The organism is Caballeronia fortuita, assembly GCF_001544835.2.
GTDB classification, from domain to species: Bacteria; Pseudomonadota; Gammaproteobacteria; order Burkholderiales; family Burkholderiaceae; genus Caballeronia; species Caballeronia fortuita.
On record NZ_FCNX02000013.1, the window covers coordinates 165,058 to 222,728 of the forward strand.

Consider the following 57,671-nt stretch of genomic DNA (forward strand, 5'->3'; position numbering starts at 1 on the left):
GCCCAATGACCGCCACGTCCGAACTCAATCGCGCGCGCCGCAATTCGGCGCACTGCTCGACCTGTGCGATGCGTCATCTGTGCATGCCCGAAGGTCTTGGCGCGAACGACATCGCCAAGCTGGAGAACATCATCTCCGTGTCGCGCAAGGTCAAGCGCGGCGACGCGCTGTTTCGCGCCGGCGACCGCTTCGATGCGCTGTTCGCCGTGCGCTCCGGATCGATCAAGACCGTCATCACGCACGACGGCGGCCGCGAACAGGTGACCGGCCTGCTGCTCGCGGGCGATGCGCTCGGCTTCGAAGGCATCGAGGAAGGCGTGCATACGTGCGCCGCGATCGCGCTCGAAGACAGCTCAGTCTGCGTCGTGCCTTATTCGCTTTTCGAGCGCATGTGCCGCGAGACGGACGCGCTGCAGAAGCGGTTGCATCGCATGATGAGTCACGCGGTCAATCGCGAGGCGAATCACGTCGCGCGGCTTGGCTTGCTGCGCGCCGATGAACGCGTCGCGCGCCTGCTGCTCGACCTCTCGTCGCGGCTCGCGAAGCGCGGCTATGCGTCGTCGGAATTCACGCTGCGCATGACGCGCGACGACATGGGCAGCTATCTCGGCATGACGCTCGAAACCGTCAGCCGCACGCTGTCGCGGTTCGACAAAGCGGGTGTGATCGAGACACAAGGCAAGTTCATCCGCATCCGCGACTTCGAGGCGCTGCGCGCCGTCTGACGGTGCGTCGACCGCGATTATTGTTTCCCCGCGAATAATCGCCGTGCATATTTCGGTTGGCACGCGCTTCGCTACGGTTTAGTCTCTTTGGTTCGGCCAAACCGCGTTCGCGTGCGGCATCGGCCGAACGCGAAGCCAACTGGCCAGCCACGGAGATTGGGCGACATGAACCGCGAACCTTCCCTGCGTCATCCGCTGCTCGAACGCCTCGCCGAAGCGCGCCGCGTCACCGACGAGTTATTCGACGTCGTGAGGCCCGAGCATCTTTACGACAGGCCGATCGCCGAGCGGCACCGCGTCGTTTTCTACATCGGGCATCTCGAAGCCTTCGACCGCAATCTGTTCGATGCGCGGCTCTTCGATCTGCCGAGCCCGAATCCCGCCTACGACCAGCTTTTCGCCTTCGGCATCGATCCGGTGGATGGCGGATTGCCGACCGATCAGCCGTCCGACTGGCCCACGCTCGATCAGGTGCGCGCCTATCGCGATCAGGTGCGGGCCGAGATCGACGCGCATTTCGATCCCATCAAGATTGCCGCCGCGCCGCTTTCGTCGGACGAACCGGCGGCGAAGCTGCTCGAAGTGGCGATCGAGCATCGGCTGATGCATGCAGAAACGCTCGCGTACATGCTGCATCAATTGCCGGTCGATAGAAAAATTGCGCCACCCGATGCGCGTTCCGAGCGCGCGTCCGACCGAGCACTCGCGCGCGATACGGTCAGCGTGCCCGCCGGCAGCGTCACGCTCGGCCTCTCGCGCGAAAGCGGACTGTTCGGCTGGGACAACGAATTCGGCGAAGAGCGCATCGACGTGCCCGCGTTCGAGATCGATCGCCATATGGTGACGAACGGCGACTATCTGCGTTTCATCGATGCCGGCGGTTACTGGAACCGCGACTACTGGGACGACGCCGACTGGGCGTGGAAGGAAGAGCAGCGCATCGCGCATCCGGCGTTCTGGATTCCCGCCGATGCCGATGCCGATGCCGACGCCGATGCCACCGACGCGCGCAGCGCATGGACCCTGCGCACGATGTTCGATGAGATTCCGCTGCCGCCCGACTGGCCCGTCTATGTGAGCCACGCCGAAGCGAAGGCGTATGCGCGCTGGGCGGGCAAGTCATTGCCGACCGAGGCGCAATGGCAGCGCGCGGCGGCGGGTGCGCCGCACGTCGCGGAAGGCAATTTCGACTTCCGCCGATGGGATCCGTCGCCGGTGCAGGCGCATCCGGACAACCGAAGCGAGTTCGGCGTCGAAGGGCAGTTCGGTAACGGCTGGGAATGGACGTCGACGGAGTTCGGGCCGCTGAACGGCTTCGAGCCGTTTCCGTTCTATCTCGGCTACTCAGCGAATTTCTTCGACGGCAAGCACTTCGTCATCAAGGGCGGCTCGCCGCGCACCGCCGCATGCATGTTGCGGCCGAGCTTCCGCAACTGGTTCCAGGCACATTATCAGTATGTGTACGCAGGCTTTCGCTGCGTAAGCGCATAGGCGCATAGGCGCGTTCCAGAAACAAACGCCGCGCGTTCGCAGTGAACGCGCGGCGTTTTTTTGTGCCCTTCACTGCCGAAGCGACGGCCGATATCGGTCCTGCCCGCCGCCGATCCGCATCGATCCGCGGATCGCAACGAGCCTAGACGTTTTCAAGACGACATCGACCGCGCCGCGCGTGCGCTCGCCACAGCGGCCGAATGCCGACGCGCGGAACGCTTTCTGAACCAGATGATGAGTCCCGTCGCGCTCAACACCGCAACGGCGACGCCGACGGCGCTCACCAGAATGCGGCCGGAGAGGCCCACGATGCGCCCGGAATGCAGCGGAAACTGCGCTTGCATGAAGATGTCGCCGGCGGATCCGCGGCCCGGAATCGTCGATCCGGCAAGCGCGCCCGTCTGCGCGTTGTAGTAGAGCCAGGCGTTGCCGAGGCCCATGTCGCCGTGATCGCGGCCCGGCGCGAAGAAGCCGACGCCATACGCCTTGAACATCGGCGCGTAATAGAGCGCGCCCATCGGCTCGGTGAGGTTTTCGCGCTTCGCGTCGCGCGCGGCTATCTCCAGGATCTGTTCGCGCGTGGCGAGCGGCTTGCCGGGCGGCCCGGCGCGCACGAGCTCGGGATTGTCGAGAAACGATGGCGAGAGCTTCGAGAACATCGACACGACCGGGCGCATCACGGGCTCGGAGAGATTCATCGAAATCGATGTCAGCGCCATCACGAGCAGGATGCCCCAGATCCACACGCCGCCGGAGCGATGCAGGTCGAACGTCAGCGCATAGCCGCCGCGCTTCACGCGAAACGCGAACGACTTGCGCCACGCCTTCACGCTCGGGAACGACAGGATCAGCGCGACGCCGCTGTCGAAGAACCAAAGAATTCCGACAATGCCGATGAGCCACGTACCGATATCGAAGCCGCCGACGATCGGCAGATGCAGCGTGTAGTGCAGCTTGTAGAGAAACGGCATCAGGTCGATGCGCGCCAGCGACACCGCGCCCCACATGCGCTGCGCCTGCACCTGACCGGTCGCGGGATCGACGGCGATCTGGTTGTACGGAACGTCGAACGGCGCGTTCGTCGCCGGATTCGTGCGCGGCATCACCATCATCTGCGCGGTATGGCCGGGCTCGAAGCCGAGCGGCATGTACGTCACTTCGACGCGCGGATCGGCGGCCTCGACGCGCCGCGCAAGTTCGAGCGGCGGCAGCGCGGGCGCGTCGGTGCGGGCATCGAAAAACGCGGGATTCAAAAGCGCGTCGATTTCGTGATCCCACGCGATGATCGCGCCCGTGAGACCCGAGACGAACAGAAAAAGCGCGGTCGCGACGCCGAGCCAGCGATGCAGGCGAACCAGAACCGGCCTCATGCCCGCGAATCCTCGGAGCGAAAGTCGTACGCGGCGGCAATCATCTTTTCAATTAGATGTAAATAAGAATTGTTCGCAATTCTAGCCGCGACGCGGTCTGCGCACAAGCATCTCGTAAGCTGCTTACCGCCCGACATCTCCTGAAACAACTCCTGCGAAACGCCCGCCCCTTACGCCGCAAGGCATTGCGCGCCGCCCGTGACATTCCGTGAAATAGTTTGCGCGTGGTTTTTAACAGGGCCGGTCGCCACAATGGGTTCATTCGCAACCACCCACCAAGGCGAACCATCATGGAACTGGAACTGCTCGGAAAGATTTCGATGTATGTGATGGGCGTGGTCCTCGCTGCATCGTTGATCGAGGCCGTCGTCCTGCACTTCAAGCACAAAGGCACCGACCGCGCCTTCGACTGGCACGAGACCTGGATCTCGCTCGTCGATCTCGTCGGCCGCAAGCTGCTCGCGTTCGTGCCGATCTCCATCGCGACGCCGGTTTTCAACTTCGCGTGGGAGCATCGCATCCACACGGTCACGACGAACACGGCGCTCACGCTGTTCCTGCTCTTCATCGGACAGGAGTTCTGCTACTACTGGTATCACCGCGCGTCGCACACGATCCGCTTCTTCTGGGCGAATCACGCGGTGCATCACTCGCCGAACCAGTTGACGCTGTCGTCCGCGTATCGTCTCGGCTGGCTCACCAAGATTGCCGGATCGTCCATCTTCTTCACTCCGCTCGTGTGGTTCGGCGTGAAGCCCGATGTGGTGCTCGCGGTCGTGTCGATCAACCTGCTCTATCAGTTCTGGCTGCACGCGACATGGATTCCGAAGCTCGGCTGGCTCGAATACGTATTCAACACGCCGTCGTCGCACCGTGTGCATCACGCATCGAACGCGACGTATCTGGATGCGAACTTCGGCGGCGTGCTCATCATCTTCGACCGCCTGTTCGGAACGTACGTCGAAGAGCGCGCCGAAGAACCGTGTGTCTACGGCCTGACGACGCCGGTAACCTCGCATAACCCGATCGTCGTCGAAATGCAGCACTGGGTCAGTCTCGCGAAGGACATGTTCTACGCGAAGAGCGTGTCGGATGCGGTCGGCTTCCTGCTGCGTCCTCCGGGCTGGCTGCCGAACGGCGAAGGCCACACGACCGAAGAACTGCAGAAGCGCGCCAAGTCTATGGAACAACAACCGGCCCACGCCGGCCAATAAAGAAGCATCGGCGGGTTCTTCGATTCCCGATGTCCGGTTCGTCCGGCATCGGGATTTTTTTATTGGGCGCGCCGGATCGTCGCCGCCGCGACGCCCGCCGCCGCGAAAGCGCACGCAGCAGAGAGCGCGGCGACCGCGCGCAACGCATCGGCGATGGCATCGGCCTGCGCGCGGGCGAGCGGCGTCGATGGCGCGTCGTGCTTCGGCTCGGCGTCGAGCGCGCGCACGCTCTCGCGCGGCAAGTGCAATCGATCGAGCCGCGCCGACAAAGCCGCGTCGTGCGACCACACGAACACGATGCCGAGCACGGCGATCGCGAGCAGGCTCGCCACGCGCGCCACCGCGTTGTTGATGCCCGACGCGATGCCCGCGCGCTCGCTGCCGACCGACGCCATCACGGTCGTCGTCAGCGGCGCGACGGTGATCGTCATGCCGAGGCCGAGCACGAGGAGCGCAGGGAAAAAACCCGCCCAATAGCTGCCCGCGACGAACGGCAGCGCGAGCATCGCGAAACCGAGTCCCGCGACGCCCGGCCCGGCGATCAGCAGCGCCCGCGCGCCGAAACGGGCCGTCAGATTGCCCGTGAAGCGCGACAGCAGGCCGATGATGAGCGGCATCGGCAAAACCGCGCCGCCCGCTTCCGTCGCGCTGAAGCCATACGCGCGGATCAGCGTGTACGGCAGGAAAAACAGCACGCCGCCGAGCCCGAAATAAAGCAGCAGCGTGACGAGATTGGCGCCGCTGAAATCGCGCGAGCGGAAGACGTCGAGCGGAATCATCGGATCGCGCGATCTCGCTTCGATCGCGATGAACGCGGCGAGCAGCACGATGCCCGCGCCGATCATCGCGAGCACGAGCGCATCGCCGAAGCCGCGCGACGGCGCCTCGGTGAGTCCGTAGGTCAGCGCGGCAAGACCGGCCGCCGTGCACGCGGCGCCGGGCCAGTCGAGCGATTCCGGGGCGTCGGCGCCGTGGCTGTCGGGCACCGATGCCATCGCGAGCGCGATCGTCGCGATGGCGAGCGGCACGTTGAGGAAGAAGATCGCGCGCCACGAGAATGCATCGACGAGCCAGCCGCCCGCAGCCGGCCCGAGCGACGACGTGATCGCCCCGACGCCCGCCCACGTCCCGATTGCGCGGCCGCGCGCTTCGCCCTCGAACACCGCGCCGATGATCGCGAGACTGCCCGGCACGAGCAGCGCCGCGCCGACGCCCTGCCACGCGCGCGCCGCGATGAGCCAGCGCGAGTCCGGCGCGAAGCCGCACGCCGCCGATGCCACCGTGAAGATCGCGACGCCCGCGACGAACACCTTGCGCCGGCCGAGCTTGTCGCCCATTGCACCGCCGACGAGCACGAGCGCGCCGAGAAAGAGCAGATACGCGTTGACGACCCATTGCATCGCCGCAATGCCCGCGCCGAGTTCACTTTGAATCGACGGCAATGCGACGTTTACGACCGAGCCGTCGATGAACGCCATGCTCGATCCGAGGATCGTCGCGGACAACGCAAGCCGCTTGCGGCGGCACGGCGAGCCGTCCGCGACGGGTTGCGCGCGAATCAGGAGTTCGTCGCAGGGACTCGCCTGTGCGGCGACGGCGTGCGCGCGTGGCTGGCTATTCAATGGCGCTCCTTCTCATCGACGTATCTCGAGAACAGAAGGCTAACCGGTTCCGTCTGCCCGCGCCCGCAACGTGATTGGCCGACGGCCAACCGTTACGCACGCGAAAGCCGGGAGAGTTAAGCTAGTCGCTTCCGCTCGTATCGAGATGACGCCATGAGTCGACCAGACCGGGTTGCGCCAAGCCGATGGCTCGCCGACGCGCGCGAGGAAATCGCCGCGGCGCTGCGCACGTCCGACGAAGCCTGGCTTCACGACATGAGCATGCGCTGGGGCTGCCGTCTCGCGATGCTCGTCGCGGATTTCGGCGTGCGCGTCATGCTGCACGAACAGGGTATCGTCATGAAGTTAGAGACGCCGCCGGATCATAACGGTACGATCATTGACGGCGACGACGGCAGGCCCGACTCACTCGCGCGCGCGGCTTCGATCAAGCAGTCGAAATTCGAAGAGCACGCGATCGCCGTGCTCGAAGCGAGCGCCCTCGTACAGGGCGCGTCGCGATGCGATCCGTGCCGCGGCACCATCGTCGCGTGGCGTCAGATGCTGATCGCCGCGAACGAATGGCCGCGACAAGAAGCGGACGCTTACGTGAGTCACGCATGCAGGCCGATACTGAAGCAGTTCATGGAAGTCGCCGCGTGCGCGACGGGCGGCAATCAGTTCGAGCTTGCACGCGATGGCGATTACGAAGACACCTGGCGCGAGTTCGAGAACTTCTGTGCCAACGAAGATGCCGGGCCTGTCACCGAATGGGGACGGAAGTATCGGCACGATGTCCACGAAACGCACGAGACGCACGAGACGCACGCCCACATCGGGCCGCGTTCCGCCTTAGAACCGATGCCGCAATCCGACCGTCGCCTCGACCTGATTGCTCGTGGATGACGGCGCGGTGAGCCCGTTGATCCACGCCACGCCCAACGGCGAATTGCTGCTCGCGCTCACGCCTTGCCACACGCCTTGAACATAGACATCCGTGCGCCGCGAGAGACTATAGCCCGCCATCGCGCTGACCTGATTCCAGTGCGGATTGCCCGAACCCGCGAGACCGCTCGCGCGCGAGTACGTGTACGCGGCGGATAGTTCGACGGCAGGCGTCAGTGCATAACGCACGTTGCCTTCGAAGTTTTGCACATGCGTGCTCGCGCCCGTCTGGAACAACTCCGTCAGATTGGTTTGCGTGTAGACGAGGCCCGCCACCGCAGGGCCGAACGCGTAGTTCACGCCCGCGCCCCAGGTTTGCTGACGGCTGGCCAGCGCGCCCAGCGGGACCGCGTTCGTCGTGAGCACGCCTTGCAGCGAGGAACCGGTCGTATCGGTGACGGCGCCGTTCGCGTTGAGTTGTCCGGGCGTCGCTGCGTCGCTGTTGAGTTGCAGGAAGCCCGCACCGAAACTGAGCGGACCCCACATGTACGACATGCCGAGACTATATGCGCGATTGTTCGAAAATCCGCCAGCCTGATTCGAGAAGCCGTAAAGCGCGCCGAGTTTGAATCCGGCGAAATCCGGACTTTGATACTTCACGGCGTTATTGATCTGGAACGAATCGTTGAGGTTATCGATATCGAATGGATGCGCGAAATGCGTTCCGCCGTATTCGGTCCCTGTAAGCGAAAGCGGCGCGACGAAATCGACCATGTCGTCGGTCTGACGGCCGAACGTGATCACGCCGTAATCGCGACTCGACAAGCCGACATAAGCCTCGCGATTGAAGATGCGGTTATTGACGGTGTACTGACCGTTGTTCAGATTGAAGCCGCTCTCGAGATTGAAGATGGCCTTGAGTCCCGCGCCGAGATCTTCCGCGCCGCGCAAGCCCCATCGGCTATATTGAACCGGGCCGCTTTTGAGCTCCCAGTTGCTGTGCCCGCCGCCTGTCGAACTGATCTGATTATTCGAATAGGTAATGCCCGCGTCGATCAGGCCGTAAAGCGTCACGCTGCTCTGCGCGTGAGCCGCGCCTGCGAACGCGATCATCGTGGCCGCACCGGTTGTCAGCAACTTGTTCATTTGCTTGGGCTCCATCGATGTCGAGAGAAGACACGGCGTGCTCCAATCACATTATGCGACTGAATCGACAGACGGCAACCTTAAAAATAATGCGCCGATCACGAATGCCCGCGCGCGCTCAGAAGTCGCGGCGCACGGAGAATGTCATGCCCTTTTCGTGTTCGTGATTCACGCCGAGTTGCGGGTTGGCATGAAAATGCCAGTCGTCATCGGTGCCGGAGATATCGTCGCGCGGCCGCGGCGGCGCAGGCGCCTCATTCGGCGATGTCGGCAGCGGATAAGCACGCGCAAGCTGATTCAGATCGGGGTGAACGTTCCTGTCGTATTTCGACAGCACGACGGCGTCGAGCGCGTCCATTGTGCTCTTGAATGCATAGCGCGGATGAAGCGTCCTGACCGGCTGTTCATGTGCGGTCGAAACGATAGCCGGAGCAGGAAAGAACAGCACATTCGCCGCGACTCGCTGAATGGACATCACACGAGTTTGCTCACTGGCTGACGCAAAGCTGCCGGCAAAAAGAACCACGATTCCGGCGAGCCAACATCTTCGGATATGGCGTGTCATCGAATTCCTGCGGAACGCTATGGTCTGATGAATCTCGGCGTACTTAAATCATTTTAATTCATTTGACATAGTCTTTTACACGGTGATGCGATAAGGCAACGGCGCTTTTCGAATCGCACCGGCACTTTGTACAGCAAATCGAAACGCCGCCGACGAACGAAGTCCAATCACGGCGATTCCTTCAGCACGCGAAGTTCCGGCTGCGCAGGCGCGCGCTCTTCGGCTTCCTTTGCCGTGTGAATCTGCATCTGCGGCAACAGCATTTCGATGCCCGCTTCGTCCATCTTGAGCTTGAGCCGCGCATTGAACGCGCGCGCCACGCTCCATTGCTGCAGCGGCTTCGTCTTGATCTGCCCTTTCACGACGATGCAGTTCGTCTCGAAGCGATCGAGTCCCCACACTTCGACCGGTCCGAGTATTTCACTGCGAAAGCGGAAGTCGTTCATCATCGCGGCGCCCACTTCGTCGATCATTCTCGTGATGTCGTCGAGCTTCGTCGAGAACGGCACGCGAACCTCGAATACCGCATTGGCGAAATCGCGCGACAGGTTCTTCACGATCTTGATCTGCGAGAACGGAATGGTGTGGACCGCGCCTTGCCCGTCGCGCAGGCGCACCGTGCGTATCGTGAGGTCCATCACGGTGCCGGCGTGTCCGCCGTCGACATCGATCCAGTCGCCGACCGAGATCGTTTCCTCGACGATGATGAAGAGCCCCGTGATCAGATCGGTAACGAGCGACTTCGCGCCGAAGCCGACCGCGAGGCCGATCACGCCCGCGCCCGCGAGCAGCGGCGTCAGATTGATGCCGAGACTCGCGCACGCGACGATGGCCGCGAGGCACGCGACCGTCATGAATATAGCGTTGCGCACGAGCGGCAGCATCGTGCGCGCGCGCACGCCGGGACTGAGCGCCTTGTTGCGCGAGCTGTTGGGACCGAGCGCTTCGAGAATGACGGTATCGAGAACGATCCAGATGAACCACGCGCCGAACACTGTCGCGACGACTGCTACCAGCGCGTGCCGGAAGCCCGGCGTCATCGCGCTATGTTTGATGAGCCGCGCGATCGGTCCGCTCCATAGCTCCAGCTCGAAACGCAGATACGCCAGCCAGATCAGCAACACGATCAGCGTGCATCCGAAGCGCAACAGCCGCGCGAGATGCGGCGCGCGGCGCTGCGCGCGCGTGTCGCGCCGGCGCGTCAGGTGCAGCAGCAGCGCGGACGCGAACAGCGTCAGCACGAGCAGCGCCGCGCTCAGAAGCGAGGGGCGCAGCACGTCGCCTTCCGCGCCGCGTCCGTCGATGATCGCCACCACCGACGCCACCGCGATCAGAAGGATCGGGATATGCCAGAGCGAAGCGAGGATATCGAGCGCTTCGGTCGCGAATTGATGATCGCGCCTGCGCGCATACGGACGGTTGCGGATCAGATGCGTGACGGGCCGCCGGTACGCGAGCGCGAAATAGCCGAAGAGCAGCGCGGCGGCGAGCGTCGCGAACGTCGACACGATGCCCGCGAGATTGGGGCCGAGCTGGCGCGTGACATCGGCGTTGGCGGTGGCATCGCCGAGCGCGCCGCACGCGCCGATCGCAAAGAGCGGCCACAGCGTGCGCGTAAGCAACTGCTGCACGGCCACGCGCCGATGCGCCGTGCTGAAGACCGAGAACACGATCATGCAGATCGCAGAAAAGATCGAGCCCGCGACGATTGCATACGCGATGACGAGGCCGAGCGTGCGCCCGAGCGCATCGGGCATCGCGCGCACGAAGAGCAGCACCGCGATGAACGCGACGACCCACGGCCCCGTCTGACGCAACGCGAAGAACAGAAGCTGCATCGAGGTTGGATTCGGCGCGAGCGCGACCTCGCGGCCGTAGCGCGCGAAGATGCGCCGCTGCACGCGGATCAGCACGAACGCGCATAGTCCCCAACCCGCGAGCGTCGCACCCATGCCCGCGACGATCCGGCCGAACGATTCGCCCTTCGCACCCGTGACGACGGCCTGCAACTCGTCCGCGGCCGCGCCGCCGCGCGCCGTCCAGAAACGCATCGGCGTGAGCCCTTCGCTCAGGTTCGTTTCGACCGATGCAATGCCCGAAGCGATCGCGCCGAGCAGATCGGCATTCGCGGACGCGGCTGCGCGGGTGGCGGGCGCGCTCGTCTGCGCTGCGTCGCGCAGCACTTTCAGTTGCGCGACGAAGGCGCTGCGTTGCGCATCGTTGCCGAGCGTATCGATGAGCGTGTTCAGCGAACGCACCATTTCCGCCTGACTGGCGGGCGTGGGCGCGGAAGCGGCCTGCTGCGGTGCGATGAACTTCTGCATCGCGCCGGTGAGCGACGCGGCCATCGCCGGGAACAGGCATGCACATCCGATGACGACAGCGAGCGCGATGAAATCACGCCCCGCAACGATACGCCGCGTGAATGCGCTCATGGAGATGCCCTCCAGGATGTCATCCCCGTCTCGCGGAATCGCGAACGGCCCTCGCGCAAAGATTAGCGTATGGATGTCATGCGTGCCATCGACGATGCGATCCCACGCGATTCGGTACGCGCCGCGTTTATTCGGCGGCGCCGCTCAAGACGACACGCCGGAAGAACTGCGCGAGGACATCCTCGGCGAATTGCGCCGGCACCGACTGCGGGTCCGACGAATAGAAGAACTGCACGCCGTCGCACAACGCAACGAGGCCGAGCGCCATCTGCTCGGGCGGCATCGTGAGCGGCGTGCCCACGCGCTCCGAGAATGCCCTGATGTAATCGGTCGTGGTCTGACGCAGCTCGCGCATCAGCGCGTTGAAGCTCGCGCGAAACTTGGCGTCGCGGCTCGCGTGCAGCTTCGCTTCGACCCACAACAGAAAGCACGCGTTGTTCTGATAGCACTCGCTGTAGTACTGGAGCACGCGCGCTTCCATGTCGGCGCGCGAGGCTTCGCCATCTTCGAAGAGCGTCGAAAGACGCTCCATGATGCTGTCGTGATCGCGCTTGAGCACTTCGAGCAGAAGTTCGGCCTTGCTCGAAAAATTCGAATAGAACGCGCCGCGCGTATAGCCCGCGTCGGCGGCGACATCTTCGACGCTCGATGCGCCGAAGCCCTTCTTGATGAACACCGCCTGCGCAGCGTCGAGCAGACGCTGACGCGTCTGGTCACGGCTCTGCTCGCGGGTGAGACGTACTGGTTTCATGCGCGCAGTGTAGCACCGCCAGGCTTACGAATCCGTCTTTGCATTCGGATACAACTCTGTATTAGAATTCGTTCCGTATTCAGATCCGGTTCGTCGAAACCCTTGCCGGACGGGGCATTCAGGTCGATACAACCTTACGCTTCGCTCACGCTCGTTTCTCGAAAATGCTCGCCGGGAAAACCTTTCCTGCTTCGCCCAAGCGCTGCGCGACGCTTCCAGCCAGGCGCGCGGCACCATGCCCTCCGCGGGCGTCGAGGTCTCTGTGAAGCATCTCCCCTCACCTGCGCCCATCACGTTGCGCGCGGCCTGTATCGCGATCGCGTGCGCGGCGCTCGTCGCGTGCAAGCGGCATGATGCGCCTGCGCCCGCGCCGCGTCCGGTCGTCGCCGTCGCGGCACAAGCCGATGGTCACGCGAGCGCATCGAGCCTGCCCGGCCAGGTTCAATCGCGCTATTCGACGCCGCTCTCGTTTCGCATCAACGGCAAGATTCTCGAACGGCGCGTGCGCCTCGGCGATAGCGTGAAGGCGGGCCAGGTCGTCGCGCGGCTCGATCCCGCCGATGTCGAGAAGAACAGCGCGAGCGCCCGCGCGCAACTCGATGCCGCCGAGCATCAGCTCGTCTATGCGAAGCAGCAGCTCGATCGCGATCGCGCACAGGCCGCCGAGAATCTCATCGCGCCGGCGCAGCTCGAACAGACGCAGAACGCGTACGCGTCGGCGCTCGCACAGCGCAATCAGGCGCAGCAGCAAGCCGCGCTGTCCGCCGATCAACTGCGCTATGCGACGCTCGCCGCCGATCACCCGGGCGTCATCACCGCAGAGCAGGCAGACACCGGCCAGAACGTCACGGCGGGCCAGGCCGTCTACACGCTCGCATGGAGCGGCGATATCGACGTGATCTGCGACGTGCCCGAAGCCGCGCTTGCCGCATTCGCCGTCGGACACGAAGCCAACGTGAAGCTCGCGGCGTTGCCGGGCAAGACGTTCAAGGCGCGCGTGCGCGAACTCTCGCCCGCCGCCGACGCGCAAAGCCGCACGTGGCGCGCGAAGCTCACGCTCGAAGCGCCGACGCCCGAAGTGCGTCTCGGCATGACCGCGGACATCGCGTTCGCCGCTGCCAACGATGCGCAAGGCGCGTTCACGATTCCATCGACGGCGCTCTTTCACGACAATGGCCATCCCGCCGTGTGGATCGTCAAGCAACCGGGCGACGCGCTCGAACTGCGCCGCGTCGATGTCGCGCGTTACGGCGAGCGCACGGTGATGCTCGCGGGCGGCGTCGCGGAGGGCGAACGCATCGTGTGGCAAGGCGTGCATACGGTGTCCGCAGGCGAGAAAGTGCGCGTGGTCGCGCCGTTGCATCCCGAGGACTTCGCGTCATGAGCGACACTCGCGAAGACGACGCGTATCGGCACGAGGAAGGCCGCTTCAATCTCTCGGCGTGGGCGCTGCGTCATCGCGCGCTCGTCGTGTTTCTCATCGCGATGGCGACGATCTTCGGGATCCTGTCGTACACGCGGCTCGCGCAGTCGGAAGATCCGCCGTTCACGTTTCGCGTGATGGTGATCCGAACGTTCTGGCCGGGCGCGACCGCGCGGCAGGTGCAGGAGGAAGTGACCGACCGCATCGCGCGCAAGCTGCAGGAAACGCCGTACACGGATTTCATGCGCAGCTACTCGCGCCCCGGCGAGTCGCTCATCTTCTTTCAGATGAAGGATTCCGCGCCCGCGAAGGACGTACCCGAAGAGTGGTATCAGATCCGCAAGAAAGTGGGCGATATCGCCGCGACCTTGCCGCCCGGCGTGCAAGGCCCGTTCTTCAACGACGAATTCGGCGATGTCTACACCAACATCTATGCGCTCGAAGGCGACGGCTTCTCGCCCGCCCAACTGCACGATTACGCCGATTCCTTGCGCACCGTTCTGTTGCGCGTGCCGGGCGTCGCGAAGGTCGACTATTTCGGCGATCAGGAAGAACGCATCTATGTCGAGATTCCCAACACCACGCTCACGCGCCTGAACATATCGCCGCAGCAGATCGCGCAGGCCATAGACGGACAGAACGCCGTGTCGAGCGCGGGCGTGATGACCACGCCCAACGATCGCGTGTTCGTGCGCCCGAGCGGTCAGTTCTGGAACCTGGATGCGCTCGCCGATACGCTCATCAACGTGAACGGCCGCTCGTTCCGGCTCGGCGATATCGCGACGATCAAGCGCGGCTACATCGATCCCGCCGCCACGCAGATGCGTTCGGCCGGCGTGCCGGTGCTCGGCATCGGCGTCACGATGCAGCCGGGCGAAGACGTCGTGCGTCTCGGCAAATCGCTCGATGAAACGATGGTCAAGCTGCGCGCGCAACTGCCCGCCGGTCTCAAGCTCACCGAAGTATCGAGCATGCCGCACGCGGTCTCGCATTCCGTCGACGACTTTCTGGAAGCGGTCGCCGAAGCGGTCGTCATCGTGCTGATCGTGAGTCTCGTGTCGCTCGGCGTGCGAACGGGCATGGTCGTCGTGATCTCGATTCCGATCGTGCTCGCAGTCACCGCGCTCTTCATGTATCTCTTCGATATCGGCCTGCACAAGGTATCGCTCGGCACGCTGATTCTCGCGCTGGGTCTTCTCGTCGACGATGCGATCATCGCCGTCGAGATGATGGCCGTGAAGCTCGAACAAGGCTGGAACCGCACGCGCGCCGCCGCGTTCGCGTACACGAGCACGGCGTTCCCGATGCTGACCGGCACGCTCGTCACCGTCGCGGGCTTTCTGCCGATCGCGCTCGCGAAGTCGAGTACCGGCGAATATACGCGCTCGATCTTCGAAGTGTCGGCGATCGCGCTGATCGCGTCGTGGCTCGCGGCGGTCGTTCTGATTCCATTGCTCGGCTACAAGCTGCTTCCCGAGCGCAAGAAAGAAGCGCATCTGCCCGACGATCACGAACACGACATCTACGATACGAAGTTCTACGGGCGCCTGCGCCGATGGGTCGGCTGGTGCGTGAAGCGGCGCTTCATCGTGCTCGCGTTGACGGTCGTGTTGTTCATCGTCGCGATGGCGGGTTTCACGCTCGTGCCGCAGCAGTTCTTTCCGAGCTCGGATCGGCCCGAGTTGCTGATCGATGTGCGCTTGCAGGAAGGCGCATCGTTCGATGCGACCTTGCGCGAAGCAAAGCACCTCGAAGCAGCGTTGAAGGGCCGCGATGAAATCGATCACGTGGTAAGCTTCGTCGGCACCGGCGCGCCGCGTTTCTATCTGCCGCTCGATCAGCAATTGCCGACGCCGAACTTCGCGCAGTTCGTCGTCACCGCGAAGTCGGTCGAAGCGCGCGAAGCCCTCGCGCGCTGGCTCGATCCGATGTTGCGCGAACGCTTTCCCGCCGTGCGCACGCGTCTGTCGCGTCTGGAGAACGGTCCGCCGGTCGGCTATCCGGTGCAGTTTCGCGTGAGCGGCGACGATATCGGCACGGTGCGTCACATCGCCGAGCGCGTGGCCGCCGACATGCGCGCCGATCCGCGCACGGCTAACGTGCAGTTCGACTGGGACGAGCCTTCGGAGCGTTCGGTGCGCTTCGAGATCGATCAGCAGAAGGCGCGCGATGCGGGCGTCACGTCGCAGGACATATCGAGCTTTCTCGCGATGACGCTGACCGGCACGACCGTCACGCAGTATCGCGAACGCGACAAGCTCATCAGCGTGGACTTGCGTGCGCCGCGCGCGGAACGCGTCGATCCTTCGCGCATCGCGACGATCGCGATGCCTACGCCGCACGGACCGGTGCCGCTGGGCGCGCTCGGCCGCGTCGTCGATACGCTCGAATACGGCGTCGTCTGGGAGCGCGACCGACAGCCGACCATCACCGTGCAATCGGACGTCAAGGGCGACGCGCAAGGCATCGACGTGACGCACGCCATCGACGAGAAGCTCGACGAGATTCGCCGCTCGCTGCCGGTGGGTTATCGCGTGGAAGTGGGCGGATCGGTGGAGGAAAGCGCGAAAGGACAGGCGTCGATCAACGCGCAGATGCCGGTGATGGTGATCGTCGTGCTCACGCTACTGATGATCCAGTTGCAGAGCTTCTCGCGCGTGATGATGGTCGTGCTCACCGCGCCGCTCGGTCTCATCGGCGTGGTGGTGACGCTGCTCGCGTTCGGCAAGCCGTTCGGCTTCGTCGCGATGCTCGGCGTCATCGCGATGTTCGGCATCATCATGCGCAACTCGGTGATTCTCGTCGATCAGATCGAGCAGGACATCGCGTCGGGGCACAGGCGCTTCGATGCGATCATCGGCGCGACGGTGCGGCGTTTCAGACCGATCACGCTGACCGCCGCCGCCGCCGTGCTCGCGCTGATTCCGCTTCTGCGCAGCAACTTCTTCGGCCCGATGGCGACCGCCCTGATGGGCGGCATCACGAGCGCGACCGTGCTCACGCTTTTCTATCTGCCCGCGCTCTATGCCGCGTGGTTCCGCGTGAAGCTCGACGAACGCGAAGGAGCATCGTCATGAATCGCCGACTTACGATGATCGCTGCGTGCATCGCGCTGAACGCCTGCGCGCTCGGCCCCGATGGCAAGCCGCCCGCGATGCCGCAGCCCGCGCACTACGGCGTCGCGCCGCAAGCCGATGCGAGCGCGAGCGCCGAAGGCACGTCGCAACGTTTCGATGTGGGCGCGAAGCCCGTGCCCGAATGGTGGGAGTTGTATCGATCGGATGCGTTGAACGCGCTCGTCGACGAAGGCCTGCGGGCGAGTCCCAACCTTGCGGCAGCGGACAAGAGTCTCGTCGCCGCGCGCGAGCAGTTGCGCGCGCAAGTGGGTTCGTCGCTGTTGCCGCAGATCGATGCGGGCGGACAAGCGACGCGTCAACGCGGCTTCGGCATTCCCGAAGCCGGGCCGCCTACCGTGCTCTACAACCTCTTCGTCGGCCAGCTTCAGGCGCAATACACGTTCGATCTCTTCGGCGCGGCGCGCTACGCGAATGCGTCGCTTGCCGCGCAGGTCGATCAACAGTCCTTTCAGCTCGATGCCGCGCGCCGCGCGCTCGCCGCGAACATCGTGACGGGCGCGATCGGCGCGGCGGCGCTGCATGCGCAGATCGATGTCACCACGCGCCTCGTCGCGCTCGCGGCCGACGACGCGCACGACGCCGAACGTCGCTACGCGCTCGGCTCGGCATCGCGCGCCGACATGCTCTCCGCGCAGCAGAACGCGGCGTCGCTCGCAGCGCAATTGCCAGGCTTGCGCGCGCAATGGCTCGCGACGCGTCACGCGCTCGCCGTCCTGCTCGGACGCACGCCCGATCGCGCACCCGACGACCTCGATCTCGCGAGCCTCACCGTGCCGCCGGATGTGCCGGTCGTGCTGCCGTCGGAATTGCTGCAATCGCGCCCCGACATTCAGGCCGCCGATTCCGCGTTGAAGGCGTCGGCGGCGCAGGTCGGCGTCGCGACGGCGCAGTTGTTTCCGAGCTTGTCGATATCGGCATCGATGGGCAAAGGCGGCTTCGACTGGCCGACCGCGCTCTCGGGCGCGGGCGCGTTGTGGAGCGTGGGTGCATCGCTGTCGCAGCCGATCTTTCATGGCGGCGCGCTGCTCGCGCAACGGCGTGCGGCCATCGCCACGTATGACGCCGCCGTCGCGCAGTACAAGCAGACCGTGCTCGCGGCGTTTCAGAACGTCGCGAATACGCTGGCGTCGCTCGAAACCGATAGCGAAGCCCTCGCCTACGCCGACAGCGCGAGCAACGCCGCGCGCGATGCATCGGCGGATGCGGCGGCGCGCGTGCGTCTCGGCGCGATTCCGCCGCGCGCGGCACGCGGCAGCGAGCAGCAGTATCTCAACGCACGCCTCGCGACGATCCGCGCGAGCAGCGCGCGCATGAGCGACACGGCGGCGCTCTTTCAGGCGATGGGCTCGCCGGTTGCATCGGACGCAAAGATCGCGGGCCAGGAATAGTGCGTCGATAAGCTCACATTTCGATAATTCTTGAAATGTCGAAGAGCATCGGTTATCGTCGCGGTCATGGACTCGAATCTCGTGGTACGCGCGCTCGGCGCGCTCGCTCATGAATCGCGGCTCGCGATCTTCCGTGCTCTCGTCGTCGCCGGACCGGACGGCATGGCTGCCGGCGACATCGCGCAGCAAGTCGGGCTCGCACCGTCGAGCCTGTCGTTTCATCTCAAGGATCTGTCGCATGCCGAACTCGTGAGCGCGCGGCAGGAAGGACGCTTCGTCTTCTACACCGCCAACTTCGACGTGATGAAAGGTCTGATCGGTTTCCTCACGGAGAACTGCTGCGCGGGCACGCAATGCTCATGACGCGTCCCAACATGCTTTCCGGTCTGCCCAATCTCGACGCCGCGCATGTCGACATTCCCGACAGCGCAAAGCTCGATTCGCACGCGCCATCCACGCACGCGCCGCGCATCCTGCTCCTGTATGGCTCGCTGCGGCCCACTTCGTACAGCCGCTTCCTGACGCTCGAAGCCGAACGGCTGCTGCAACTGTTCGGCGCGCAAACCCGCGTGTTCGATCCGCACGGCTTGCCCGTGGTCGACAGCGTGCCCGCCGATCATCCGAAGGTCGTCGAGTTGCGCGAGTTGTCCGCGTGGTCGGAAGGACAAGTGTGGTGCAGCCCGGAACGGCACGGCACGCTGACATCGGTATTCAAGAATCAGATCGACTGGCTGCCGCTCGAATCCGCGGGCGTTCGTCCGACGCAAGGCCGCACGCTCGCGGTCATGCAGGTCTGCGGTGGCTCGCAGTCGTTCAACGCGGTGAACGCACTGCGCGTGCTCGGACGATGGATGCGCATGGTGACCATCCCGAATCAGTCGTCCGTCGCGAAGGCGTGGCAGGAGTTCGACGAGCACGGCCGGATGAAGCCGTCGCCGTATTACGACCGTGTCGTCGACGTGATGGAGGAACTCGTCAAGTTCACGCTGCTCGTGCGCGACCGGTCGGACTATCTGACGAACCGCTATAGCGAACGCAAGGAAGCACGGCCGCAACAGGCGGACACGCTGGCCGCGGCGGCGATGAATCACGAAGCCGACACGAACGCCGACACCGACGATAGCGAAGCGCAGTAACGAGTCGCCGGCGACGTCACACGCTCAGTCGGACAGCCCTTGCAACGTTTGCTGCGGCGCGGCTGAAGGCGCGGCTGAAGACGCGGACGAGCGCTGCGCGAGCCAGCGATACACGAGCGTCGCGCCCGCGATTGCCAGCGCCGACGGAATCAGGAAGTCGTGATCGAAGCGCGTGAATTCGAGCATCAGCACGAGCGCGGTCAGCGGCATCTGCATGGCCGCGCCGAGAAACGCGCCCGCGCCGATGACCGCGAACGCGCCGAGGGGCGTGCCGGGCCACACGCCGTTCCACGCGCTGCCGAGCACGATGCCGAGCAGCGCGCCGTTGGTCAGCCCCGGCGTGAGCAGCCCGCCTTGCGCACCGGCGCGCAGCGAACTCACTTCGATCGTCACCTTGAGCACGAGCAGGACGCCGGCGAGCGCGAGACTCACATGATCGTCGAAGGACAATCCGGCGGGGCCTTTGCCGTTGCCCGCGAGTTGCGGGTAATAGATGACGAGCACGCCGATGAACGCGAAGTTCACGATCGACAGCAAGGGCAGCGTCCGGTCGCGCGGCGCGTTCTCGCGCGCGGCGCTCGTGAGCTTCGCGAAGAGCCGCGCCGCCGCGCCGAAAACCGGCCCCATGGCGATGGCCCAGGCGAGCAGTTGCGCGTTCAGCACGAACGCGGGCAGATGATATTGATGCGCGTCGCCGAGGCCGATCCACGCGACCATCGCGCCAATCGACGAAGTCGCGAACGCCGCCGCGATGATTCCCGCGTCGAACGTACAGAGCAACACTTCGAGCACGAACACCGCGCCGCCGAGCGGCACGTTGTAGACGGCGGCGAGCCCCGCGCCCGCGCCGCACGCCACCATGATGCGCGATTGCGCGGGCGTGAGGCCCGCATGGTGCGCGAGCCAGCCGGACCACAGCGCGCCGATCTCGCGCGGCGCGACCTCGCGGCCGAGCGGCGAGCCCATCGCAACGGTCACGATCTGCAGCAGCGCATGCGCGATCGTGCTGCCGGGCGGCATGCGCGGATCGTCGGACTTGACGGCCTTCGCGATACTGACGAGCGGTTTGCCGAAACGATGCACCGCCCACCATCCGACGCCCGCCACGACGCCGCATAGCGTCAGCACGATGAAACGCCGCGCAGGCGATGCGGCCGAGATGCCGTCGAGAAAACTCTCGCCGCTCGTGAATGCATCGAGCCCGTAACCGAACGCGACGTGCTGGATCAGATGCAGCAGCAGCGCCAGCGACATGCCGCCCAGACCCGCGCCCAGGCCGACGAGCACGGTGACCACGATGAGCTTCGCGCTGGCGTTCGACGAGGGCATCGCGGTCACCTTCGGGGAAAAACGTACAGCTTAATCCGAACGCCGCGCGTGCCGCTCAGTTCTTGTCCGCCACGACCTGGTCGAACGTGCCGCCATCGGCAAAATGCGTTTGCTGCGCCTTCTGCCAGCTTCCGAACATCTGCTCGACCGTGAAGGTCTTCAGCGGCTTGAACTCGCTCGCATGCTTCGCCAGCACCTCGGCATTGCGCGGACGCAGATGATGCTGCGCGATGATCTCCTGCGCCGCGGGCGTGAACAGGAAGTCGAGATAAGCCTGCGCTTCCTTGCGCGTGCCGCGCTTGTCCACGACCTTGTCGACGATCGATACCGGCGGCTCCGCGAGCAGGCTCACCGACGGATACACCGCGTCGAAATCCTTCGCGCCCGCACCCGCGCTCATCAAGCCGACTTCGTTCTCGAAGGTGACGAGCACATCGCCGATGCCGCGCTGCGTGAAGGTCGTCGTCGCGCCGCGTCCGCCCGTGTCGAGCACGGGCACGTTCTTGAAGATCGCGCGCTCGAAGTCCTGCGCCTGTGCATCGGTTGCGCCCAGCTGCTTCTTGTAGCCCCACGCCGCGAGATACGTGTAGCGCCCGTTGCCCGACGTTTTCGGATTTGCGATCACGACCTGCACGCCGGGACGCGCGAGATCGCTCCAGTCGCGGATGTTCTTCGGGTTGCCCTTGTGAACGAGAAACACCATCGTCGTCGTGTAGGGCGCGCTCGCATCCGGCAGACGCGTGCGCCAGTTCGCGGGCACCAGTTGGCCGCGCTCGGCGAGCAGATCGATGTCGTTGGGCTGATTCATCGTGACGACATCCGCCTGCAAGCCTTGCGTCACCGACAACGCCTGCGCGCTCGATGCGCCATGCGACTGCCGCACCGACACCGTCTCGCCGGTCTTCTTCCTGTAGTCCGCGACGAAGGCCGCGTCGATATCCTTGTACAGTTCGCGCGTCACGTCATACGAGACGTTGAGCAGCGTCGTATCCGCGTGCGCCGCGCTTGCCGCAATGCCGAGCGCAACGGTGATGAACAGCTTTTTATAAACCGCCATTTTTTCTCCAGAGACAGGGGTTCGACCGCACAACAGACAAAGGCCGCCCGAGGGCGGCCATGCATGCATCGGAGGCTTTCAGAGAACGCGTTCAACCATACGCGCGCTGCGCCTCTTCTTCGTAATCGGGCGATACGCGCCGCGCCAGCGTTTCGACGAAATGCTTTGCAAGCGGCCACGGACCGAAACCCGCCGACGTATTGATATGCCCCGCATCGCCGAGATTCACGAACGCGCTGTTCCAGCGTTGCGCGAGCGTGCGGGCGTCGTCGAGCGGCATCCACGGATCCGTCTCGCTGCCGACGACGAGCGACAGCGTATCGAGACGGCGCCCATTGAACGCACCCGCGAAACGGAACTTGGCCGGACTCGCGGGCGCGACGAACAACACGCCCTTCACGTTCGGCAAGTATGCATGGTTCAGCGCATGTCCTGTGGCAAGACAGCCGAAGCTATGCGCCGCGATGACAACAGGACCGTCGATGTCCGCGAGCATGTCCAGCACGGCATCGCTCCAGATCGCGAGATTCGGCGTGCTCCAGTCGCGCTGCTCGACGCGCCGCGCGCCGGGTGTTTCGCCCTCGAGCCAGCTCTGCCAATGCGCGTCCTCGCTGCCGTAAAGGCCCGGCACCGTCACGAGCGTGACCGGCGTTGCTGCATTTCGCGCGCTGCGTTCGTTCATCTTCGATCCTCGCTGGACTCGAACTGGCAAGACTTCATTCTCGGGCAGCGCGCGGGCGCCGCTAACCAATATTTCGTCATTTGTTTATGGCGATGCGGACAAGGCGCGCCGCTATAATCGCAACTCGAAGCGACCGCCCTCCTGCCCTTCCCCTTCCCATGCCCACCCGTCGCCCATCCGTCTCGCTCGATTCCCACGTGCCGCTCTATACGCAGATCAAGGACGTGCTGCGCTCCGGCATTCTCGATGGCCGCTACCCGCCGATGAGCCGCATGCCCTCCGAAAGCGAACTGATGTCCATGTTCGACGTGAGCCGCATCACGATCCGCCAGGCGCTCGGCGATCTGCAGAAGGAAGGGCTGATCTTCAAGGTTCACGGCAAGGGCTCGTTCGTGTCGCAACCGAAGGCGTTTCAGAACGTGACGTCCTTGCAGGGCTTCGCGGAGGCGATGTCGGCGAGCGGACACGAGATCATCAATCGCGTCGTGCAGATGCGCATCGTGGCCGCGCCCGTGGAAGTGGCGGCGCAACTCGCGCTTTCCGAAGGCGGCAGCGTCGTGGAGATTCATCGCGTGCGGCTGCTCAACCGCTCGCCCGTTTCGTACGAAGTGACGTTTCTGCCCGAGGCCATCGGCAAACGTCTCAAGCGTGCCGAGCTTGCGACGCGCGACATCTTCCTGATGCTCGAAAACGACTGCGCGATGCCGCTCGGTCATGCCGATCTCGCGATAGACGCCATCGCCGCCGCGCCGGATATCGCGCAGGCGCTCGACGTGAAGAAAGGCGCGCCGCTTTTGCGCATCGAACGCCTCACGCACGATGCCGAGGGCACGCCTGTCGACTTCGAATACCTCTATTTTCGCGGCGATACGTTCCAGTACCGGCTGCGCATCGATCGCGAGCGGCCTGCGGCGGGCACGTCGCGCGTTATTCGAAGCAGGCACAAGCAAAGCAAAAACAATTGATTCCCTCGCGAATCGCGCACTTCTAGAATCTGGTCCTGACTTGTCATAACAAGTAGCGAATCCAGATCATGCAGACCCACGAACTCGAATACGACATCGTCGTCGTTGGCGGCGGCACGGCTGGCCCGATGGCCGCCATCAAGGCAAAGCAGCGCGATCCGAGCCTGCGCGTGCTGCTCATCGACAAGGCGCACGTGAAACGCAGCGGCGCGATCTCGATGGGCATGGACGGCCTGAACAACGCGATCATCCCCGGCCACGCGACGCCCGAGCAGTACACGAAGGAAATCACCGTAGCGAACGACGGCATCGTCAATCAGGCGACGATCTACGCCTACGCGCGCCACAGCTTCACGACGATCGAGGAGCTCGATCGCTGGGGCGTGAAGTTCGAGAAGGATCACACCGGCGACTACGCGGTGCGCAAGGTGCATCACATGGGCGCGTATGTGCTGCCGATGCCGGAAGGCCACGACGTCAAGAAGGTGCTGTATCGGCAGTTGAAACGTGCGCGCGTGGAGATTACGAATCGCGTCGTCGCGACGCGCCTCCTGAGCGGTCCGCACGGCGAGATCGCGGGCGTGATGGGCTTCGATTGCCGCACCGCCGACTTCTACGTGATCCGCGCGAAAGCCGTCATTCTCTGCTGCGGCGCGGCCGGACGCCTGGGCTTGCCCGCATCGGGCTATCTGATGGGCACCTACGAGAATCCGACCAACGCCGGCGATGGCTACGCGATGGCGTATCACGCGGGCGCGGAACTCGCGAATCTCGAATGCTTCCAGATCAATCCGCTCATCAAGGACTATAACGGCCCGGCGTGCGCGTATGTGACGGGGCCGCTCGGCGGATATACGGCGAATGGCCGCGGCGAGCGCTTCATCGAATGCGATTACTGGAGCGGACAGATGATGTGGGAGTTCTATCAGGAACTCCAGAGCGGCAACGGCCCGGTGTTTCTCAAGCTCGACCATCTCGCGGAAGAAACGATCCAGACGATCGAAACGATCCTGCATACGAACGAGCGGCCGAGCCGTGGACGTTTTCATGCGCGGCGCGGCAACGACTATCGCACGCGCATGATCGAGATGCACATCTCGGAGATCGGCTTGTGCAGCGGACACAGCGCATCGGGCGTATGGGTCGACGAACACGCGCGCACGTCGGTGGAAGGACTATACGCTGCGGGCGACATGGCCGCCGTGCCGCACAACTACATGCTGGGCGCGTTCACGTATGGATGGTTCGCGGGTGTCGATGCCGCCGCGCATGTCGCCGGCCGCGCGCTGCCCGCGCTCGATGCGTCGCAGATCGAACAGGAACGTGCGCGCATCTTCGCGCCGCTGTCGCGCGAACGCGGCCTGCCGCCCGCGCAAGTCGAATACAAGCTGCGCCGCTTCGTGAACGACTATCTTCAGCCGCCGAAAGTCACGCGCCGCATGGAGATCGGCTTGCAGCGCTTCGCGGAGATTCGTGAGGATGTCGATCAACTCAGCGCCGCCGATCCGCATGAACTGATGCGCGCCGCCGAAGTCGCCGCGATTCTCGATTGCGCGGAAATGGCCGCGCGTGCATCGCTGTATCGCACGGAGAGCCGTTGGGGTCTCTACCACCATCGCGTCGATTTTCCCGAGCGCAACGATGACGAATGGTTCTGCCACGCGCATCTGAAGAAGGACGCATCGGGACGCATGACGTCCTTCAAGAAACCCGTGGAACCGTACGTGGTTCCCGTCGACGAGACCGAGCGCGGCGCATATTCGCGTCTGCGCGTGGCTCGCACGTCGCAGCCGGTCGCTGCATAGGAGAGAAAGAACATGGCACTCGTGCCCCGCGAAGCGCATCTGCGCTCGAGCCTTCCCGTGATGATCGACGAGGACAAGTGCATCGCCGATAAAGGCTGCACCGTCTGCATTGACGTCTGTCCGATGGACCTGCTCGCGATCGATCCCGAAACCGGCAAGGCTTTCATGAAGTTCGACGAATGCTGGTACTGCATGCCCTGCGAACGCGATTGCCCGACCAACGCCGTGCATGTCGACATTCCCTATCTTCTTCGCTGACGACAAGGACTCGCTTCATGAAACGAACGCTATCCATCGCGCTTGCGGCTGCCTTGTTCGCGGGCGCGGCACACGCGGAAACGATCCGCGTGGCCATCGGCACGCAGGACACGACGATCAACACCGCGGCGGGCGGCGTCTTGATCCGCGAGCTGCATCTGCTCGACAAGTACTTGCCGCACGATGGCAAATACAAGGACACGCAATACGACGTTCAATGGAAGAACTTCACGAGCGGCGCGCCGATCACAAACGAGATGGTCGCGGGCAAGCTCGACTTCGGCTCGATGGCGGATTTTCCCGGCGTGCTCAACGGCGTCGCGAACCAGAAGGCCGGCAAGAGCAGCATCTTCATCAGCGTGTTGTCGGGCAGCGTGCGCGGCAGCGGCAACGGCATCGTCGTGCCGGCGGATTCGCCTGCACAGTCCATCGCCGATCTGAAGGGCAAGACGATCACCGTGCCGTTCGCATCGACCGCGCACGGCATGTTGCTGCGCGCGGTCGCGGCGCAAGGATGGGATCCGGAGCGGGATGTGAACATCGTCACGCAGGCGCCCGAAGTCGCCGGTCCTGCATTGCAGACGCGCAAGATCGACGCGCACGCGGACTTCGTGCCCTTTGCGGAGCTGTTTCCTCATCGCGGCTTCGCGCGCAAGATTTACGACGGCTCGCAGGCGGCATCGCCGACGCTGCACGGTACGCTCGTCGAGAAGGACTATGCGCAGAAGTATCCGGAGATCGTCGTTGCGTATTTGCGTGCAGCGATCGACGCGAACCGGCTGCTCACGGCCGAGCCCGAGAAATACAGCGAGCTGATCGCGAAAGTCACGGGCATCGAACCCGAAGTCGATTATCTCTTTCACGGACCGCTCGGCTTGCAGACGCGCGATCTCACGTGGAAGCCCGAATATCGCAAGGCCGTGCAGACATCGTTCGATACGCTCAAGCTGCTCAAGCGTGCCGACGGCGATCTGAACGCGAACACGTTCATCGACGACACATATGTGCGCGCTGCGTTCGAAGCCGAGCATCTCGACTACGACGCCGCGCTGAAGAACTATGCGCCGACGCCGCTCGTCGCGAACGATGCGCTGACGGGCAAGCCCATCGCGAAGGCGGATCGCGTCGCGCAAATCTGGGTGCGCGGCGAGCCGAAGGTGCGCAGCTACGCATCGCCGGAAGAAGCGGTGCGCGAGCTCGGCACGCTCGAACGCGACGGCAAGGAGGTGCGCGCGTTCTATGCGCAGGATCGCGAGAGCGGCATCAAGCTGCTCGGCAATCAGGCGTGGTTCGCGAAGACCGGCGATGGCCAGTTGAACGCGTTCCTGCTGAAGGATCGCGCGCAGGCCTGGGCGAACACGCACGGCGGACAAGTGCTCGATTTCGCCGCGGCGCGCCAGCCGACCGCGCTCGCCAACCGTTGAGGCGATCATGGCGACGCTCGCATACACCACTCCATCGCTGCTGCGTTCACGCGGCGTGCGTGCCGGCGTGCAATGGGCGTCGCTCGCACTGTGCCTCGTGCTCTGGCATCTCGCGACGACGCATCGCTGGAATCTCGGCATCGTCACGTTCGAGAACTTGCCGACACCCGCCGATACGCTCGCGGCCATCGTCGATCTCGCACATTCGCCGAAGCTCGCGTCCGATCTCGCGAGCAGCGTGCGACGCATCGCGGCGGGTTATCTCGCAGCGGGCATCGGCGGCGTGCTGCTCGGACTCGTCATCGGCCGGTCGCAATCGTCGCGCCTCGCGTTGCTTACGCCGCTCGAAGTCTTACGGCCGATTCCCGCCGTCGCGTGGATACCGCTCGCGATCCTGATGTTCCCGTCATCCGAAATGTCGATGATCTTCATCACCTTCACCGGCGCGTTCTTCCCGATCCTGCTCGGCACGATTCACGGCGTCGAAGGCGTCGAGGCGCGGCTCGTGTCGTCGGCGCGCAGTCTTGGCGCAGGCAATCGCGTGATCCTGCGCGAAGTGATCCTGCCGGGCGCGGCGCCCGCGATCGTCACCGGACTTGCCATCGGCATGGGCACATCGTGGTTCTGTCTCGTCACCGCCGAGATGATCTCGGGACAATTCGGCATCGGCTACTACACGTGGCAGTCGTACACGGTGCAGCGTTATCCCGATGTCGTCGTCGGCATGCTGCTGATCGGCCTGCTCGGCATGGGCAGCAGCGCGCTCGTGCGGATCGCGGGAAAGCGGCTCACGCCGTGGCTCACCGAAGGGAAGGCACGATGAACACGATGAGCGCGGGCCGCATCGAACTCGAAGCGCTTGGCATTACTCTAGGCGATGGCGCGAGCGCATTCACCGCCGTGCGCGACGTGAGCACGGTTATCGAACCGGGCGAGTTCGTCTGCATACTCGGGCCATCGGGCTGCGGCAAGTCGACGTTGCTCGCCGCGCTTGCGGGACACGTCGCGGCGGGCGCGGGCCGCGCGATGCTCGACGGAAAGCTCATCGACGGACCGCATCCGGAGCGCGGCATGGTGTTTCAGCAACACACGCTGCTGCCGTGGCGCAAGACGATCGACAACGTCGCGTTCGGTCTGAAGATGCGCGGCGTGGGCAAGCGCGAGCGGCATCGTCGCGCGCGGATGCTGCTCGATCGCGTCGGGCTCGGCGCGTTCGCGGAGCGTTATCCCGCGCAGCTTTCGGGCGGCATGCAGCAACGCGCGGAGATCGCGCGCGCGATGCTCAACGAGCCGCGCGTGCTGTTGATGGACGAACCCTTTGGCGCGCTCGATGCGCAGACGCGCGCATCGATGCAAACGCTGTTGCTCGATGTATGGAGCGAGCGGCGTCCGACGGTCGTGTTCGTCACGCACGACATCGACGAAGCGCTCTTCCTCGCCGATCGCATTCTCGTGATGAGCCACAGTCCCGGCACGGTGCTCGAAACCTTGCGCGTGCCGTTCGCGCGTCCGCGCGAGCGCGAGCTCGTCACGGAGCCCGCGTTCGTCGCGTTGAAGCGCCGCTGTCTTTCGCTGCTTCGACATCCGCACGCGGGCGCGCCGCTCACATCGAACGACGCGCCCGCGCGCATCGACATATCACACTCGGTTTTCTCATGACGCGTACTCATCCTCTATTCGACGTTTTCGACGCCAGCATCGACGACGCCCTCGCCGCCCGCTTCACCGACAGCGACGCCGCCGTGCGCCGCCTCGCGGTCATCGAAGCGGCCGATCTCGAAGACGAAGCGTGGCTGCCCGCGCTCACCGATGCGTTGCGTCACGACACGGATGCCGACGTGCGCCGCACGGCCGCGCAGCGACTCGGCGCGTGGGACACGAACGAGGCCGTCGATGCGCTGTGCGCCGCGCTCCGCGATGCCGACGCGGGCACGCGCGAGGCCGCCGCCGACAGTCTCACCGCGCTGAAGGACCCGGTCGCGGGAGAACGTCTGCTGCCGTTTCTCGCCGATGCCGACGCCGATGCCGACGCCTTCGCGCATGCGGCGCTTCTGCGCGCGTTGCGCGAATTGCGTTTGCCGCAGGCGACTCAGCCTGCGCTGGCGGCGTTGTCGGACGCATCGCCGGAGGTGAGGCGCGAGGCCATCGGCGTATTGGGCTGGCTGCGTCATGCGGATGCGTTGCCGCGCTTGATGCGGCTCGCGCGCACGGACGTATCGACGCAAGTGCGGCATGCCGCCGTCGGCGCGCTCGGTTTCGCCACGGACGACAGCGTGCTGGAGACGTTGACGCATGCGTTATCCGATGAAGCATGGCGCGTGCGCGAGGAAGCCGCCGCGACGCTCGGCAAGCTGCGTCTCGTCGCGGCGCGCGATGCGCTGGAGCGCGCGCTCGCCGACGACTACTGGCAAGTGACGTTGCAGGCGGCGCGCGCGCTCGGACGTTTGCGCGATGCGGCGAGCACGCACGCGGTGTCGGCGCTGCTGACGTATCCGGTCAGCAATGTGCGTAGGGAGGCTGCGCTGGCGCTCGGTGAGTTTGGGAATGTGGATGCGCTTGCGGTGCTCGAAGCGTCGCTGGCCGATGGCGATCCGGAAGTGCGCAAAGCCGCGCGGATCGCGATTGCGCAGATCGGGGAGAGGATGGGGAGCGGTGCGTGAGGGAGCGTGTGCGCGGTGCGGAACGCCACGCTTGCTTTGGCGGAAGGCAGCCAGAGTCGAACTGACCTGGGAATGTCTGACATCCCCAACCGGGTTTGAAGCCCGGCCGCACCACCGGATACGAATGCCTTCCTTGAACGTCGATGTTCGGACATTGAAAATCGACCATCGAACACGCCGGACCGATTATAAACGGCGCATCAGGACTCGCCGCCTTCGCGCGGACGCGGCTGCCGCCTTCGCAGCAACCGATACACGCAATACAGCAACCCCGCCGCGACGAGCACATCCACCGCCGTCGCGCCGTGCGATTCGAGCGCGAGCACCGCGAGATGCAATTGCCGCTCGAAAAGCGCGCCGCCCAACAGCCAGAACGACGCCCACGCGACGATCCCCGCCGTATCCCACAGGAAGAACGCGAGCGCGGCGATCTGCGTCGTGCCCATCAGCGGCGGCGTGACGAGGCCGAGCCCCGGCACGAACTTCGATACCGCGACGATCGGCGCGCCATGCCGCTCGAACAGCTCGCCCGTCGTTCTCATGCCGCTGTCCACCGCATACGATCTGCGCGACAACGCCGCGACGAGCCGCCGCCCATAGAGGCGCCCCGCCGAAAACCACACGCTGTCGCCGAGCAGCGCGCCGCACACCGCCGCGAGCAGCACATGAACGAAGGACAAGCGCCCGCTCGCCACCGCCGAGCCCGCGAACACGAGCAAAGGCGCGGACGGCAACGGCACGCCGAGCCGCGTGAGCAGCACGTTCGCGAACACGGCGGCGCCGCCCCACTGCACGATCGCCGACGGCGGAATTTGAATCAACCGGCACCCCCGCATCGAAACATCATTCGGACTTCGACTCGACGAGCATCACAGGCACACTGCCACAACCTGCGCTGTTCGCAATTTCGATGCCGCGCCAGGGTGTGCCCTCGCCGTGCTCGAACGCCATCGGATCGACGCGCCGGTCCGGCCGCAGCACATTGAACGGCCACGACGGACGGCGCAGCCGTTCATGCACCACCGAGCCGAGCCAGATCGGCGCGGGCGTCGCGCCGGCATCCTGACGCACGGCGTAATGCGTCGGCCAGAAACGCAGCACGTCGCGCTCGTCGGCGCCGCGTATCGACCGCGCGAACGCGAGCTTCGACGGCTCGCCGTTGTTCAGGCGCGGCAGCGCGGGCAGCGCCATCGCGGGCGCGTTCGGCAACATCAGCGACATCACGCTCTTCGTGCTCACGCGCGATACCTCCGTCCAGCCGCGCGCGAGCAGCTGCGCGCGAATCTGCGCGGGCGTCGCCGCCCATTGCACGGTGATCGGCTCGCGGCGATCGCCTTCCATCGTCGAGCGATAACACGAAAACGTGCGCCACACCGAATCGGTCCATTGAATCGGCGTGATGAAAATGGTCGACGGCACCGCGCTGTGCGCCTCGGTTTCATCGCTCAATTGCAGCGCCACACTTGCGCAGATCACGGCCAGCACGGCGATCGGCATCAGCGGACGCGGTTTCGGCTTTGCCGGATTGCGCCACACCGCCGTCAGCGCGATCAGGAACACCCAGACGGCGGCGAGCGCCGCGCTGCCGAGGGCATCGGAAATCGTGAATCGGCCGAAGTACAGGCCCGCGATGCCGACCGCCGTCACGATGGCCGATGTCGCCGTCGCGATGAACACGCCCGTCAGCATGCCGACGCGCCGCAGCAGCAAGAATGCGAGAAAGCCGTAGATGACGACGGTCGCCGCGACGTCGCTGTTCGGAAAGCGATGCTCGGCCGGCGCGAAGGACACGAGCATCGGTTCGTGCGCGGTAAAGCGGATCGCCGCGACGAGCAACTGCGAAAACAGGACCGCGACGATCCAGTACGTGACCGTGCGCCAGCGCCGCTCGAAGCTCATCCACACGACGACCATCGCGCCGAGCGCGAGCAGCGTCTGTGTACTGCCGAGGGTCGCGGCGGCATCGAGGATCGAATCGGCCCAGGTCGAGCGGAACGATTGCAGCAGCCGATAGATCGATACGTCGACCTGCACGATCGATGCGCCCCGCGCGACGTTCGCGAGCACCGAGAAAAAGAGGATCGCGGAAGCGAGCAGCAACACCGAAATCATCACGATGAGGCCGGTCGCCGGATTGCCCGGATCGAGCGCGCGCGACACGAGGCGCGCGGGCAGGCCGCGCCCTTTCTGCGACCAGGACAGCAGCGCGTCGCGCGATGCGACGGTCCAGCGCGTCGCGTGCGATACGACGACGCGCGCGAGATTGAACACGATCCATCCGAGCGCCGTGACGAGAATCAGGATCACGACGAGCCGCACCGACACCGCGCCCGCCAGTTCGATCGACGCGCCGAACACGACGCCTGGCAGGATATGCGTCGGCGCCCAGACGAGCGCGCTCAGGATGTTGACGGCGAGAAAGCGCGTGGGCGTCATGCCCGTCACGCCGGCGACGACCGGCACGACCGCGCGCATCGGCGCGACGAAACGCGCGAGCACGACGCTCTTCGCGCCGTGCGCTTCGAAGTATTTCTTGCCGGCGGCGAGCGCGCCCGGATGCGTGCGAAACGGCCACATCAGCGCGATGCGGTCCGCATAGCGCTGACCGAACCAGAAGCTCGCGGCATCCCCGGCGATCGCGCCCGCGATCGCGCAGAAGAATACCCAGCCGAGATTCAGCGCGCCCGCGCCGACGAGCGCGCCCGCGATGAACATCGCCGTGCTGCCGGGGATGAACGTGCCGATGAACGCGACCGATTCGAGAAACGACGCGAGCAGCACGACCGCGAGCGCCCACTCGGGGTGGCTCGACATGACATGCAGCAGCCTGAAGTAGAGATGCTCCATCGTGGTGGACGGACGAGCGCGCAAACGTCAGACGGACTCTTGCCAGCGGCTATCGGCGCGCAACAGGTGCAGATCGCGGTGGAATCGAGTGTACCCAACCCGGTCGAAGAACTCCAAAATCTGTATCGCGCGCTTGCGGCCCAGCGCACTCGCATCGCGAAAAGCAGCCGCGCCGATCCCGCCGCCCTGCTCGTGCGCGGCCTGCGCGACGAGTTGCGCGAGTGCGCCGACCGATGCGCGGCAATAGAACAGATCGCGCACGACCTGAAAGACGTCGCCGCGACGCGCGAGCTTCCTGAGAAGCCTGCGCATCTCGTCTTCGCCGACGGCGTGCGCGTTTGCAAGATCGCGCACCCACGGCGGATCGAAACGGCCTTCCTCGATCGATGCAAGCACCGCGCGCGCGAGCGTTTCCTCCTGTTCATCGAGCGTCACCGCATGCGATGGCAAGTGCAGCCACGGCCCGCTTCGCGCGATCGCTCCGCTTGCCACCGCATCGTCGACAAGCGCGCGCCATAGCGCATCGGGCGCGAGCGGCGCGGCGATGCGGCGCAAGCGCGCGACGTCCGGACCTTGTTCATCGGGGAAACGTGCATGGAAAGCGGCGAGCGCATCGAGAAGACGCGCATGCAGCGCATCCCAGTGACGCGCCGCGATGTAGAGCGTGTCGTCGTGCGTGGAGACGGCGCGCACGCCCTCGGGCGACACCGCGCCACCGTGCAGATGTTCGACGAGCGAGCGCGGCAAGCCATGCGGCGCTTCGTCGAAGAGCGCATCGGCGCGGCCCGTTTCGAGCATCGCGGCAAGCGCGTCGAACCACGCGCGGCGCTGCGGCGTGCGGCGCTTGCGCTCGGGCGCGAACGGATCGAGCACGCGCCCGCCGCCGACCGTCCTGCTCGCCTGCGCATTGCGCACGATGAAGCGATCGCCCGGCAGCGCGCAAGCAGGCTGATCGAAAACGAGCTGCACGCGCGCCGTCTGCCCCGGCGCGAGCGTGTCCGCCTCGAGCAGCGCGACATGCGCGACGCGATGCGTCGTGCCGAGATGCACATGCAGCGGCGTCCAGTGCGACAGCGTGAGTTGCGCGTCGTCGAGCATCGTCAGTTCGACGTCGAGCCGTGCCGATGCCCGCGCGAGCCGCGCATCGACGATCCAGTCGCCGCGTGCTAGCGCGTCTTTCTCGATGCCCGCGAGATTGAGCGCGCAACGTTCGCCCGCGCGGCCCGTCTGCGTTGCGCGATTCTGCGCGTGAATGCTGCGCACGCGCACGGGCTCGATGCGCGCGTCGCGCGGCGCGAGCGCGAGCGTATCGCCGACATTCACGCGGCCCGCGAACACCGTGCCGGTTGCGATCGTGCCCTGCCCCGTCAACGTGAACACGCGATCGACGGCGAGCCGGAAGAAGCCGTCGTCGCGGCGCGTGCGCCAGTGCGCGGCGGCATCGTGAAGATGTGTCTGCAATGCCGCGACGCCCGCGTCGCCAGCCTTCGTCGCGTCGGTATCGAACAAGGGCGCATCGCGCAGCGGGCTTTGCGCGAGCAGCGCGGCGATTTCGGCGTGCACCTCGCGCACACGCGATGCCTCCACGCGATCGCATTTTGTCACCGCGACCGCGCCGCGCGTCACGCCGAGCAGTCCGAGGATCGCGAGATGTTCGCGTGTTTGCGGCATCACGCCATCGTCGGCGGCGATCACGAGCAAGGCGAAGTCGATGCCGCATGCGCCCGCCGCCATCGTATGCACGAGTTTCTCGTGGCCCGGCACGTCGATGAAGCCGAGCACGCCGCCATCGTCGAGCGGCACGTAGGCATAGCCGAGCTCGACGGAAATGCCGCGCGCCTTCTCTTCCTTCAGCCGGTCGGTGTCGACGCCGGTGAGCGCGCGCACGAGCGTCGTCTTGCCATGATCGATGTGTCCCGCCGTCCCGACGATCATTCGCGTGCGTCCTCGCGTGCGTCGCGTGCATCCAGTTGCGCGATGAACGCGGCTTCGTCGGCTTCTTCGAGACAGCGCAAATCGAGCCGCAATGCGCCATCCGCGATGCGGCCGAGCACCGGGCGCGGCAATTCGCGCAGCCGTTTCTCGATGCGATTCAGTTGTCCGCCCGCGCGTTTGCCGCTCGCGAGCCGCACCGCGAGGCCGTAGCTCGGCAGCACGTCGACGGGCAACGCGCCGCTGCCGATCTGGCTGAACATCGGCTCGGAGACGACCGTGAACGTCTCGCCGGCCATGCGCTGCAACGCGGGTTCGATGCGTTCTGCGGCGAGACGCATCGCGTCGGCGGGACGCGTCAGAAGACGCAGTGTCGTGAGACGTTCGGCCAGCGTTTCAGGCGCGCGATACAGCCGCAGCACCGATTCGAGCGCCGCGAGCGTCAGCTTGCCGACACGCAGCGCGCGCTTGAGCGGATGCTTCTTGATCTTCGCGACGAGATCCGCGCGCCCGACGATCAGTCCCGCTTGCGGGCCGCCCAGCAGCTTGTCGCCGCTGAAGGTGACGAGATCCGCGCCCGCCGCGACGGTTTCGCGCACCGTCGCTTCGCGCGGCAAGCCCCATTGTGCGAGATCGACGAGCGTGCCGCTGCCGAGATCCACCGCGACCGGCAAGCCGCGCGCCTTCGCGAGCGGCGCAAGCTCCGCGATCGACACTTCTTTCGTGAAGCCGCTCACTGCGTAGTTGCTGCAATGCACCTTCATCAGGAGCGCAGTCTTCGCGTTGATCGCTTCGTCGTAGTCTTTCAGATGCGTGCGATTCGTCGTGCCGACTTCACGCAGCTTCGCGCCCGCGCGGCTCATGATGTCGGGGATGCGGAACGCGCCGCCTATTTCGACGAGCTCGCCGCGCGACACGATCACTTCGCGGCGCGGCGCGAGCGCGGACAGCGTCAGCAGTACGGCGGCCGCGTTGTTGTTCACGACCGTCGCCGCTTCGGCGCCCGTCAGTTCGCAGATGAGGCCGTTGATGAGGTCGTCGCGATCGCCGCGCGCGCCGGTATCGAGATCGAATTCGAGGTTGGCGGGGCGCGTGAGCATCTCCGCGACGGCGCGCACCGCTTCGTCGGGCAACAGCGCGCGGCCGAGATTCGTGTGCAGCACGGTGCCCGTCAGATTGAAGACGCTGCGCACGTTGCTGCGCGTGCGCTTCGCGAGCTTTGCATCGACGGTGCGCGCGAGTTGCGCATCGCTCAGCGCATCGACGAAAGCGCGGCCTGCCTGCGCATCGGCGCGCCATGCGTCGAGCGTCGCGCGCAAGGCCGCGAGCGTCTGCGTGCGTCCGTATGCGGCGATCACCGCTTCGAATTCCGCCGATGCCAGCACGCGCTCGACCGACGGCACGCGAGCCATCAATGCGCGCAGTTCGCCGCCGTCGCCGCCTTTGACGTCGCTCATCGGTCGTCTTCCGGTTGTTCGGGCCACAACCACGGATGCGGCGCCGCGCGTCTGAAGCCTGCATCGCCCATCAGCAGATCGAGCGTGAGGCTCGCGAGATCGTCGGCGTAAGGTTCGAAGTCGTAGGCCTTCTCCTGATAGCCGATCTTGCGATAGGTGCCGCATTCGTCGCACGATTCGGCCTTGAGCGGCGCGCTTCTCGCCTTCGCGTTTTTTTCCTCTTCGGGTTCGTCGCCGGTGCCCATCACCTGATAGGCGATGCCCTTGGTCGAATCGCAATTCGTGCATTTGGCGCGCACGACATGAAGCTCCGTCGCGCACAGTCCGCATTGCACGTAGCGATAGCCTTCGTACGCGCCGCCCACGCGCACGATGCTCGCGACCGGCATCGAGCCGCATACGGGGCACACGCCGGGCGTGTCGAGATAGGGCACGTCTTTCATGTCGATGCGGCTCGCGAGATCGGTCCACACGACTTGCAGCGCGGCGGCGATGAAAGGCGCGGCGGCCGGATCGATCTCGGCGAAGCGCAGCGCGAGAATCGCGTCGGCTTGAGCGTCGAGCGCGGCGGCGTCGAGCGTGCGCAGGCGCGTGACGAGCTGCGTGAGCGCGGGCGTCAGTGCGCCCGCGGCTTCGATGCCGTCGAGCAGCAGGAACAGCACGTCGCGCCATGCAGGATCACGCTCGTCCGTGAGCGCGGGGACGATCGGCATCGAATGCTGCTGGTTCAGTTCGATCGATGCGCGCGACGGCATCGGCGCGCTGAATTGCGAGAGCACGCGCTGCTGCGTGCCGGCGAGCGCGGCCATCAGGCGCAGATATCCGGCGATGGGATTGCTCGCGTCCGCGAGTTGCAGCAGACGTGCGGCGCGCGCGGCGAATATCGTCGCGCGTTCGGGCATGCGCAAGCGCGGAATGGCCGATGGATCGAGCGATTCGATGCGCTCGGCTTCGACTATGCGTTGGACCACGGAAGGTTTCCTCGCGGGGTAAGCGGTCGACCGAGCATATCAGCAAAATCGATATGAAATGGACCGCACCCCGCACGTATTGGCCCAGCGTCGAGACGGACTTCTACTTCCCGATAATCTCCCTGAACCACCTCGGATGATGCTTCCGCGCCCATCCATACGTAACGGTTCCGCGCGTCATCGCGCCGATCGATCCCTTCACCCACAGCGCCGCATAGATATGCACGATGATCGACACGATCAACACGAACGCCGTCGCCGCGTGCACGACTGAAGCAAGGCGGATGACGGTGATAGGAAAGTAGAACGCGAAGTATCTGCGCCAGATCACGATGCCGCTCACAAGCAGCAACACGAGGCTCGCCACCATCACGAAGAAGAGAATCTTCTGCCCCGCGTTGTACTTGCCGATCTCCGGCAGCCGGTCCTCGCGGTTCGTGAGCACGTCGTTCATCTGCTTCATCCACTGGACGTCGTTCGTGTCCAGATAGTTGTGATGCCAGAAGCGCAGCGCGAGGATCATGAACGACAGGAACATCACGCAGCCAACGAAGGGATGCAGGATGCGCGTCCATTGCCCGCCACCGAAGATCGCATAGAGCCATGCCATCGACGGATGGAACATCGCGAGCCCGGACAACGCGAGCAGTACAAACGTGATCGCGGTTATCCAGTGATTCGTGCGCTCGTTCGGCGTGTAGCGCACGATCAATCGATGACCCTTCACGTCACGCAGTTCGCTATCGTGTTTCATCTGTCCGCTCCTGTCCGCCCTCACGGCGACGCCGCACGTCTTCCGCCTCGCGATGCGCTTCGACTTCGTCTTCGTCGCTGACTTCGTTCGGCCCGATGCGCGTGTAATGGAAGAAGCCCGCCAGCGCCGCGAGCGCGATGCCGACCATCGCAAGCGGCTTGGTCACGCCCTTCCAGATCGAGACGAGCGGGCTGATGTGCGGATCTTTCGCGAGCCCGTGATACAACTCCGGCTGATCCGCATGATGCAGCACGTACATGACGTGCGTGCCGCCCACGCCCGCCGGGTTGTACAAGCCGGCCTTCTCGAAACCGCGCTCCTTCAGGTCTTCCACGCGATCTTCGGCCTGCGCGATCATGTCGACCTTGGTGCCGAACATGATCGCGCCCGTGGGACACGTCTTCACGCACGCCGGCTCCTGCCCGACGGCGACGCGATCCGAGCAAAGCGTGCACTTGTACGCGCGATGATCTTCCTTTGAAATCCGCGGGATATTGAACGGGCAGCCGGTGATGCAATAGCCGCAGCCGATGCAGTTCTCCTCGTGAAAATCGACGATGCCGTTCGTGTACTGAATGATCGCCCCGGGCGACGGACACGCTTTCAGACAGCCCGGGTCCTCGCAATGCATGCAGCCGTCCTTGCGGATCAGCCATTCGAGGTCGCCCTTCGGATTCTCGTATTCGGTGAAGCGCATCACCGTCCACGAATGCTCCGTCAGGTCGCGCGGATTGTCGTAGATGCCGGTCGTGTGACCGACATCGTCGCGCAGATCGTTCCACTCCATGCACGCCGTCTGACACGCCTTGCAGCCGATGCACTTGGACACGTCGATGAGCTTCGCCACCGTGCCTGTCACCGGCTCGCGTATTTGCGTCTGCGGCACGGTGGTCGCCGAGATACGCTTGATATCGAGCGATTGCAGAGCCATCTCGTCCTCCTTATGCCTTCTCGACCTTCACGAGGAACGACTTGAACTCGGGCGTCTGCGAGTTTCCGTCGCCCACGGAAGGCGTGAGTGTGTTGACGAGATAGCCCGGCTGCGTGAGGCCCTTGAAGCCCCAGTGCAGCGGCAGGCCGACGGTGTGCACCTTCTTGCCCTCTACGGTCAATGGTTTGATGCGCTTGGTGACGAGCGCCACTGCGACGATATGCCCGCGATTGCTCGACACCTTCACGCGATCGCCCGCGACGACACCCACTTCTTTCGCATGCTCTTCGCCGATCTCCACGAACTGCTGCGGCTGCACGATCGCGTTCAGGCGCGCGTGCTTGGTCCAGTAGTGGAAGTGCTCGGTGAGGCGATAGGTGGTCGCGGTGTCAGGGAACTTGTCGGCGGTGCCGAACGCGGCGCGATCGGCCGCGAACACGCGCGCAGCCGGATTGCTCGTCACGGCCTTATTGTCCGGGAAGAACGGGTTGTAGCCGAGCGGCGTTTCGAAAGGCTCGTAATGCGCGGGGAATGGGCCTTCGTTCATGCCGTCGCGCGCAAAGAACCGAGCGACGCCTTCCGGGTTCATGATGAACGGACTCATGCCCTTTTCAGGCGGCTCGTCGACCTTGAAGTCGGGCACGTCGGGGCCGCCCCACGCGCGCCCGTTCCACGCAATGAGCTTTCTCGATGGATCGAAAGGCTTGCCGTCCACATCGCACGATGCGCGGTTGTACAGCACGCGACGATTCGCCGGCCACGCCCACGCCCAGCCGAGCGTCTGGCCGATGCCCGTCGGATCGGCGTTGTCGCGCCGGCCCATCTGGTTGCCCGCCTGCGTCCACGATCCGCAGAAGATCCAGCATCCGCTCGCGGTCGAGCCGTCGTCACGCAGTTGCCCGAAGTTCGCGAGCTGCTCGCCGCGCCTGGCGAGCACCTTTGTCTGATCGGTCGGATCGGTGACGTCGGCGAGCGCGCGGCCGTTGAACTCCATGGCGATCTCTTCGGGCGTCGGACTTTCCGGATCGGCATACGGCCAGGTCATCTTCAGGATCGGATCGGGATACTTGCCGCCCTTTTCCTGATAGGCGCGGCGCATGCGCAGCCAGAGGCCCGACATGATCTCGAGATCGCTTCGCGCTTCGCCCGGCGGCGTCGTGCCCTGCCAGTGCCATTGCAAGACGCGCGACGAACTCACGAGCGAGCCGCGTTCTTCCGCGAAACAGCTCGTCGGCAGGCGGAATACTTCGGTCTGTATCTTCGATGAATCGACGTCGTTGAACTCGCCGTGGTTCTTCCAGAACTCCGACGTTTCCGTCGCGAGCGGGTCCATGATGACGAGCCACTTCAGCTTCGACAGCCCCAGCCCGATCTTCGCCTTGTTCGGCGCGGCGGCGAGGGGATTGAAACCCTGGCAGATGTAGCCGTTCATCTTGCCCTGCGCCATCAGCTCGAAGACCTGCAGCATGTCGTAGGACTTGTCGAGCTTAGGCAGCATGTCGTAGCCGAAGTTGTTCTCGGCCGTCGCATTGTCGCCCCACCACGACTTCATGAAGCTCACATAGAACGCGCGATAGTTCTTCCAGTAGCTCAACTGGTTCGGACGCAACGGCTGCGCGGCGCGCTTCTTGATGTAGTCCTCGTACTCCTGCTCGCCTTCCATCGGCAAGGTCATGTAGCCGGGCAGCAGATTCGACATCAGGCCGAGATCGGTGAGACCCTGAATGTTCGAGTGCCCGCGCAGTGCATTCATGCCGCCGCCCGCGATGCCGATGTTGCCGAGCAGAAGCTGCACCATCGCGCCCGTGCGGATCATCTGCGCGCCGACCGAGTGATGCGTCCAGCCGAGCGCATAGAGGATCGTGCCCGCGCGTTTGGGCGCGGCCGTCGTCGCGAGCATCTCGCAGACCTTGAGGAACTTGTCGGTCGGCGTGCCGCAGATCTTCGTCACCATCTCGGGCGTGTACGCGGCGTAATGCTGCTTGAGCAGGTTGTACACGCAGCGCGGATGCTGCAAGGTCGGATCGGTCTTCACGAAACCGTCGTCGCCGCGCTCGTAGTCCCAGCTCGTCTTGTCGTACTTGCGATGCTCCGCGTCGTAGCCCGAGAACACGCCGTCCTTGAACGCGAAGTCCTCGCGCACGATGAACGACATGTCCGTGTAATTCTTCACGTACTCATGCTGGATCTTGTCGTTCGCAAGCAGATAGTTGATGACGCCGCCGAGGAACGCGATGTCCGTGCCGGTGCGGATCGGCGCGTAGAAATCCGCGACCGATGCCGTGCGCGTAAAGCGCGGATCGACGACGATGAGACGCGCGCGCCGATGCGCCTTCGCCTCGGTCACCCACTTGAAGCCGCACGGGTGCGCTTCCGCCGCATTGCCGCCCATTACGAGAATCAGATCCGTGTTCTTGATGTCGACCCAATGGTTCGTCATCGCTCCACGGCCAAACGTCGGGGCAAGACCTGCCACCGTCGGGCCATGTCAGACACGCGCCTGATTGTCGAATGCGAGCATTCCCCAGCTGCGCACCGTCTTGTGTGTCAGATAGCCGACCTCGTTGCTTCCCGCCGATGCCGCCAGAAAGCCCGACGTCAGCCAGCGGTTCACCTTCTTGCCGTCCGGCGTGGACTCGACGAAGTTCGCATCGCGATCTTCCTTCAGCAGCGTGGCGATGCGATCGAGCGCCTCGTCCCACGAGATGCGTTTCCACTCGTTCGATCCCGGCGCGCGATGCTCGGGATACATGAGCCGGCTCGGACTGTGAATGAAGTCGATGAGCGATGCGCCTTTAGGGCACAACGTGCCGCGATTGACCGGATGATCCGGATCGCCTTCGATATGGATGATGCTCGATTTGGCGTTCTTGGCGTTGTCGCCCAGACCGTACATGAGAATGCCGCAACCGACCGAACAGTACGGACAGGTATTGCGGGTTTCAGTGGTGCGCGACAGTTTGTATTGTCGGACTTCGGCAAGCGCCGGCGCCGGCGAAAAGCCCATTGCCGCCAGGCTCGAACCGGCGAGCGTGCTCGCTGAGACCTTGAGGAACTGTCGCCGTGACATTTGGAGCATGGTTGCCCTCGGCGTGTCGTCGTTAAAGTGGGTTACTAAAGTATATGGTGCCCGATTACATCCCGCAGACACCAAGGACACGATATTTGCACCAATGCGCGCATGGCCGTCGCGACTTCATGCACAACTTCGGCAGTGCAGCAAGGCGCGCGCCTGCACACGCCTGTTCTGGAATGGAACGTGCTCGACGGGATGACACATCGCTCCATAGAACCGAGAGGTCGTCATGAGTTCCGTCTCAACGCAAAAGATCGAAGCGGTCGTCAAGAAGGACGCTTCGTGGGCGCTCGGCGCGCTCAAGCAGTTCTCGGAAGATCGCTGCGCCGCGATGGCCGCGAGCATCGCCTTCTATTCGGCGTTCTCTCTCGCCCCGACGCTCGTCATGGTCATCGCCGTCGCGGGCTGGATCTTCGGGCCGGAAGCCGCGCGCGGGCAGCTCTTTCATCAGGTGAACGGGCTGATCGGCGATCAGGCGGCGGCGGGCGTGCAGAGCATCGTCGAGAACGCGCATCGCAGCAGCGGCACCGGCATCGCCGCAATCATCTCGTTTGCGCTGCTCGCGATCGGCGCGTCGGCGACGTTTTCATCGCTTAATACGGCGCTGAACATCGTCTGGCCGATGACCGGCGAACAACGCTCCAGCATCATGACGATGGTCCGCGTGCGGCTCATTTCGTTCGGGCTCGTGCTGGGCGTCGCGTTTCTCCTGATCGTCTCGCTCGTGCTCGATACCGCGATTCAGGCGGTCGGCATGTGGCTATGGGCGAATTCGCCATTCGTGATCGTCGGCGATATCGTTCAGTTGCTGGTCGGGCTTGCGATTCTCACGGCCGCGTTCGGCGCGCTGATGAAGTTTCTGCCCGATGCGCCCGTGCAATGGCGCGACGCGCTCGTCGGCGGGCTCGTCGCGGCGCTGCTCTTCTCGGCGGGCAAGAAACTCTTCGCCGTCTATCTGACACACGCCGGCACCGCGAGCGCGTTCGGCGCGGCGGGATCGCTCGCGGTCCTGTTGATGTGGCTGTACTTCTCGGCCGCCGTGCTGCTGCTCGGCGCGGAGTTTTCGGCGGCGCGCGCCCGCATGCACGATCCGCGCGGCGCGTGGGGCCAGCAGAACAACGGCCGCGTGCCGCCGGGCAGCCGCGCGAAGATCGGCTCGCTGCTCGCGGCATCGACGCGTCCCGGCACGCCGGCCGCAGCGGCGGCGGCTGCATCGGCGCCGACGCCTGCGAACGCAAGCGCAACCGCGGACGCACCCTTGTCCGCGAATGCGCGACGCACGATCGGCGCGCGCGCTCAACACGCCCAGCAACTGACCGGACAGGCGCGCAGGAAAGTGTCCGCCGTGGCGCGGGCGCTGGAGTTGTCGCGCAAGCTCGCGCGAGCCGAATCGACGGCGACGCGCGCCACCGCGCTCGCGATGGTCGGTGCGGGCCGCAAGGCGTCGTCGGCGAACGCGGCGGTGCGCCGGCATCCGTGGCGCGCGGTGCTCTTCGCCGCGGGCGCGGGCATGGCCGTCGCGCTGCTCTCGCGACGCGATGCCGGTCACGCGGACGACGCCGATCCGCGGAACTGACCGGCAATGCCTGCTGTCCGCGAAATCCGAAAAATCGTGTGCTGCGAAAGCGCTTTGTTATTTGAATAGAGCGTAATCGAATATCGGCGCTGAAAATCCCATGTCGAATGTGCGGGTGGGTGCGGAACTTTTCGCAAACACGCCTGTCTCCCGAAATTCGCTTTTGCACACCCGGAAAGCCTTTATGGGCGGGCGTCCGAATCGAGTGTGTGTTTTTTGAGACAGTCTATATTTTTTCGTTTCTTAAGTTACGAAACGTTGCGTTATTCTCTGCGCCGGTAACAACGATTTTAATCATTCGCGTGGAGAATTCGATGAAACGAATCGCACTGACGTCCCTCTCGCTGGCGCTCCTCGGCGCAGCAGGCGCGGCACAGGCACAAACGAGCGTGACGCTCTATGGCGTGATCGACACCGGTCTCGCATATGTGAGCCACGCCAACGGCAACGGCGACCACCTGTTCGGCATGGTCAACGGCACGCTCTCCGGCCCGCGCTGGGGCTTGAAGGGTCAGGAAGACCTGGGCGGCGGCCTGAAGGCGATCTTCCAGTTGGAAAGCGGCTTCGATCCGGGTACGGGTCGTCTGAACCAGGGCGGCCGCGAGTTCGGTCGTCAGGCGTTCGTCGGCTTGAGCGGCAACCAGTGGGGTACGGTCACGTTGGGTCGTCAGTATGACCCGTCGGTCGACATGGTTCAGGGCCTCACGGCCGACAACTACTGGGGCGCTGCATTCGCAACGCCGGGCGACGTCGACAACTACGACAACAGCCTGCGCGTGAGCAACGCCGTCAAGTACGTTTCGCCGGTGTTCTCGGGCTTCCAGTTCGAAGGCATCTACGGCTTCAGCAACCTGGCGGGCACCACGGGCCAAGGCCAGACCTGGGGCGGCGCAGCGACCTACGCGAACGGTCCGTTCTCGATCGCGGCCAGCTACCTGTACGTGAACCAGCCGTCGGCGAACCGCACGGTCGCTGCATGGAACAGCCCGTCGTCGGACTCGCTGTTCAACACGATCATCAACAGCGGCTACGCATCGTCCAAGGCAGTCGGCATCGCACGCGGCGCTGGCCAATACGTGTTCGGCCCGTTCACGGTCGGCGCATCGTACAGCTTCGCGCAATACAAGCCGGACGGCCTCTCGACGTTCTCGACGCAAGAGAAGTTCAACGTCGGCAACGGCTACGTGAACTTCCAGCTGACGCCGGCAACGCTGCTCGGCCTGGGCTACACGTACACGCACGCAAGCGGCGATACGTCGGCGAACTACCACCAGGTCAGCCTGGGTGCGGATTACTCGCTGTCCAAGCGTACGGATGTCTACGCTGTCGGCGCGTACCAGCACGCAAGCGGCTCGCAGCGCGTGACGAACGCGGACGGCACGCAAGCGAAGGTCGACGCTACGGCTTCGATCAGCGACTTCGGCTTCGACAGCGGCCGCAGCCACCAGGAACTGGTGCTGATCGGTCTGCGCCACAAGTTCTAAGAACAACCGCCTCGCGCGGCACGCAAGTGTCGCGTGGGGGGATAGCGGTATCCTCGAACAGCCATCGGTTATCCGATGGCTGTTTTTTTATGCGCGCGCGAAAACGCCAAACGCAACAAATTGTTGAAATGAACCGCGTGCGTGCCGTCGCGCGCGGGCGACGGCGGCAGAATCGGCGGCAATTACAACGCCTTCGAGGTTCAGCCATATGCCGCTTCGCTCGAGAATTCCCCTGTTGATCGCCCTCGCCGCATGCACCGCCGCTGCTGGCTGCACGGCGCCTACGCCCCATCCGTCCTCCTTGCCGATGATCGTCGCGCATCGTGGCGGCACCGCCGATTACCCGGAGAACACGCTCATCGCCATCGAAGGCGCGTTGCACCATCGCGCCGATGCGATCTGGCTCACCGTGCAACTCACGCGCGATGGCGTGCCGGTGCTCTATCGCCCGGTCGATCTCTCGACGAACACCGACGGCAAGGGCACGATCGCGAGCCGTGACTACGCCGAACTCGAGCGCCTGAATGCCGGTTGGCATTTCGCGTTCACCGATGCGAGCGGCGCGAAGCGATATCCGTATCGCGATCATCCGGTGCGCATTCCGTCGCTCGCGGAGGCGTTGCGCGCCATTCCGCCTGGCGTGCCGGTCATGCTCGACATGAAGGCGCTGCCCGCCGCGCCGCAAGCCGCCGCCGTCGCGCGCGTGCTGGACGATAAAAACGCGTGGCCGCGCGTGCTGCTCTATTCGACCGATGCCGCGTATCAACAGGCGTTCGCTGCCTATCCGCAGGCGCGCTCGCGCATGTTCGAATCGCGCGATGCGACCCGCGCCCGGCTCGCCGCCGTGGCGCTGGAGGCGACGTGCGAGGACGCGCCGCCGGCGGGCACGTGGACCGCGTTCGAGTACGCAAGAAAGATGGAACTGGTGGAGGCGTTCACGCTCGGCGAGGCGCGCTCGCCGGTGACGGCCAAGCTGTGGACGCCCGCCGCGATGCGCTGTTTCCGCGAAAAAGGCGAGCCGAACATTTTGGCGATCGGCGCCGATGACGACGAGTCTTACCGCGCCGCCGCCTGTCTCGGCGTGACCGCCGTGCTCGTCGATTCGCCGCGAACCATGCAGGCGATCAGATCAAGCCTCGAAATCCCCCTGCAATGCCCTTGAACGCGCTCACCGCTGCGGCGCGGCGCGGTTCGCATCGACATCTTCTGCCAGCGTCTGCGCGGGCGCGCCCGGTCCCGGCAGATCGCCTATGACGAGCCGCGGCACCGTGCTGCGCGTCTCGCGCGGGCGCAGCGGAACGTTGTCGAGTTCGGTCCACGACGGATTCGGTATTTCGCCGAAAAGCTGCCGCAACCGCTCGCCCCAGGTCTTGTTGATCATCTGGTAGTACGCGCTGTTGTTGTCGAGCGTGGCGAAGCGCGTGACGCGCAGCGAATCCTTCTCGTAGACCAGAAGATCGAGCGGCAGGCCGACGGAAAGATTGGAGCGCAGCGTCGAGTCCATCGAAATGAGCGCGCATTTGGCGGCTTCGTCGAGCGGCGAGGCGGGCGTGATGACGCGGTCGATGATCGGCTTGCCATACTTCGATTCGCCGATCTGGAAGTACGGCGACACGCGCGTCGACTCGATGAAATTGCCCGCCGCGTAGATCATGAAAAGCCGCGGCGGCTGGCCGGAGATCTGTCCGCCGAGAATGAAGCTGCAATTGAAGTCGACGCTGAATTCCGCGAGCGACAACGCATCGCGCCGATGCACCTCGCGCACCGCATCGCCGACGATGCGCGCGGCTTCCGCCATCGTCGGGACGGTGTAGAGCGTGGGCGCGTTCGGATCGGACGGCTCGGCGAGCAGATGCGTCACCGCCTGCGTGAGCGCGAGATTGCCCGCCGCGAGCAGGACGAGTACGCGCTCTCCCGGCTGTTCGAAAACAACCATCTTGCGCGCGGCGCTCACGTGGTCCACGCCGGCGTTGGTGCGCGTGTCGGACAGGAACACGAGTCCCTCGTCCACGCACATGCCCACGCAATAAGTCATGTCGATCCTTCCTGAAGCAGGCAAACAAACCCACATTGTACTGAGCGAGACCGCGCGTCGCATCGTCGCGTGCAGTGCGCTGTTTCGAGCGCGCGCGCATGGTGCGGATGGTTTCGCGCTAGACTGCCCGCTCAACGCTCAACGTTTCATCATGTCCGACGCCTTCGCAGACGAACCCGATTCCCTCGCCGATGCCCTTCTTGCAGGGCTCGCGCGCCCGATCGTATTCGTCGATCTGGAAACCACCGGCTCGAATGCAACCGAAGACTGCATCACCGAAATCGGCGTCGTGGAAGCGAGCACGTCGGGCATCGAGCGCTGGAGCGTGCTCGTCGATCCGGGCGTGCCGGTGCCGCCGTTCATCGCGCGTCTGACGGGCATCGACGATGCCATGCTGCGCGGCCAGCCCACGTTCGAATCGCTCGCGCCCGCGCTCGCCGAACGGCTGCACGGCAAGCTCTTCGTCGCGCATAACGCGCGCTTCGACTACGGCTTTCTGAAGAACGCGTTCCGCCGCGCGGGCATCGCGTTTCGTGCGGATACGCTGTGCACGGTGCGGCTGTCGCGCGCGCTCTTTCCGTCCGTCGAAAGACACGGTCTCGATGCGCTCATCGCGCGCCTGAACCTCGCGCCCGAAGGACGCCATCGCGCGCTCGCCGACGCCGATCTGCTCTGGCAGTTCTGGCAGAAGATTCACGCGCTCTATCCGCAGGATCTCGTCGATGCCGCCATCAAAACGCTCGTGCGCCGCGCGAGTCTGCCCGCCGCGTTGCCCGAAGGCGCGCTCGATGCGTTGCCGTCGACGCCCGGCGTCTATCTCTTTCACGGCGATGCCGACGTGCCGCTCTATGTCGGCAAGAGCATCAACCTGAAACAGCGCGTCGCGGCGCATTTTTCGGGCGATCACAGGCTTCAGAAGGACTTGTCGATCTCGCAGGCCATCCGCCGCATCGAATGCCGTGAGACGGTCGGAGAACTCGGCGCGCTGCTGCTCGAAGCGCAGCTCGTGAAGACGTTGAAGCCGACGCACAATCGGCTGCTGAAGGGCGCATCGGGCACATGCGCATGGCAGTGGCTGCCGGGCGCGCACGCGCCGTCGCTCGTGAAGGCGAGCCGGCGCGATCTGTCGCGCGAGGACCATCTCTTCGGCGTGTTCGCATCGCGCGCAAAGGCCCTTGCGTTCATGCGCCATGTCGCCGATGAACACAATCTCTGTCACGCGACGCTCGGCCTCGAAAAAGCGCCGCTATCGGCTGGGCGCGGCTGCTTCGGCTATCAGGTGAAACGCTGCCTCGGATCGTGCGCGGGCATCGAAACGTTCGGGGATCACGCAGCGCGCGCGCTGGATGCGCTCGATGCCGCCCGGCTCGTGAAGTGGCCGCACGAAGGACCGATCGCCATCCGTGAGCGCGATGAAGCATCGGGCCGCGAAGCATGGCACGTAATCGATCGATGGTGCTATATCGGCACATGCGCGACGCGCGAGGACATTGCGCCGCTGCTCGCCGATGCACCCGACATGCGCCCTTTCGATTCCGACGTGTACAGCCTGATCGCGAAGCGTCTTGCTTCGGGACAACTGCAATGGATCGCGTGCGATGCGCGGCCCGCCTTCCATCTCGTCGCGCAAAATGCGCCCGCGCGTGCCGCTGTCGTTGCCGTCGCCAGGCAGACGAAACGCGCGACGCCGAAACGCCGCGCGCCTGCCATCGATCAATTTGCGCTGATGCTTTAAGCGATACCACCGTTCGCGCGCAGCACTTGTCCGTTGACCCAGCCCGCATCCGGCCCGACGAGAAACGCGACGACCGAGGCGATATCGTCCGGCTGGCCCAGGCGTTCGAGCGGCGGCATCTTCGAAAACGTGGCGATCTGCTCGTCGGTCTTGCCGTCGAGGAACAGCGACGTCGCCACCGGTCCCGGCGCGACCGCGTTCACCGTGATGCCGCGGCCGCGCAACTCCTTCGCGAAGACATGCGTGAACGATTCGACCGCCGACTTCGTCGCGTTGTAGATGGCGTAGCCGGGCATGTTGAGCGCGAGCGTCGTGCTCGAGAAGTTCACGATGCGCCCGCCGCGGTTCATGCGCGCCGCCGCTTCACGCAGCGTGTTGAAGGTGCCGCGCACGTTGATGTCGAACGTTTGATCGTAGAGCGCATCGCTTGTGTCGGCGAGCGGCGTCGTCTTTAGCACGCCCGCGTTGTTGACGAGCGCATCGACGTGGCCGAGTTCGCTTTCGACGATATCGAACATGCGGCGCACGTCATCGGCTTTCGCGACGTCTGCCTTCACCGCGATCGCCGCGCTTCCCGCTTCACGCAATTGCGCGACGAGCGCATCCGCTTCCTTCGCACTCGATGCATAGTTCACCGCGACCGCGAAGCCGTCGTGCGCGAGACGCCGCGCGATCTCCGCACCGATGCCGCGCGACGCACCCGTGACGATGGCAACGCGTTTCGATGATGTCTGACTCATGATGTGATCCTCAAATGGGCTATTCGATGAGGAGCATGATGAATCATTCCGTTTTCGCGATCATCGTGCGTGGCTTAGTATCATCGTTCCAGTTGCTTCAACAATCCAAAGCTCATTCTCATGGATCGATTCCAGGAAATGCAGGTCTTTGTGCGCATTGCGGAGCGGCACAGCTTCACGCAAGCCGCCGACGATCTGCAGATGCCGCGCGCGACCGTCACCAATCTGATGAAGCGCATGGAAGAGCGGCTCGGCGCGCGGCTGCTCGAACGCACGACGCGCACCGTGCGTCTCACGCATGACGGCGAGGAGCATTACCGGCGCTGCGTGCGTCTCATCGCCGATCTGGAAGAAGCGGAAGGCTCGTTCAGACACGCGGAGCCGAAAGGTCTCTTGCGCGTGAATCTGCAAGGCACGCTCGCGCGGCATTTCATCATGCCGGGGCTGCCTGCGTTTCTCGAACGTCATGCGCAGATCGAACTGCACATCGGCGAAGATGACAGGCTCGTCGATCTCGTGCGCGAAGGTGTCGATTGCGTGCTGCGCGCGGGCACGTTGCAGGATTCGTCGATGATCGGCCGGCGCGTCGCGCTGCTCGAACAGGTCACCGTCGCGAGTCCCGCATACCTCACGCGCGAAGGCATGCCCGATGATCTCAAAGCGCTCGCGTCGCATCGCGCGGTGAACTTCGTGTCGAGCGCAACGGGCCGCGTGATGCCGCTGGAATTCACCGTCGATGAGCGTATCGAAAGCATCGAACTGCGTGCATCGATGTCGGTGTCGGGCGTCGAACTTTATACGCAGGCGGCGCTCGCGGGACTCGGCATCGTGCAGGTGCCGCGCTATCACATCGACGATGCGTTGAACGATGGCCGCTTACAGCTCGTGCTCGCGCACCTTCCTCCACCGCCGATGCCCGTCTCCGTGCTTTATCCGCACAACCGGCAACTGTCCGCGCGCGTACGGGTTTTCGCGGACTGGTTGAGCGAAACGTTCGCTCCATACAACGCGTAGCATTCGAAAAGTCGAAAGCAAAAGAGGCCAGCATCCCGATGTCGGGAAGCTGGCCTCTTTTTCATCGCGCTTCGATTTCGTCGACGAAACCGAAGCCGCAACGCAAGCGTTAGAAACGCCTGATACTTACGCCGCTGCGTCCTTCAGCTTCTTCAGCGCGCGCGCCTTGATGCGCACGCTTGCCGGCTTCGCCGGGAACCAGCGTTCCTCGCCCGTGAACGGGTCCTTGCCGAAGCGCTTCTTCTTCGCGGCCACGGCTTGCGCGGTGATCTTCAGCAGACCCGACAGCGTGAATTCGCCAGCGCCCTTCTTGTGGATCGAACCGAGGATCGTGTCTTCCAGTGCGACCAGCACGGCCTTCACCGCCTTCACGTCGACAGCGGCGCGCTCGGACAGATGCGTCGCGAGCGATGCCTTCGTGAACGTGTCCTTGATCGGCGAGGGAGCGCCCGTGGTCTTCTTCGCGGCTACTTTCTTCGCGGCAACCTTCGGTGCTGCAGCTTTCTTCGCCGGTGCAGCGGCGGTCTTCGCCGTGGCCTTCTTGGCGGGGGCTTTCTTGGCAGCGGTTTTAGCGGAAGTCGGCATGTTTCTCCTACCTGTTTTTTGGTCAGTGATATTCGAATACGTTCGCACCGATGCGTTCGTATTACGCCGGATTCTACATAGGCCGGACGCGTTCGTGCGAGTCTTTTGCGTTTTTATATCGTTTTTATAGGGGTTTTTCGTGGTCCCACGCAGACACGCGATGTTCTTCGACGCGTTTACGCCGCATGCGCGATGTGTGCGATGAGCGGATAGTGATCGGAGGCGATGCGCGACAGCCGCGTGCGATGCACATCGACACGCATGAGACGCTCGCCCGGATGCACCCATATGCGATCGAGCGCGAAGAGCGGATAGCGCGTCGGAAAGGTGCGCAATGCACTCGCGCGATGAAAGTGCGTGACGAGCCGCCGCAACGTGCGGCCATAGACGAACCACTCGTTCAGATCGCCGAGCAGGATGACGGGCATCGCGGGCGTATCGAAGCTTTGCAGCACCTGCTCCACCTGCGCGCGCCTTTCGCTCGATGCAAGGCCGAGATGCGTCGCGACCACGCGCCATACTTCGCCGCCGCAATCGATGTCGGCGTCGAGCGCGCCGCGCGGCTCGCGGCTTCTGAACGAGAGATCGAGCGTGCGCACCGCGCGCACCGGATAACGCGTGAGCACCGCGTTGCCGTAGCGGCGCGCGGGCGTATCGAGCGTCGGGCCCGCGACCGCATGCAGGTTCGTCATGCGTTGCAGCAGATCGAGCACATCGGGCGAGCCGCTGCCGCCGAGCGGGACTTCCTGCAGCGCGAAGATATCCGCATCGATCTCCGCGAGCACTTCGCCAATGCGCTCCGGCGCAAACTTGCCGTCGATGCCTATCGCGCCATGCAAGTTGTATGTGGCGATGCGCAGCTCTTTCGCGCGCGCTTCGCTCATGTCGTCCTGTTCGATGACGTTCTCGTGCATCGGCGTCATGAATTGACCTCGTCGGGGCGCTCGTTGCGGGCCGGCGTCTCACGCGGCATCGTGCCGCTCTCGCGCAGTTCGCTCGCGCGCTTCGCTTCGTCGCTCGCACGCGGCTTGTCGGCATCGCCCGGTGCGCCTTCGTGCGCTTCCTGATGCTTTGCGCCGCCGAGAAAGCGTTGCAGCAGCAGCGATACGCCGAGCAGCGCCGCGCCAATGCCGATCAGCACCGCGAACGAGCCGACCGTCGGCCGATGCAGCGAAGCCACGAGCTGATGCGCGAACGCGACCGTGAGCACGATGCCGGGCCCCATGCCGAGCATCGTGCCGATGATGAAATCGCGCATGCGGATATGCGATGCGCCCGCGACGAGATTGACGATCGCGAACGGCGCGACCGGCAAGAGCCGCAACGCGACGACCGCCACGATGCCGCGTTTGGCCACGCGTTCCGACAGCCGGTTCACGCGCGCGCCCGCGAGCCTGCGCACGGCATCGCGGCCGAGCCAATTGCCGAGCGAATATGAAATCGCCGCTGCGATCGTCGTGCCGACGAACGCATACGCGCCGCCCCAATATGCGCCGAACACGATGCCGCTCGTCGCGATCAGCAGCGTGATCGGCACCGCGATGACCGCGGCAAGCACATAACAGAGCACGATCCAGAGCGGCGCGAGCGGCAGCGAGTCGATATGCCGCGTCGCGTTCGTGAGCGACTTCAGGTTCACGTATTCGCCGAGCGGCGTCCAGTTCCACAGACCCGCGACGACCACGACGAGAAGCGCGAACACGCCGAGCAGCGCGAACCGCCCGATGAGCGGCCGCGTCTTCTCCTTGGGCACGAACTGGTCGACGAGTTCGCCGGCGGCGATCGGCGTTTCGGGATCGATGAGCGCTTCGGGCGGAATCACCTGATCGAGTTCGGTCGACACTTGCGGATCGAGCGGCACCATCGTGCGATGCTCGTCGCGGTTGCGCAGCAGCGCCTGTATCGCGGCGTTCATGCCGTTGCGCGCCTGGGTTTCGCGCACGACATCGTCGACTTTGCAGCCGAGATGTTCCGCAAGCAGCGTGTCGCGCATCGTCGCGATCGCGCGGCGGATGCGCGCATCGGCGCCCGCGTCGATCGACACGTTGCATTCGCTGTCGAGAACCATCGAGCGATTGTTCAGATTCGCCGATCCGACGATCAGCAATTCGTCGTCGACGATCATCAACTTGCTGTGCACGTTGACGATCTCGTCGCCGAGCTTCGGCACGCTCGGAAACAGCAGCCGGTAGCGCCCGTGCGTGTCGGCGTTCTTCAGCAGCGTGTGAAGGCGCGCACGCAGCACGCCCATCGTCACTTCCTGCAGCCAGCCGCTCTGATTGCGCGGCACGACGATCGCGAGATCGGGGCCGTCCTCGCGCGCGAGCGATTCGGCGAGCGCCGCGCCGATCGTCCCCGACGTGAAATACTGATTCTCGATATAGATGCTGCGCCGCGCCCGCGCGATGGCGTCGAGATACTGCGTGCGAATCTGCCGCACCGGTTCGCGGCCGAGATAATCCGGTTCTGTCAGCGAGATGGCGATATCGACATCTTCGAGATCGACGCGGCGCGAAGGCGGCCACGGATCGTGCCGGAGATTCGCGCGGTGCGCGCGGATCGCGAGACGCTTGCCGCATGCGCGCGCCCATCGTTCGCGCGCGAGTTGGCCTATTTCGCGCGCGGCGTCGCCATCGAACATCGAATGGACGTCGTGGAACGGCTGGTACGGCGCGCCGTTCGCATCGCGGCGCAAGGGCTCGTCGGGCGCGTGCGCGGTCGTGTCCCAGCGCGAGCGCGTGAGATCGAGACCGCCGACGAATGCCACGCGATCATCGATCACGACGATCTTCTGATGTTGCGAGCCGCCGAGCGGATGCTTGCCGTCCATCTGAAACGCGATGCGCCGGTTCGTGCGCCAGCCCATCTTGTACACGGGCAGCCATTCGCGCTCGAACGCGTAGAGCATCGCGAAATCCCACGCGAGAATGTAGATGCGCAGCCGCCGCTTGTCGCCGGCGAGCGCGTGCAGAAAATCGCCGAGCGCTTCGGGATAGCCATCGTCGGCGCCTTCGGGCGTGAGCTTCATGCGGCTGTCGATATCCCAGCCGAGAATGAACACCGTGCGCTCCGCGCGCGTGAGCGCCTCGCGCAGCACGCGGAAATAATCCGCGCCGTCGATGAGAAGACTGAAGCGATCCGCATGACGCACACTCGCGCAATTGCGTCCCGGCTGGAAGAACGATTCTTCGTTTGCGTGATCCATGTGCCCTTCGAAGCACTCCGCGGCCAAATAACTTTCGTTTTGCAAGCCTCATGCCCGCCATGTCGCGCGGTGATACGCTTCGTTGCACATGCCGATACCGGAGCGACATGCGTGATGAACGATAACGAAGCCAACCTTCAGGACGACGAGCGCGCAGGACTCGTTGCGCTCGCGGCGGCATCGGTGGTCGTCGGTGCGGCGACGGGCGCGATCGGCGTGCTCTTTCGCTTCGCCCTCGAACGCGCCGACGCATGGCGCAACGCGCTCGTCGCGTGGGCGCATGCGGGCCACGATGCGTCGATCATTCTCGTCGTGCTCGCCGCGACGGCCGCCGCCGCACTCGCCGCCTGGCTCGTCGCGCGCTTCGCACCCGTGGCGGGCGGCAGCGGCATTCCGCACGTCGAAGCGGTGCTGCACGCGAGCGTGCCGCCTGCGCCGCTCGTGCTCATCCCGATCAAGTTCGTCGGCGGCGTGCTCGCTATCGGCGCGGGGCTCGCGCTCGGCCGCGAAGGTCCGACCGTGCAGATGGGCGCATCGATCGCGCATGCCATCGGCACGTCTTTCAGGCGCAGTGCAAGCGATTGCCGCGTGCTGCTCGCGGCGGGCGCGGGCGCGGGGCTCGCAACCGCGTTCAATGCGCCGATCGCGGGCGCGGTGTTCGTGCTCGAAGAACTGATGCGCCGTTTCGATACGCGAACGGCGGTCGCGGCGCTCGGCGCATCGGCGAGCGCGATCGCAATGGCGCGTGTCCTGCACGGCGACCTTCCCGATTTCCACGTTCCCGCGCAGGCGTTTCCGGGCTTCGAAACGACCGGCCTGCATCTCGTGCTCGGCGCGCTGCTCGGGCTGCTCGGCGCGATGTATAGCCGCCTCACGCTTTGGACGCTCGATATCGCCGAATCGATCGCGCCGCCTTCATCGGTGAAACGTGCGACGGCGCGCGCGGCGATGGTCGGCGCGGCCGTCGGGCTGCTCGCGTGGTTCGCGCCGCAACTCGCCGGCGGCGGCGATGCGCTGACCGAGCGCGCGCTGCTCGGCGCGGGCACCATTGCGAGCGTGACGGCGATGTTCGCGCTGCGCTTCGTGCTTGGCCCGCTCTCCTACGCGGCGGGCACGCCCGGCGGCCTTTTTGCGCCGATGCTCGCGCTCGGCGCGCAAACGGGCCTCGTTTTCGGCCGCGTGTGTCTCGACTGGTTTCCCGGCATTGCGCCCGCCACCGGCGACTCGGCCACGTTCGCCGTCGTCGGCATGGCCGCCTTCTTCGTCGCGGTGGTGCGCGCGCCGGTCACGGGCATCGTCCTCGTCACGGAGATGACGGCGAGCTTCACGCTGCTTCTGCCGATGCTCACCGCCTGCTTCACCGCGATGATCGTGCCGATGCTCCTGCGCGTTCCGCCAATCTACGATTCGCTCGGCGAGCGCGCGGCGAAGCGCCGCTGACGCGCGCTCTGCATGCGCCGGGCCGTTGCGGTAGTCTCGTCGATGGACTTCATCGACGAGGACAGGCAATGGAATATCGACATCTCGGTGCTTCGGGCTTCAAGGTTCCCGTGTTGAGCTTTGGCACCGGCACGTTCGGCGGCAAGGGCGAATTCTTTCAGGCGTGGGGCGAGACCGACGTGAGCGAAGCACGCAAGCTCGTCGACATCTGTCTCGACGCGGGCGTGACGATGTTCGACACCGCCGACATCTATTCGCGCGGTTCATCGGAATCGATACTCGGCGAAGCGCTCAAGGGGCGGCGCGACAAGGTCATCGTCTCGACCAAGGCGACCTTTCGTTTCGACGACAACGATCCGAACGCCGTCGGCTCGTCGCGCTTTCATCTGATTCGCGCCGTGGATGCGGCGCTCGAACGGTTGCAGACCGATTACATCGACGTGTTCCAGCTGCATGGCTTCGACGCGAAAACGCCCGTCGAAGAGACGCTTTCCACGCTCGACGATCTCGTGCGCGCGGGCAAGATCCGCTATACGGGCGTGTCGAATTTCTCGGGCTGGCATCTGCAAAAATCGCTCGATGTGGCCGATCGCTACGGCTATGCGCGCTATGTCGCGAACCAGACGTACTACTCGCTGATCGGCCGCGATTACGAATGGGAACTGATGCCGCTCGGGATCGATCAGGGCGTGGGCGCAATCGTGTGGAGTCCGCTCGGCTGGGGACGGCTCACCGGCAAGATCCGCCGCGGTGCGCCGCTGCCCGCGACGAGCCGTCTGCATAAAACCGCCGACATGGGGCCGCCGGTGCCGGACGAATATCTCTACCGCGTCGTCGATGCGCTCGACGCCATCGCCGGCGAAACCGGCAAGACCGTGGCGCAGATCGCGCTCAACTGGCTGCTGCAGCGTCCGACGGTCGCGACGGTGCTCATCGGCGCGCGCAACGAGGAACAGTTGCGGCAGAACCTGGGCGCGGCCGGCTGGAATCTCACGCCCGAGCAAGTCAGGACGCTCGATGAAGCGAGCAAGGTAACGCCGGCCTATCCGTACTGGCATCAGCAAGGCTTCGCGGAACGCAATCCGTTCCCCGTTTGATTGATCGAACGACGGCGCGGCGCGCAAGCCGCGCCCGACTACCGTACAGGAAGACAGCCGGCAATCTGTACCGGTACTGTACTGGCCAACTTTCGTACACTGAGCGCTCATCAAGTCCTTCACGCCGGAGCGCGCCATGCCTGCCGAACTCTTCAACGCCCTTCCCGCCGCCGCGCTGTTCGCGCTCGTGACGACGATTACGCCCGGCCCCAACAACACCATGCTGCTCGCCTCTGGCGTGAACTTCGGTTTGAAGCGCACGGTGCCGCATGTGCTCGGCATCAGCGCCGGCATGGCGATCCTGATGATCGCGGTCGGCCTGGGGCTCGCGCAGGCGTTCGAGAAGCTGCCGTTCCTTTACACGACGCTGGAAGCGGCGAGCATCGCGTATCTGCTGTATCTGGCGTGGAAGATCGGCACGTCGTCGTCGGTGCAGATGCGCGATGGCCAGTCGCGCCCGATGCGCTTTCACGAGGCGGTCGCCTTCCAGTGGATCAACCCGAAAGCGTGGATGATGGTGCTCACCGCCGCGACCACGATCCATCTGCACGCGAGCCTGTCGTGGAACGCGGCGCTGATGGCGCTCGTGATCGTGGTGATCGGGCTGCCGTGCATCACGATGTGGGCCGCGTTCGGCATGTCGCTGCGCCGCTTTCTCGCGAATCCGCGGTGGCTGCGCATCTTCAACATCACGATGGCCGTGCTGCTCGTGATGTCGCTATACCCGATCGCCGCCCATTTTTTCGACTGAGCGCGCTCTTTGCCTCGACGCCCGTCCCGGTGCATACTGCCCCTACGCGCCGGCACGCAAAATCTGCGTCCCGCTTGCAAGTTTGGGACTGCGTTTCTTTTCCCGTAGCACGGTCTGCCCGTCTAGCCGCCCAGATCATCCTTAAGCGATCCTTTAAGGCGGCATTTCAGCCCGGCGCGTACATGCCTTGCTAGTCAGTCGGTTCGCGCCGAATCGTCGGCGCGGCTTTGAAATCTGTTCAAGGAGTACGCCATGTCTGGAGCCAATCGCCCATCCGGTCCCGCCACGCGCAAATCCCTCGACCTAGCCGATCAGATCGAACGCGATGAACTGGAGAACAACCTGCCGGATGCGCTAAGCAGCGTCGACGACGAAGACGACGACGATGAAAACGACTCCGATCGCACACTAGGCCGTTAGCCTCGAAAGCCGGACCCTGCGCGCCGAAGGAGGCGTGCACCGCAACGCCGCAATGTATTCGCTCATTGCGGCGTTTTTGCATCCAAAGCGTGCGTCGCTGCGCCGGGCACGTCCGTTGCTTTGAACGATGCGCTTCAAGACCCCGATCAAACGAGCATCGACTATCGACGATCA

At 64.7% G+C, this 57,671-nt stretch carries 47 protein-coding genes and 1 tRNA gene; 25 read left to right on the forward strand and 23 right to left on the reverse strand.

The window, feature by feature from the left end; translation table 11 throughout:
- Positions 1-5 precede the first annotated feature (5 nt).
- Positions 6-725 (forward strand): helix-turn-helix domain-containing protein, encoded by a 720-nt coding sequence (locus tag AWB77_RS24160; protein WP_061136963.1) that lies wholly within the window; start codon positions 6-8, stop codon positions 723-725.
- A 165-nt stretch (positions 726-890) separates the two neighbouring features.
- Positions 891-2,216 (forward strand): SUMF1/EgtB/PvdO family nonheme iron enzyme, encoded by a 1,326-nt coding sequence (locus AWB77_RS24165; protein WP_061137037.1) that lies wholly within the window; start codon positions 891-893, stop codon positions 2,214-2,216.
- Positions 2,217-2,368: 152 nt separating this feature from the next.
- Here the strand turns inward: AWB77_RS24165 and AWB77_RS24170 are convergent, their stop codons facing one another.
- A complete protein-coding gene (locus tag AWB77_RS24170) occupies positions 2,369-3,586 on the reverse strand; it encodes a PepSY-associated TM helix domain-containing protein (protein WP_061136964.1) in 1,218 nt (405 codons plus the stop codon).
- Between the two features lie 290 nt (positions 3,587-3,876).
- Here AWB77_RS24170 and AWB77_RS24175 point away from each other — a divergent pair, with 290 nt between their 5' ends.
- Positions 3,877-4,800, forward strand: a complete 924-nt coding sequence (locus AWB77_RS24175) for a sterol desaturase family protein (RefSeq protein ID WP_208601557.1) — start codon at positions 3,877-3,879, stop codon at positions 4,798-4,800.
- A 59-nt stretch (positions 4,801-4,859) separates the two neighbouring features.
- Here AWB77_RS24175 and AWB77_RS24180 read toward each other — a convergent pair whose 3' ends face one another.
- Complete coding sequence (locus tag AWB77_RS24180; RefSeq protein WP_061136965.1) at positions 4,860-6,422, reverse strand: MFS transporter; 1,563 nt, start codon at positions 6,420-6,422, stop codon at positions 4,860-4,862.
- A gap of 153 nt (positions 6,423-6,575) precedes the next feature.
- Here AWB77_RS24180 and AWB77_RS24185 point away from each other — a divergent pair, with 153 nt between their 5' ends.
- Positions 6,576-7,307 (forward strand): hypothetical protein, encoded by a 732-nt coding sequence (locus tag AWB77_RS24185; protein ID WP_061136966.1) that lies wholly within the window; start codon positions 6,576-6,578, stop codon positions 7,305-7,307.
- Here the strand turns inward: AWB77_RS24185 and AWB77_RS24190 are convergent.
- The 4 genes from AWB77_RS24190 to AWB77_RS24205 form a co-directional block, all read right to left on the reverse strand.
- Positions 7,254-8,432, reverse strand: coding sequence for a porin (locus AWB77_RS24190; RefSeq protein ID WP_061136967.1), 1,179 nt, complete (start codon positions 8,430-8,432; stop codon positions 7,254-7,256). The genes AWB77_RS24185 and AWB77_RS24190 overlap by 54 nt on opposite strands.
- A gap of 118 nt (positions 8,433-8,550) precedes the next feature.
- A complete protein-coding gene (locus AWB77_RS24195) occupies positions 8,551-8,907 on the reverse strand; it encodes a hypothetical protein (protein ID WP_082852749.1) in 357 nt (118 codons plus the stop codon).
- Positions 8,908-9,164: 257 nt separating this feature from the next.
- The gene (locus AWB77_RS24200) at positions 9,165-11,432 is read right to left on the reverse strand and encodes a mechanosensitive ion channel family protein (protein ID WP_096031179.1); all 2,268 of its coding nucleotides are present in this window, start codon (positions 11,430-11,432) and stop codon (positions 9,165-9,167) included.
- 127 nt (positions 11,433-11,559) lie between these two features.
- Positions 11,560-12,183 (reverse strand): TetR/AcrR family transcriptional regulator, encoded by a 624-nt coding sequence (locus tag AWB77_RS24205; protein WP_061136970.1) that lies wholly within the window; start codon positions 12,181-12,183, stop codon positions 11,560-11,562.
- A gap of 235 nt (positions 12,184-12,418) precedes the next feature.
- On the opposite strand from AWB77_RS24205, the gene AWB77_RS24210 reads away from it, so the two are divergent.
- The 5 genes from AWB77_RS24210 to arsH all read left to right on the forward strand — a co-directional run bounded on the left by AWB77_RS24210 (position 12,419) and on the right by arsH (position 19,267).
- Positions 12,419-13,567, forward strand: a complete 1,149-nt coding sequence (locus AWB77_RS24210) for an efflux RND transporter periplasmic adaptor subunit (protein WP_208601558.1) — start codon at positions 12,419-12,421, stop codon at positions 13,565-13,567.
- On the forward strand, positions 13,564-16,683 hold the full coding sequence (locus tag AWB77_RS24215; RefSeq protein ID WP_061136971.1) for an efflux RND transporter permease subunit: 3,120 nt from the start codon (positions 13,564-13,566) through the stop codon (positions 16,681-16,683). The genes AWB77_RS24210 and AWB77_RS24215 overlap by 4 nt, the downstream gene beginning before the upstream one ends.
- On the forward strand, positions 16,680-18,131 hold the full coding sequence (locus AWB77_RS24220) for an efflux transporter outer membrane subunit (RefSeq protein WP_061136972.1): 1,452 nt from the start codon (positions 16,680-16,682) through the stop codon (positions 18,129-18,131). The genes AWB77_RS24215 and AWB77_RS24220 overlap by 4 nt, the downstream gene beginning before the upstream one ends.
- 66 nt (positions 18,132-18,197) lie before the next feature.
- A complete protein-coding gene (locus AWB77_RS24225) occupies positions 18,198-18,494 on the forward strand; it encodes an ArsR/SmtB family transcription factor (protein WP_061136973.1) in 297 nt (98 codons plus the stop codon).
- 11 nt (positions 18,495-18,505) lie between these two features.
- Entirely contained in the window at positions 18,506-19,267 is a 762-nt protein-coding gene (arsH, locus tag AWB77_RS24230; protein WP_061137040.1) for an arsenical resistance protein ArsH, read from the forward strand.
- Positions 19,268-19,291: 24 nt separating this feature from the next.
- Here the strand turns inward: arsH and AWB77_RS24235 are convergent, their stop codons facing one another.
- The 3 genes from AWB77_RS24235 to AWB77_RS24245 form a co-directional block, all read right to left on the reverse strand.
- Entirely contained in the window at positions 19,292-20,596 is a 1,305-nt protein-coding gene (locus AWB77_RS24235; RefSeq protein ID WP_061136974.1) for a chloride channel protein, read from the reverse strand.
- 55 nt (positions 20,597-20,651) lie between these two features.
- Positions 20,652-21,653, reverse strand: coding sequence for a sulfate ABC transporter substrate-binding protein (locus AWB77_RS24240; RefSeq protein WP_061136975.1), 1,002 nt, complete (start codon positions 21,651-21,653; stop codon positions 20,652-20,654).
- A 91-nt stretch (positions 21,654-21,744) separates the two neighbouring features.
- On the reverse strand, positions 21,745-22,335 hold the full coding sequence (locus AWB77_RS24245) for an RBBP9/YdeN family alpha/beta hydrolase (protein WP_061136976.1): 591 nt from the start codon (positions 22,333-22,335) through the stop codon (positions 21,745-21,747).
- Between the two features lie 158 nt (positions 22,336-22,493).
- Here AWB77_RS24245 and AWB77_RS24250 point away from each other — a divergent pair, with 158 nt between their 5' ends.
- The 7 genes from AWB77_RS24250 to AWB77_RS24280 all read left to right on the forward strand — a co-directional run bounded on the left by AWB77_RS24250 (position 22,494) and on the right by AWB77_RS24280 (position 29,447).
- Positions 22,494-23,300: a GntR family transcriptional regulator gene (locus AWB77_RS24250; protein ID WP_061136977.1), complete on the forward strand. Its 807-nt coding sequence runs from the start codon at positions 22,494-22,496 to the stop codon at positions 23,298-23,300.
- A 68-nt stretch (positions 23,301-23,368) separates the two neighbouring features.
- Positions 23,369-25,105, forward strand: coding sequence for a fumarate reductase/succinate dehydrogenase flavoprotein subunit (locus tag AWB77_RS24255; RefSeq protein ID WP_061136978.1), 1,737 nt, complete (start codon positions 23,369-23,371; stop codon positions 25,103-25,105).
- Positions 25,106-25,117: 12 nt separating this feature from the next.
- A complete protein-coding gene (locus AWB77_RS24260; protein WP_061136979.1) occupies positions 25,118-25,363 on the forward strand; it encodes a 4Fe-4S dicluster domain-containing protein in 246 nt (81 codons plus the stop codon).
- Positions 25,364-25,380: 17 nt separating this feature from the next.
- The gene (locus AWB77_RS24265) at positions 25,381-26,787 is read left to right on the forward strand and encodes an ABC transporter substrate-binding protein (protein WP_061136980.1); all 1,407 of its coding nucleotides are present in this window, start codon (positions 25,381-25,383) and stop codon (positions 26,785-26,787) included.
- Positions 26,788-26,794: 7 nt separating this feature from the next.
- A complete protein-coding gene (locus AWB77_RS24270) occupies positions 26,795-27,610 on the forward strand; it encodes an ABC transporter permease (protein WP_082852750.1) in 816 nt (271 codons plus the stop codon).
- 5 nt (positions 27,611-27,615) lie between these two features.
- A complete protein-coding gene (locus tag AWB77_RS24275; RefSeq protein WP_082852753.1) occupies positions 27,616-28,446 on the forward strand; it encodes an ABC transporter ATP-binding protein in 831 nt (276 codons plus the stop codon).
- Positions 28,443-29,447 carry a HEAT repeat domain-containing protein gene (locus tag AWB77_RS24280; protein ID WP_061136982.1) on the forward strand — a complete coding sequence of 335 codons (1,005 nt, stop codon included), beginning with the start codon at positions 28,443-28,445 and terminating at the stop codon, positions 29,445-29,447. The genes AWB77_RS24275 and AWB77_RS24280 overlap by 4 nt, the downstream gene beginning before the upstream one ends.
- Positions 29,448-29,484: 37 nt before the next feature.
- On the opposite strand, the gene AWB77_RS36115 is transcribed toward AWB77_RS24280, so the two are convergent.
- The 9 genes from AWB77_RS36115 to fdnG form a co-directional block, all read right to left on the reverse strand.
- Positions 29,485-29,580: transfer RNA gene (locus tag AWB77_RS36115), tRNA-Sec, on the reverse strand.
- A gap of 67 nt (positions 29,581-29,647) precedes the next feature.
- On the reverse strand, positions 29,648-30,268 hold the full coding sequence (locus AWB77_RS24285; protein ID WP_061136983.1) for a DedA family protein: 621 nt from the start codon (positions 30,266-30,268) through the stop codon (positions 29,648-29,650).
- A 22-nt stretch (positions 30,269-30,290) separates the two neighbouring features.
- Positions 30,291-32,294 carry a VTT domain-containing protein gene (locus AWB77_RS24290; RefSeq protein ID WP_061136984.1) on the reverse strand — a complete coding sequence of 668 codons (2,004 nt, stop codon included), beginning with the start codon at positions 32,292-32,294 and terminating at the stop codon, positions 30,291-30,293.
- A gap of 27 nt (positions 32,295-32,321) precedes the next feature.
- Positions 32,322-34,229: a selenocysteine-specific translation elongation factor gene (gene selB / locus AWB77_RS24295; RefSeq protein ID WP_061136985.1), complete on the reverse strand. Its 1,908-nt coding sequence runs from the start codon at positions 34,227-34,229 to the stop codon at positions 32,322-32,324.
- The gene (gene selA / locus AWB77_RS24300) at positions 34,226-35,683 is read right to left on the reverse strand and encodes an L-seryl-tRNA(Sec) selenium transferase (RefSeq protein WP_061136986.1); all 1,458 of its coding nucleotides are present in this window, start codon (positions 35,681-35,683) and stop codon (positions 34,226-34,228) included. Before selA ends, selB begins: the two co-directional genes overlap by 4 nt.
- Positions 35,680-36,654: a formate dehydrogenase accessory protein FdhE gene (fdhE, locus tag AWB77_RS24305; protein WP_061136987.1), complete on the reverse strand. Its 975-nt coding sequence runs from the start codon at positions 36,652-36,654 to the stop codon at positions 35,680-35,682. The genes selA and fdhE overlap by 4 nt, the downstream gene beginning before the upstream one ends.
- A 103-nt stretch (positions 36,655-36,757) precedes the next feature.
- On the reverse strand, positions 36,758-37,408 hold the full coding sequence (locus AWB77_RS24310; RefSeq protein WP_061136988.1) for a formate dehydrogenase subunit gamma: 651 nt from the start codon (positions 37,406-37,408) through the stop codon (positions 36,758-36,760).
- Positions 37,395-38,339, reverse strand: a complete 945-nt coding sequence (gene fdxH, locus AWB77_RS24315) for a formate dehydrogenase subunit beta (protein WP_061136989.1) — start codon at positions 38,337-38,339, stop codon at positions 37,395-37,397. The genes AWB77_RS24310 and fdxH overlap by 14 nt, the downstream gene beginning before the upstream one ends.
- 10 nt (positions 38,340-38,349) lie before the next feature.
- A complete protein-coding gene (gene fdnG / locus AWB77_RS24320) occupies positions 38,350-41,418 on the reverse strand; it encodes a formate dehydrogenase-N subunit alpha (protein ID WP_082852751.1) in 3,069 nt (1,022 codons plus the stop codon).
- A 226-nt stretch (positions 41,419-41,644) separates the two neighbouring features.
- Here fdnG and AWB77_RS24330 point away from each other — a divergent pair, with 226 nt between their 5' ends.
- The 3 genes from AWB77_RS24330 to AWB77_RS24340 all read left to right on the forward strand — a co-directional run bounded on the left by AWB77_RS24330 (position 41,645) and on the right by AWB77_RS24340 (position 45,637).
- On the forward strand, positions 41,645-42,991 hold the full coding sequence (locus AWB77_RS24330) for a YihY/virulence factor BrkB family protein (protein WP_061136992.1): 1,347 nt from the start codon (positions 41,645-41,647) through the stop codon (positions 42,989-42,991).
- A gap of 314 nt (positions 42,992-43,305) precedes the next feature.
- Complete coding sequence (locus AWB77_RS24335; RefSeq protein ID WP_061136993.1) at positions 43,306-44,475, forward strand: porin; 1,170 nt, start codon at positions 43,306-43,308, stop codon at positions 44,473-44,475.
- A gap of 208 nt (positions 44,476-44,683) precedes the next feature.
- A complete protein-coding gene (locus AWB77_RS24340; RefSeq protein WP_061136994.1) occupies positions 44,684-45,637 on the forward strand; it encodes a glycerophosphodiester phosphodiesterase family protein in 954 nt (317 codons plus the stop codon).
- A 6-nt stretch (positions 45,638-45,643) separates the two neighbouring features.
- On the opposite strand, the gene AWB77_RS24345 is transcribed toward AWB77_RS24340, so the two are convergent.
- The gene (locus AWB77_RS24345) at positions 45,644-46,510 is read right to left on the reverse strand and encodes a proteasome-type protease (protein WP_061136995.1); all 867 of its coding nucleotides are present in this window, start codon (positions 46,508-46,510) and stop codon (positions 45,644-45,646) included.
- A gap of 151 nt (positions 46,511-46,661) precedes the next feature.
- On the opposite strand from AWB77_RS24345, the gene AWB77_RS24350 reads away from it, so the two are divergent.
- Positions 46,662-48,245 carry a 3'-5' exonuclease family protein gene (locus tag AWB77_RS24350; RefSeq protein WP_061137042.1) on the forward strand — a complete coding sequence of 528 codons (1,584 nt, stop codon included), beginning with the start codon at positions 46,662-46,664 and terminating at the stop codon, positions 48,243-48,245.
- On the opposite strand, the gene AWB77_RS24355 is transcribed toward AWB77_RS24350, so the two are convergent.
- On the reverse strand, positions 48,242-48,985 hold the full coding sequence (locus AWB77_RS24355) for an SDR family oxidoreductase (protein WP_061136996.1): 744 nt from the start codon (positions 48,983-48,985) through the stop codon (positions 48,242-48,244). The two genes, AWB77_RS24350 and AWB77_RS24355, sit on opposite strands and share 4 nt — an antisense overlap.
- Positions 48,986-49,105: 120 nt before the next feature.
- Between AWB77_RS24355 and AWB77_RS24360 the strand changes: the two genes are divergently transcribed.
- Positions 49,106-49,999, forward strand: a complete 894-nt coding sequence (locus AWB77_RS24360; RefSeq protein ID WP_061136997.1) for a LysR family transcriptional regulator — start codon at positions 49,106-49,108, stop codon at positions 49,997-49,999.
- A gap of 126 nt (positions 50,000-50,125) precedes the next feature.
- Here AWB77_RS24360 and AWB77_RS24365 read toward each other — a convergent pair whose 3' ends face one another.
- The 3 genes from AWB77_RS24365 to AWB77_RS24375 all read right to left on the reverse strand — a co-directional run bounded on the left by AWB77_RS24365 (position 50,126) and on the right by AWB77_RS24375 (position 53,789).
- Positions 50,126-50,584 carry an HU family DNA-binding protein gene (locus tag AWB77_RS24365; protein WP_061136998.1) on the reverse strand — a complete coding sequence of 153 codons (459 nt, stop codon included), beginning with the start codon at positions 50,582-50,584 and terminating at the stop codon, positions 50,126-50,128.
- Positions 50,585-50,760: 176 nt separating this feature from the next.
- A complete protein-coding gene (locus AWB77_RS24370) occupies positions 50,761-51,507 on the reverse strand; it encodes an endonuclease/exonuclease/phosphatase family protein (protein WP_061136999.1) in 747 nt (248 codons plus the stop codon).
- Positions 51,504-53,789, reverse strand: coding sequence for a VTT domain-containing protein (locus AWB77_RS24375; protein ID WP_061137000.1), 2,286 nt, complete (start codon positions 53,787-53,789; stop codon positions 51,504-51,506). The genes AWB77_RS24370 and AWB77_RS24375 overlap by 4 nt, the downstream gene beginning before the upstream one ends.
- A 114-nt stretch (positions 53,790-53,903) precedes the next feature.
- Here AWB77_RS24375 and clcA point away from each other — a divergent pair, with 114 nt between their 5' ends.
- The 4 genes from clcA (at position 53,904) to AWB77_RS36120 (ending at position 57,497) form a co-directional block, all read left to right on the forward strand.
- Complete coding sequence (gene clcA / locus AWB77_RS24380; RefSeq protein WP_061137001.1) at positions 53,904-55,229, forward strand: H(+)/Cl(-) exchange transporter ClcA; 1,326 nt, start codon at positions 53,904-53,906, stop codon at positions 55,227-55,229.
- Between the two features lie 68 nt (positions 55,230-55,297).
- Entirely contained in the window at positions 55,298-56,326 is a 1,029-nt protein-coding gene (locus AWB77_RS24385; protein ID WP_061137002.1) for an aldo/keto reductase, read from the forward strand.
- 136 nt (positions 56,327-56,462) lie between these two features.
- Positions 56,463-57,077 carry a LysE family translocator gene (locus tag AWB77_RS24390; RefSeq protein WP_061137003.1) on the forward strand — a complete coding sequence of 205 codons (615 nt, stop codon included), beginning with the start codon at positions 56,463-56,465 and terminating at the stop codon, positions 57,075-57,077.
- 252 nt (positions 57,078-57,329) lie between these two features.
- Positions 57,330-57,497 carry a hypothetical protein gene (locus tag AWB77_RS36120; protein WP_157694918.1) on the forward strand — a complete coding sequence of 56 codons (168 nt, stop codon included), beginning with the start codon at positions 57,330-57,332 and terminating at the stop codon, positions 57,495-57,497.
- Positions 57,498-57,671: the final 174 nt, after the last annotated feature.

Coding starts and splice junctions, on each gene's coding strand:
- AWB77_RS24390 (WP_061137003.1), top strand. CDS start 56,463: ATGCCTGCCGAACTCTTCAACGCCCTTCCCGCCGCCGCGCTGTTCGCG.
- AWB77_RS24165 (WP_061137037.1), top strand. CDS start 891: ATGAACCGCGAACCTTCCCTGCGTCATCCGCTGCTCGAACGCCTCGCC.
- AWB77_RS24175 (WP_208601557.1), top strand. CDS start 3,877: ATGGAACTGGAACTGCTCGGAAAGATTTCGATGTATGTGATGGGCGTG.
- AWB77_RS24245 (WP_061136976.1), bottom strand. CDS start 22,335: ATGAACGAACGCAGCGCGCGAAATGCAGCAACGCCGGTCACGCTCGTG.
- arsH (WP_061137040.1), top strand. CDS start 18,506: ATGCTTTCCGGTCTGCCCAATCTCGACGCCGCGCATGTCGACATTCCC.
- AWB77_RS24340 (WP_061136994.1), top strand. CDS start 44,684: ATGCCGCTTCGCTCGAGAATTCCCCTGTTGATCGCCCTCGCCGCATGC.
- AWB77_RS24280 (WP_061136982.1), top strand. CDS start 28,443: ATGACGCGTACTCATCCTCTATTCGACGTTTTCGACGCCAGCATCGAC.
- AWB77_RS24190 (WP_061136967.1), bottom strand. CDS start 8,432: ATGAACAAGTTGCTGACAACCGGTGCGGCCACGATGATCGCGTTCGCA.
- AWB77_RS24250 (WP_061136977.1), top strand. CDS start 22,494: ATGCCCACCCGTCGCCCATCCGTCTCGCTCGATTCCCACGTGCCGCTC.
- AWB77_RS24265 (WP_061136980.1), top strand. CDS start 25,381: ATGAAACGAACGCTATCCATCGCGCTTGCGGCTGCCTTGTTCGCGGGC.
- AWB77_RS24260 (WP_061136979.1), top strand. CDS start 25,118: ATGGCACTCGTGCCCCGCGAAGCGCATCTGCGCTCGAGCCTTCCCGTG.
- AWB77_RS24365 (WP_061136998.1), bottom strand. CDS start 50,584: ATGCCGACTTCCGCTAAAACCGCTGCCAAGAAAGCCCCCGCCAAGAAG.
- AWB77_RS24270 (WP_082852750.1), top strand. CDS start 26,795: ATGGCGACGCTCGCATACACCACTCCATCGCTGCTGCGTTCACGCGGC.
- AWB77_RS24360 (WP_061136997.1), top strand. CDS start 49,106: ATGGATCGATTCCAGGAAATGCAGGTCTTTGTGCGCATTGCGGAGCGG.
- AWB77_RS24350 (WP_061137042.1), top strand. CDS start 46,662: ATGTCCGACGCCTTCGCAGACGAACCCGATTCCCTCGCCGATGCCCTT.
- AWB77_RS24195 (WP_082852749.1), bottom strand. CDS start 8,907: ATGTCCATTCAGCGAGTCGCGGCGAATGTGCTGTTCTTTCCTGCTCCG.
- AWB77_RS24255 (WP_061136978.1), top strand. CDS start 23,369: ATGCAGACCCACGAACTCGAATACGACATCGTCGTCGTTGGCGGCGGC.
- AWB77_RS24220 (WP_061136972.1), top strand. CDS start 16,680: ATGAATCGCCGACTTACGATGATCGCTGCGTGCATCGCGCTGAACGCC.
- AWB77_RS24355 (WP_061136996.1), bottom strand. CDS start 48,985: ATGAGTCAGACATCATCGAAACGCGTTGCCATCGTCACGGGTGCGTCG.
- AWB77_RS24330 (WP_061136992.1), top strand. CDS start 41,645: ATGAGTTCCGTCTCAACGCAAAAGATCGAAGCGGTCGTCAAGAAGGAC.
- fdxH (WP_061136989.1), bottom strand. CDS start 38,339: ATGGCTCTGCAATCGCTCGATATCAAGCGTATCTCGGCGACCACCGTG.
- AWB77_RS36120 (WP_157694918.1), top strand. CDS start 57,330: ATGTCTGGAGCCAATCGCCCATCCGGTCCCGCCACGCGCAAATCCCTC.
- AWB77_RS24385 (WP_061137002.1), top strand. CDS start 55,298: ATGGAATATCGACATCTCGGTGCTTCGGGCTTCAAGGTTCCCGTGTTG.
- AWB77_RS24335 (WP_061136993.1), top strand. CDS start 43,306: ATGAAACGAATCGCACTGACGTCCCTCTCGCTGGCGCTCCTCGGCGCA.
- AWB77_RS24160 (WP_061136963.1), top strand. CDS start 6: ATGACCGCCACGTCCGAACTCAATCGCGCGCGCCGCAATTCGGCGCAC.
- AWB77_RS24310 (WP_061136988.1), bottom strand. CDS start 37,408: ATGAAACACGATAGCGAACTGCGTGACGTGAAGGGTCATCGATTGATC.
- AWB77_RS24275 (WP_082852753.1), top strand. CDS start 27,616: ATGAGCGCGGGCCGCATCGAACTCGAAGCGCTTGGCATTACTCTAGGC.
- selB (WP_061136985.1), bottom strand. CDS start 34,229: ATGATCGTCGGGACGGCGGGACACATCGATCATGGCAAGACGACGCTC.
- AWB77_RS24210 (WP_208601558.1), top strand. CDS start 12,419: ATGCCCTCCGCGGGCGTCGAGGTCTCTGTGAAGCATCTCCCCTCACCT.
- AWB77_RS24375 (WP_061137000.1), bottom strand. CDS start 53,789: ATGGATCACGCAAACGAAGAATCGTTCTTCCAGCCGGGACGCAATTGC.
- AWB77_RS24290 (WP_061136984.1), bottom strand. CDS start 32,294: ATGGAGCATCTCTACTTCAGGCTGCTGCATGTCATGTCGAGCCACCCC.
- AWB77_RS24205 (WP_061136970.1), bottom strand. CDS start 12,183: ATGAAACCAGTACGTCTCACCCGCGAGCAGAGCCGTGACCAGACGCGT.
- AWB77_RS24185 (WP_061136966.1), top strand. CDS start 6,576: ATGAGTCGACCAGACCGGGTTGCGCCAAGCCGATGGCTCGCCGACGCG.
- AWB77_RS24370 (WP_061136999.1), bottom strand. CDS start 51,507: ATGACGCCGATGCACGAGAACGTCATCGAACAGGACGACATGAGCGAA.
- AWB77_RS24235 (WP_061136974.1), bottom strand. CDS start 20,596: ATGCCCTCGTCGAACGCCAGCGCGAAGCTCATCGTGGTCACCGTGCTC.
- AWB77_RS24200 (WP_096031179.1), bottom strand. CDS start 11,432: ATGAGCGCATTCACGCGGCGTATCGTTGCGGGGCGTGATTTCATCGCG.
- AWB77_RS24170 (WP_061136964.1), bottom strand. CDS start 3,586: ATGAGGCCGGTTCTGGTTCGCCTGCATCGCTGGCTCGGCGTCGCGACC.
- AWB77_RS24345 (WP_061136995.1), bottom strand. CDS start 46,510: ATGACTTATTGCGTGGGCATGTGCGTGGACGAGGGACTCGTGTTCCTG.
- AWB77_RS24240 (WP_061136975.1), bottom strand. CDS start 21,653: ATGGCGGTTTATAAAAAGCTGTTCATCACCGTTGCGCTCGGCATTGCG.
- AWB77_RS24215 (WP_061136971.1), top strand. CDS start 13,564: ATGAGCGACACTCGCGAAGACGACGCGTATCGGCACGAGGAAGGCCGC.
- clcA (WP_061137001.1), top strand. CDS start 53,904: ATGAACGATAACGAAGCCAACCTTCAGGACGACGAGCGCGCAGGACTC.
- selA (WP_061136986.1), bottom strand. CDS start 35,683: ATGAGCGACGTCAAAGGCGGCGACGGCGGCGAACTGCGCGCATTGATG.
- AWB77_RS24225 (WP_061136973.1), top strand. CDS start 18,198: ATGGACTCGAATCTCGTGGTACGCGCGCTCGGCGCGCTCGCTCATGAA.